The 57468-nt window shown below is 66.7% G+C and carries 54 protein-coding genes (2 of these 54 cut by a window edge); 21 read left to right on the top strand and 33 right to left on the bottom strand.

Going from position 1 to position 57468, the window contains the following annotated elements; translation table 11 throughout:
• The 5 genes from OG203_RS40570 to OG203_RS40550 all read left to right on the top strand — a co-directional run.
• Positions 1 to 555: the 3' portion of a hypothetical protein gene (locus tag OG203_RS40570; RefSeq protein WP_405162488.1), read on the top strand. 135 nt of this gene lie to the left of the window's left edge; the window shows 555 of its 690 coding nt (coding positions 136-690); the start codon falls outside the window, past its left edge; its stop codon occupies positions 553 to 555.
• Positions 552 to 1328, top strand: coding sequence for an isocitrate lyase/phosphoenolpyruvate mutase family protein (locus OG203_RS40565; RefSeq protein WP_405162487.1), 777 nt, complete (start codon positions 552 to 554; stop codon positions 1326 to 1328). Before OG203_RS40570 ends, OG203_RS40565 begins: the two co-directional genes overlap by 4 nt.
• Before the next feature lie 266 nt (positions 1329 to 1594).
• Entirely contained in the window at positions 1595 to 1936 is a 342-nt protein-coding gene (locus tag OG203_RS40560) for a YciI family protein (protein WP_405162486.1), read from the top strand.
• Positions 1937 to 3166, top strand: a complete 1230-nt coding sequence (locus OG203_RS40555; protein WP_405162485.1) for an RNA polymerase sigma factor — start codon at positions 1937 to 1939, stop codon at positions 3164 to 3166.
• A 125-nt stretch (positions 3167 to 3291) separates the two neighbouring features.
• Positions 3292 to 3978 (top strand): Clp protease N-terminal domain-containing protein, encoded by a 687-nt coding sequence (locus tag OG203_RS40550; protein WP_405162484.1) that lies wholly within the window; start codon positions 3292 to 3294, stop codon positions 3976 to 3978.
• Positions 3979 to 4102: 124 nt separating this feature from the next.
• Here OG203_RS40550 and OG203_RS40545 read toward each other — a convergent pair whose 3' ends face one another.
• Complete coding sequence (locus tag OG203_RS40545) at positions 4103 to 4594, bottom strand: pyridoxamine 5'-phosphate oxidase family protein (protein WP_405162483.1); 492 nt, start codon at positions 4592 to 4594, stop codon at positions 4103 to 4105.
• 62 nt (positions 4595 to 4656) lie between these two features.
• On the opposite strand from OG203_RS40545, the gene OG203_RS40540 reads away from it, so the two are divergent.
• The 6 genes from OG203_RS40540 (at position 4657) to OG203_RS40515 (ending at position 8891) form a co-directional block, all read left to right on the top strand.
• On the top strand, positions 4657 to 5625 hold the full coding sequence (locus OG203_RS40540) for a helix-turn-helix transcriptional regulator (protein WP_405162482.1): 969 nt from the start codon (positions 4657 to 4659) through the stop codon (positions 5623 to 5625).
• Positions 5626 to 6061: 436 nt separating this feature from the next.
• On the top strand, positions 6062 to 6388 hold the full coding sequence (locus OG203_RS40535; RefSeq protein ID WP_405162481.1) for a hypothetical protein: 327 nt from the start codon (positions 6062 to 6064) through the stop codon (positions 6386 to 6388).
• Positions 6369 to 6902, top strand: a complete 534-nt coding sequence (locus tag OG203_RS40530; RefSeq protein WP_405162480.1) for a DUF6879 family protein — start codon at positions 6369 to 6371, stop codon at positions 6900 to 6902. Before OG203_RS40535 ends, OG203_RS40530 begins: the two co-directional genes overlap by 20 nt.
• On the top strand, positions 6899 to 7732 hold the full coding sequence (locus OG203_RS40525) for a helix-turn-helix domain-containing protein (RefSeq protein ID WP_405162479.1): 834 nt from the start codon (positions 6899 to 6901) through the stop codon (positions 7730 to 7732). Before OG203_RS40530 ends, OG203_RS40525 begins: the two co-directional genes overlap by 4 nt.
• A gap of 21 nt (positions 7733 to 7753) precedes the next feature.
• Positions 7754 to 8290, top strand: a complete 537-nt coding sequence (locus OG203_RS40520; RefSeq protein WP_405162478.1) for a DUF6879 family protein — start codon at positions 7754 to 7756, stop codon at positions 8288 to 8290.
• 40 nt (positions 8291 to 8330) lie between these two features.
• Positions 8331 to 8891: a DUF6879 family protein gene (locus OG203_RS40515; RefSeq protein ID WP_405162477.1), complete on the top strand. Its 561-nt coding sequence runs from the start codon at positions 8331 to 8333 to the stop codon at positions 8889 to 8891.
• Between the two features lie 108 nt (positions 8892 to 8999).
• On the opposite strand, the gene OG203_RS40510 is transcribed toward OG203_RS40515, so the two are convergent.
• From OG203_RS40510 to OG203_RS40495, 4 genes are read right to left on the bottom strand one after another with little or no spacing between them, the layout of a single operon-like run.
• The gene (locus tag OG203_RS40510) at positions 9000 to 10478 is read right to left on the bottom strand and encodes a GntP family permease (RefSeq protein ID WP_405162476.1); all 1479 of its coding nucleotides are present in this window, start codon (positions 10476 to 10478) and stop codon (positions 9000 to 9002) included.
• A 10-nt stretch (positions 10479 to 10488) separates the two neighbouring features.
• A complete protein-coding gene (locus tag OG203_RS40505) occupies positions 10489 to 11106 on the bottom strand; it encodes a bifunctional 4-hydroxy-2-oxoglutarate aldolase/2-dehydro-3-deoxy-phosphogluconate aldolase (RefSeq protein ID WP_405168158.1) in 618 nt (205 codons plus the stop codon).
• A 2-nt stretch (positions 11107 to 11108) separates the two neighbouring features.
• Complete coding sequence (locus tag OG203_RS40500; RefSeq protein WP_405162475.1) at positions 11109 to 12722, bottom strand: amidohydrolase family protein; 1614 nt, start codon at positions 12720 to 12722, stop codon at positions 11109 to 11111.
• Between the two features lie 13 nt (positions 12723 to 12735).
• The gene (locus tag OG203_RS40495; RefSeq protein ID WP_405162474.1) at positions 12736 to 14034 is read right to left on the bottom strand and encodes an amino acid deaminase; all 1299 of its coding nucleotides are present in this window, start codon (positions 14032 to 14034) and stop codon (positions 12736 to 12738) included.
• 141 nt (positions 14035 to 14175) lie between these two features.
• On the opposite strand from OG203_RS40495, the gene OG203_RS40490 reads away from it, so the two are divergent.
• Genes OG203_RS40490 through OG203_RS40480 form a run of 3 tightly spaced genes read left to right on the top strand, consistent with a single transcriptional unit; the run spans position 14176 to position 16429 of the window.
• A complete protein-coding gene (locus tag OG203_RS40490; RefSeq protein WP_405162473.1) occupies positions 14176 to 15252 on the top strand; it encodes a sugar kinase in 1077 nt (358 codons plus the stop codon).
• On the top strand, positions 15249 to 16019 hold the full coding sequence (locus OG203_RS40485) for an IclR family transcriptional regulator (protein ID WP_405162472.1): 771 nt from the start codon (positions 15249 to 15251) through the stop codon (positions 16017 to 16019). Before OG203_RS40490 ends, OG203_RS40485 begins: the two co-directional genes overlap by 4 nt.
• A 2-nt stretch (positions 16020 to 16021) precedes the next feature.
• The gene (locus OG203_RS40480) at positions 16022 to 16429 is read left to right on the top strand and encodes a RidA family protein (RefSeq protein ID WP_405162471.1); all 408 of its coding nucleotides are present in this window, start codon (positions 16022 to 16024) and stop codon (positions 16427 to 16429) included.
• A 94-nt stretch (positions 16430 to 16523) separates the two neighbouring features.
• Here OG203_RS40480 and OG203_RS40475 read toward each other — a convergent pair whose 3' ends face one another.
• The 6 genes from OG203_RS40475 to OG203_RS40450 form a co-directional block, all read right to left on the bottom strand.
• Complete coding sequence (locus OG203_RS40475; protein WP_405162470.1) at positions 16524 to 18602, bottom strand: dipeptide ABC transporter ATP-binding protein; 2079 nt, start codon at positions 18600 to 18602, stop codon at positions 16524 to 16526.
• Between the two features lie 11 nt (positions 18603 to 18613).
• Positions 18614 to 19528 (bottom strand): ABC transporter permease, encoded by a 915-nt coding sequence (locus tag OG203_RS40470; RefSeq protein ID WP_405162469.1) that lies wholly within the window; start codon positions 19526 to 19528, stop codon positions 18614 to 18616.
• Positions 19525 to 20469 carry an ABC transporter permease gene (locus tag OG203_RS40465; protein WP_405162468.1) on the bottom strand — a complete coding sequence of 315 codons (945 nt, stop codon included), beginning with the start codon at positions 20467 to 20469 and terminating at the stop codon, positions 19525 to 19527. The genes OG203_RS40470 and OG203_RS40465 overlap by 4 nt, the downstream gene beginning before the upstream one ends.
• 18 nt (positions 20470 to 20487) lie before the next feature.
• On the bottom strand, positions 20488 to 22119 hold the full coding sequence (locus OG203_RS40460; RefSeq protein ID WP_405162467.1) for an ABC transporter substrate-binding protein: 1632 nt from the start codon (positions 22117 to 22119) through the stop codon (positions 20488 to 20490).
• A 183-nt stretch (positions 22120 to 22302) separates the two neighbouring features.
• Positions 22303 to 23934, bottom strand: a complete 1632-nt coding sequence (locus tag OG203_RS40455) for an ABC transporter substrate-binding protein (RefSeq protein ID WP_405162466.1) — start codon at positions 23932 to 23934, stop codon at positions 22303 to 22305.
• Positions 23935 to 24096: 162 nt separating this feature from the next.
• Positions 24097 to 25878 carry a gamma-glutamyltransferase family protein gene (locus OG203_RS40450; RefSeq protein WP_405162465.1) on the bottom strand — a complete coding sequence of 594 codons (1782 nt, stop codon included), beginning with the start codon at positions 25876 to 25878 and terminating at the stop codon, positions 24097 to 24099.
• 71 nt (positions 25879 to 25949) lie between these two features.
• Between OG203_RS40450 and OG203_RS40445 the strand changes: the two genes are divergently transcribed.
• Positions 25950 to 26849: a LysR family transcriptional regulator gene (locus OG203_RS40445; protein ID WP_405162464.1), complete on the top strand. Its 900-nt coding sequence runs from the start codon at positions 25950 to 25952 to the stop codon at positions 26847 to 26849.
• Between the two features lie 198 nt (positions 26850 to 27047).
• Here the strand turns inward: OG203_RS40445 and ppc are convergent, their stop codons facing one another.
• On the bottom strand, positions 27048 to 29819 hold the full coding sequence (gene ppc, locus OG203_RS40440; protein ID WP_405162463.1) for a phosphoenolpyruvate carboxylase: 2772 nt from the start codon (positions 29817 to 29819) through the stop codon (positions 27048 to 27050).
• Positions 29820 to 29906: 87 nt separating this feature from the next.
• Here ppc and OG203_RS40435 point away from each other — a divergent pair, with 87 nt between their 5' ends.
• A complete protein-coding gene (locus tag OG203_RS40435; protein ID WP_405162462.1) occupies positions 29907 to 30404 on the top strand; it encodes a nitroreductase/quinone reductase family protein in 498 nt (165 codons plus the stop codon).
• Between the two features lie 39 nt (positions 30405 to 30443).
• Here OG203_RS40435 and OG203_RS40430 read toward each other — a convergent pair whose 3' ends face one another.
• The 9 genes from OG203_RS40430 to OG203_RS40390 all read right to left on the bottom strand — a co-directional run bounded on the left by OG203_RS40430 (position 30444) and on the right by OG203_RS40390 (position 38757).
• Positions 30444 to 30863 carry a VOC family protein gene (locus tag OG203_RS40430; protein ID WP_405162461.1) on the bottom strand — a complete coding sequence of 140 codons (420 nt, stop codon included), beginning with the start codon at positions 30861 to 30863 and terminating at the stop codon, positions 30444 to 30446.
• Positions 30864 to 30974: 111 nt separating this feature from the next.
• Entirely contained in the window at positions 30975 to 31511 is a 537-nt protein-coding gene (locus OG203_RS40425) for a sugar O-acetyltransferase (RefSeq protein ID WP_405168157.1), read from the bottom strand.
• Between the two features lie 106 nt (positions 31512 to 31617).
• A complete protein-coding gene (locus OG203_RS40420) occupies positions 31618 to 32160 on the bottom strand; it encodes a GTP-binding protein (RefSeq protein ID WP_405168156.1) in 543 nt (180 codons plus the stop codon).
• Between the two features lie 49 nt (positions 32161 to 32209).
• On the bottom strand, positions 32210 to 32656 hold the full coding sequence (locus OG203_RS40415; RefSeq protein ID WP_405162460.1) for a DUF742 domain-containing protein: 447 nt from the start codon (positions 32654 to 32656) through the stop codon (positions 32210 to 32212).
• Positions 32653 to 33036 carry a roadblock/LC7 domain-containing protein gene (locus OG203_RS40410; protein WP_135237972.1) on the bottom strand — a complete coding sequence of 128 codons (384 nt, stop codon included), beginning with the start codon at positions 33034 to 33036 and terminating at the stop codon, positions 32653 to 32655. Before OG203_RS40410 ends, OG203_RS40415 begins: the two co-directional genes overlap by 4 nt.
• 41 nt (positions 33037 to 33077) lie before the next feature.
• Positions 33078 to 35861: a nitrate- and nitrite sensing domain-containing protein gene (locus OG203_RS40405; RefSeq protein WP_405162459.1), complete on the bottom strand. Its 2784-nt coding sequence runs from the start codon at positions 35859 to 35861 to the stop codon at positions 33078 to 33080.
• A 490-nt stretch (positions 35862 to 36351) separates the two neighbouring features.
• A complete protein-coding gene (locus tag OG203_RS40400; RefSeq protein WP_405162458.1) occupies positions 36352 to 37374 on the bottom strand; it encodes a hypothetical protein in 1023 nt (340 codons plus the stop codon).
• A gap of 45 nt (positions 37375 to 37419) precedes the next feature.
• Positions 37420 to 37938 carry a hypothetical protein gene (locus OG203_RS40395; protein WP_405162457.1) on the bottom strand — a complete coding sequence of 173 codons (519 nt, stop codon included), beginning with the start codon at positions 37936 to 37938 and terminating at the stop codon, positions 37420 to 37422.
• Positions 37939 to 37989: 51 nt separating this feature from the next.
• Positions 37990 to 38757, bottom strand: coding sequence for an alpha/beta hydrolase (locus OG203_RS40390; RefSeq protein WP_405162456.1), 768 nt, complete (start codon positions 38755 to 38757; stop codon positions 37990 to 37992).
• Positions 38758 to 38904: 147 nt separating this feature from the next.
• Between OG203_RS40390 and OG203_RS40385 the strand changes: the two genes are divergently transcribed.
• Complete coding sequence (locus OG203_RS40385; RefSeq protein ID WP_405162455.1) at positions 38905 to 39294, top strand: hypothetical protein; 390 nt, start codon at positions 38905 to 38907, stop codon at positions 39292 to 39294.
• A 59-nt stretch (positions 39295 to 39353) separates the two neighbouring features.
• Here OG203_RS40385 and pheT read toward each other — a convergent pair whose 3' ends face one another.
• The 3 genes from pheT to OG203_RS40370 all read right to left on the bottom strand — a co-directional run bounded on the left by pheT (position 39354) and on the right by OG203_RS40370 (position 44741).
• The gene (pheT, locus tag OG203_RS40380) at positions 39354 to 41858 is read right to left on the bottom strand and encodes a phenylalanine--tRNA ligase subunit beta (RefSeq protein WP_405162454.1); all 2505 of its coding nucleotides are present in this window, start codon (positions 41856 to 41858) and stop codon (positions 39354 to 39356) included.
• Between the two features lie 33 nt (positions 41859 to 41891).
• Positions 41892 to 42953 carry a phenylalanine--tRNA ligase subunit alpha gene (pheS, locus tag OG203_RS40375; RefSeq protein WP_405162453.1) on the bottom strand — a complete coding sequence of 354 codons (1062 nt, stop codon included), beginning with the start codon at positions 42951 to 42953 and terminating at the stop codon, positions 41892 to 41894.
• 360 nt (positions 42954 to 43313) lie between these two features.
• Complete coding sequence (locus tag OG203_RS40370; RefSeq protein WP_405162452.1) at positions 43314 to 44741, bottom strand: MFS transporter; 1428 nt, start codon at positions 44739 to 44741, stop codon at positions 43314 to 43316.
• A 102-nt stretch (positions 44742 to 44843) separates the two neighbouring features.
• Between OG203_RS40370 and OG203_RS40365 the strand changes: the two genes are divergently transcribed.
• Positions 44844 to 45425 carry a TetR/AcrR family transcriptional regulator gene (locus OG203_RS40365; protein ID WP_405162451.1) on the top strand — a complete coding sequence of 194 codons (582 nt, stop codon included), beginning with the start codon at positions 44844 to 44846 and terminating at the stop codon, positions 45423 to 45425.
• 86 nt (positions 45426 to 45511) lie between these two features.
• Here the strand turns inward: OG203_RS40365 and OG203_RS40360 are convergent, their stop codons facing one another.
• The 4 genes from OG203_RS40360 to infC all read right to left on the bottom strand — a co-directional run bounded on the left by OG203_RS40360 (position 45512) and on the right by infC (position 47795).
• A complete protein-coding gene (locus OG203_RS40360) occupies positions 45512 to 46309 on the bottom strand; it encodes a TrmH family RNA methyltransferase (protein WP_405162450.1) in 798 nt (265 codons plus the stop codon).
• A 35-nt stretch (positions 46310 to 46344) separates the two neighbouring features.
• A complete protein-coding gene (gene rplT, locus OG203_RS40355; protein ID WP_107655317.1) occupies positions 46345 to 46725 on the bottom strand; it encodes a 50S ribosomal protein L20 in 381 nt (126 codons plus the stop codon).
• Between the two features lie 102 nt (positions 46726 to 46827).
• Positions 46828 to 47022, bottom strand: coding sequence for a 50S ribosomal protein L35 (gene rpmI, locus OG203_RS40350; RefSeq protein WP_040689021.1), 195 nt, complete (start codon positions 47020 to 47022; stop codon positions 46828 to 46830).
• A gap of 59 nt (positions 47023 to 47081) precedes the next feature.
• Positions 47082 to 47795 carry a translation initiation factor IF-3 gene (gene infC, locus OG203_RS40345; RefSeq protein ID WP_405162449.1) on the bottom strand — a complete coding sequence of 238 codons (714 nt, stop codon included), beginning with the start codon at positions 47793 to 47795 and terminating at the stop codon, positions 47082 to 47084.
• Between the two features lie 369 nt (positions 47796 to 48164).
• Here infC and OG203_RS40340 point away from each other — a divergent pair, with 369 nt between their 5' ends.
• The 3 genes from OG203_RS40340 (at position 48165) to OG203_RS40330 (ending at position 50841) form a co-directional block, all read left to right on the top strand.
• Positions 48165 to 48506 (top strand): DUF1844 domain-containing protein, encoded by a 342-nt coding sequence (locus OG203_RS40340; protein WP_405162448.1) that lies wholly within the window; start codon positions 48165 to 48167, stop codon positions 48504 to 48506.
• 127 nt (positions 48507 to 48633) lie between these two features.
• Positions 48634 to 49248, top strand: a complete 615-nt coding sequence (locus OG203_RS40335; protein ID WP_405162447.1) for a TetR/AcrR family transcriptional regulator — start codon at positions 48634 to 48636, stop codon at positions 49246 to 49248.
• Between the two features lie 48 nt (positions 49249 to 49296).
• Complete coding sequence (locus tag OG203_RS40330) at positions 49297 to 50841, top strand: FAD-dependent monooxygenase (protein ID WP_405162446.1); 1545 nt, start codon at positions 49297 to 49299, stop codon at positions 50839 to 50841.
• A 291-nt stretch (positions 50842 to 51132) separates the two neighbouring features.
• Here OG203_RS40330 and OG203_RS40325 read toward each other — a convergent pair whose 3' ends face one another.
• The 5 genes from OG203_RS40325 to OG203_RS40305 all read right to left on the bottom strand — a co-directional run.
• Positions 51133 to 51987, bottom strand: coding sequence for an alpha/beta fold hydrolase (locus OG203_RS40325; protein ID WP_405162445.1), 855 nt, complete (start codon positions 51985 to 51987; stop codon positions 51133 to 51135).
• Positions 51988 to 52051: 64 nt separating this feature from the next.
• Entirely contained in the window at positions 52052 to 52483 is a 432-nt protein-coding gene (locus OG203_RS40320; protein WP_405162444.1) for a helix-turn-helix domain-containing protein, read from the bottom strand.
• A gap of 70 nt (positions 52484 to 52553) precedes the next feature.
• Entirely contained in the window at positions 52554 to 53123 is a 570-nt protein-coding gene (locus OG203_RS40315) for a hypothetical protein (RefSeq protein ID WP_405162443.1), read from the bottom strand.
• A gap of 602 nt (positions 53124 to 53725) precedes the next feature.
• Complete coding sequence (gene uvrA / locus OG203_RS40310) at positions 53726 to 56761, bottom strand: excinuclease ABC subunit UvrA (protein WP_405162442.1); 3036 nt, start codon at positions 56759 to 56761, stop codon at positions 53726 to 53728.
• A gap of 168 nt (positions 56762 to 56929) precedes the next feature.
• A protein-coding gene (locus OG203_RS40305; protein WP_405162441.1) for a glycogen debranching N-terminal domain-containing protein crosses the window boundary here: on the bottom strand, positions 56930 to 57468 show its 3' end. 1567 nt of this gene lie beyond the right edge of the window; only the last 539 of its 2106 coding nucleotides appear in the window; its start codon lies off the right edge, out of view; it ends in the stop codon at positions 56930 to 56932.

Genomic DNA, 57468 nt, shown 5'->3' with positions numbered 1-57468 from the left:
ACCGAGGGTGCCGAGCATCGGCGGCTGCGGGCGTTGGTCACTGCCGAGCTCGACCGGCTCTCCCCCGCCGACCTGCGCCACCGTGCGCGTTCTGCGGACGGACCACTGCCCCATGTCCGCGTTTTAGCGGAAGCCCTTGGACTGCAAGGTATTTCCGTCGGCACAGTGGCGTTGGTCGCCGCGCACTATCAGCCGTACGAGCCGGACAATCCCGCGGCCGATGCGGCCGTCGTGGAATTGGTAACGGCGCTTGGCGGTTTCGCCGACGACGCCACGGCGGCGCGAATCTGCCTGCTGGTTCAGGCCTGCGCGGCGACCGGCGCGCTGATCGCCAACGCTCAGCAGCTGAACGCGACCGGCACCGCCGAGCAGATCATCGCGCGGACCATGGACGAGAACCCGCCGCTGCGCTCGACAAGACGCGTCGTCGACGCGGAGGTGGTCGAACTCGACATGCGGCACCCTGGACTGGGTTTCGGGGCAGGCCCGCACGCCTGCCCCGGCCGCGAACACGCCATCGCCATCGCCGCCGGAATCATCGAGGGATCCGAATGAACAAGACGAAGATCTTCCACGAACTGCATCACGGCGATCAGCCGCTGGTCCTGCCGAACGCCTGGGACTTCGGCTCCGCGGCAGTCCTTGCCGCCGAAGGGTTTCCGGCGATCGGAACCACCAGTCTCGGCGTCGCCGTCGCGGCAGGCCTCCCCGACGGCACCGGCGTCACCGCCGACGCGACCCTGGCGCTGGCCCGGTTACTCGCCAGGCTCCCGGTGCCGGTCACCGTCGACATCGAGGGCGGCTTCAGCGAATCCCCCTCAGCCGTCGCCGAATACGCGGCACAGCTCGCCGAATTAGGTATCGCCGGAGTCAATCTGGAGGACGGCCGCGCGGAAAGCACCCTGGCCGAACCGGATCACCAAGCCGAACTGATCGCCGCGATCAAAGATCGCGTGCCAGACCTATTCGTCAACGCCAGAGTCGATACGTACTGGGTAAAGGACGACACCGAACACACACTGACCCGCGCCGAGCGCTACACCGCCGCCGGAGCCGACGGCATCTTCGTCCCCGCCTTGACCGATCCCGACGCCATCGCCGCAATCATCGCCGCAATTCCCTTGCCCATCAACCTCCTCTACTCGCCGACCGGCCCCTCCATAGCAACACTCGGCACCCTCGGCGTCCGGCGAGTCAGCACCGGCTCACTCCTGTACCGCACAGCCCTGTCCGCAGCCATCAACACCGCCCGCGCCGCCCGCGACAACACCCCCCTCCCCCTCACCGCCCCGCCGTACCCCGAAATCCAAGCCCTCACCGAGGGGTAGCTCCGCCAACGGGACATGGCGGCGGCAAACACCGAGTGGAGCCGCCGTCATGTCCCGTTCGCGGGCCAGACTTGCCCGGTGGAGCCGCCTGTTTCGGGGTGGTGGGGAATTCGGGGCGGATAGTTTCGGCGGAAGTGTCGAATTGGTGGGTAGCCGTTCGTGTAGGTGGTGAAGCCGACGACGGGTCGGCCTTTTCGAAGGAGTAGGCATGGTCAGGACCACGATTACCGTCGGCATCTACTAGCTCGGATGAGGAGGAGTAGTCGATGAAGCAATATCTGCTCAGCATCTATCAGCCCGATGGTGAGGGCGTGCCGGACAATATCGACGAGATCAATCGTGATCTGGACGCGGTCAACGCCGATCTGCGGGCCGCTGGCGCGTGGGTGTTCGCGGCGGGACTGCACGCCCCGAGCACCGCGACCGTGGTGCACGCCAAGGACGGTGAGGTCCTCGTCACCGACGGGCCGTACGTCGAGGGCAAGGAACACATCGGCGGGTTCACCATCATCCAGGCCGCCGATCTCGACGAGGCCCTGGACTGGGGCCGCAGGCTGGCCACGGCGATCACGCTGCCGATCGAGGTCCGCCCGCTGCGGGACAGCTAGATGAGCGCACCGGTGACCGCCGCGGTGATCGAAGAGGTGTTCACCGAACAGTACGGCCGGGCGGTCGCCAGCCTGATCCGCGTCTTCGGCGACATCGGGGTCGCCGAGGACGCGGTGCAGGACGCGTTCACCGCGGCGGTGCGGCGGTGGCCGTCGGACGGGCTGCCGCCGAGCCCGCCCGGCTGGATCATCACCACCGCGCGCAACCGGGCGATCGATCGGCTCCGCCGCGAAGCCGCCCGCGCCGACCACTACGCACAGGCCGCGTTGTTGCACGCCGACGACGAACCGGCCGAGGAGGGCGCGGTGCGCGACGACCGCCTACGACTGATCTTCACCTGCTGCCACCCCGCGCTGGCCCGCACCGCACAGGTGGCGCTCACCCTGCGGCTGCTCGGCGGGCTGACCACCCCCGAAATCGCCCGCGCCTTCCTGACCTCGGAATCGACCATGGCGCAACGACTTGTCCGCGCCAAGGGCAAGATCCGCGACGCCCGCATCCCCTACCGGGTGCCCGCCGACGCCGACCTCCCGGCCAGACTGCACGCCGTTCTCGCGGTCATCTATCTGATCTTCACCGAGGGGCACACGGCGACCTCCGGTGACCGGCTCGTCCGCGCTGACCTGTGCGCCGAGGCGATCAGACTCGGCAGGCTGCTCACCGAACTCATGCCCGATGAGCCGGAAGCCGCCGGGCTACTCGCCCTGATGCTGCTCACCGAGGCACGTCGCGCGGCCCGCACCGACGCGGACGGATCCTTGGTGCCGCTGCCCGAACAGGACCGAGGGCGATGGGATCGCGAACGCATCGCGGAGGGTCACGCCATCGTGCGAGAGTGCTTGCGCCGCAACCACCCTGGTCCCTATCAAATCCAAGCCGCGATCAATGCCGTGCACACGGACGCCCCGCTCGCGGCGGCCACCGACTGGCCGCAGATCGTGCGCCTCTACGACCAACTGAGCGCGTTGACGCCGAGCCCGATCGTGGCGCTCAACCGGGCGGTCGCGGTCGCCGAAGTCGACGGACCAGCGGCCGCGCTCGCCCTGCTCGACGATCTCGACTTCGAAAAGTACTACCTGTACCACGCGATTCGAGCCGATCTCCTCCAACGCCTCGGCCGCACAACGGAAGCCGCGTCGGCCTTCGACCTGGCGATCGCCCGCACCGAGAATGCCGCCGAGCAAACCTTTCTCACGCGCCGCCGCGCATCGTTGGCCGACAGTGGCTGAATGCCGTCCGTCGCCTGCTCTCGTTGGGCCCTGCCGTACACCTCGCGACACGACGCATATCCACCAGCGGCTTCCCATTGTTGACTACCATCAATAGCAGCGGCCACGGCCGAAAGGGGGTCGCTATGTTCGAGAGATTCTCCGATCAGGCCCGCCGGGTGATCGTGTTGACGCAGGAAGAAGCGCGCGAGCACGGCCACGACTACATCGGCGCCGAGCACATGCTGCTCGCCGTGCTGCGCGCCTGCGAGATCGGTTCCGCGGCCACCACCGCCCGCGCACTTGCCGAGCTCGGGATCGATCCGGCGGCAGCCAGGGCGCGGATCGCGCTGCCGCAGGGAACGGCCGACCACAGCACGTCGGGCCATATTCCCTTCACCAAGCAGGCCAGAAAAGCGCTGGAGAACAGCCTGCGGGAAGCACAGGCGCTCAACCACGCGCACATTGAACCGAGCGATCTGCTGCTCGCCCTGACCAGCACCGCCGACGACGATCCGGAGACACCCGTCGGCGCCGCCGTCAGCACGCTCGAACTCACCCACGAGAAACTACGGCGGGCCCTGCGCGCCGGCGCGACGTATCAGGCCGCCGCCACCGTCACCCCGCACTTCACGCCGCAAGCGCAGAAAGCGTTGGCGCGCGCCGAGATCGAAGCGCGTAAAACCAACAGCGGCAGAGTCGATACCGGGCATCTGATGCTCGGGCTGCTCGCGTATGACGACGAGGCCGTGCAAGCCGCGCTACAAGCGCTCGGCATCGATCCGCAGCAACTCGCCACCGAAGTGCTCAACCGGCTGCCACGGGAGAAGTAACCGCTGCCGGGTTCAGGCGTGCCGCCTTTCTGACCGTAAGTCCGAATGAACCACTGATGCAACGGTTTCGATGCGAAGCCCGCAGGGGCGGGTGTCGCGGTCCGGTGGCGATCGCAGCACCGCATCAGTGCTTACGCACTACCCGCTCGCCCTCGCCCGGCTTCCAGATGGTGATGTCCAGATGGTCGCCGATCACTTCCACCGTCGAAGCGCTGCTCAGGTCCGCGATGTAGAAGTGGTCGAACTCCTGGTCGCGAATGTCGAACCCGGTGTCATCGAACAGCTGTTGCGCGAAGCGAACGTGCACGTCCTTGTCCGGGAGGTCGACGACGGTGCCGAACAGTTTGGCGTCACCGTCGCTGGCCTTCGTGTCGACGGTGGCGGTGTGCAGACAGAACCGGGGGTCACGAGCCAGGTCGCGGAACTTGGTCGTGCCTGGCATGCCCGCGATCACCAAGGTGTCCTCGAAGATCCGCGGCTCCACCGGGCTGATCCGCGGGAACCCGTCCGAGCGGAGGGTGCCGAGCATGCACAGGTAGCCGGTGGCGGTGTACCTGCGCACGAAGAGTTCGGAGATGTGCGGCGCTTCTGCGGTGAACTGGCTCCAAGTGGTCATGTCCTCGACAATACGATCGATCCTTGACATCTATTGTCAGGTTTTGTGGCTAATCTCGACTGATGCGAGCAAGTCGATTGGTGCAGCTGTTGCTGATCCTGCAAACGCGGGGGCGGTCGACGGCGGGCGAACTCGCCAAGGAGCTCGAGGTGTCGGTGCGCACCGTGTACCGGGACGTCGAGGCGCTGGCCACCGCGGGCGTACCGGTCTACAGCGAACCCGGCCGCGCGGGCGGCGTGCAGCTGGTCGACGGCTACCGGACCCGACTGACCGGCCTCACCACCGACGAGGCCGACGCCGTACTACTCGGCGGATTACCCGGCGCCGCAGCCGATCTCGGACTCGGCACCGTCCTTGCCACCGCACAACTCAAGGTGCTCGCCGCACTTCCACCCGAATTACGCGGCCGCGCAACCAGAATCGCCGAGCGAGTCCACATCGACGCACCAGGCTGGTTCCACCGCCCCGACGAGACACCCACGCTGAACACCGTCGCCGACGCACTCTGGCACGACCGCAGGCTGCACGTGCGCTACGGCCGCAAAGACAAAGTCGTCGACCGCACCCTCGACCCACTCGGCCTGGTCATGAAGGCGGGCACCTGGTATCTGGTCGCCCGGGACGGCACAGCAATCCGCTCCTACCGCGTCAGCAGAATCGTCTCCGCCGACCCGACAAACGAAACCTTCGACCGCCCTTCGGATTTCGACCTGGCCGACCATTGGTCAACGGCAGCAGACGATTTCGCCCAATCGATGCTGCGCGTACGCGCCCACTGCCGGATAGCCGCCACCCACCTACGCCTGCTGCGCTTGATGAACGAACCGGTAGCCGTCGCCGAAGCACTCGCCTCCGCGACCGAACCCGACGCCGAAGGATGGGTCGAACTGACCCTGCCCTCCGAGTCATACGAGGTCCTCGCCCACGGCCTCATGCCGCTCGGCGAATACGCCGAAGTACTCGATCCGCCCGAACTACGGGCACTAATGGCGGCGACCGCGGCCCGGATGCACGCGCGCTACCGCGACTAGTGCGACAACTCGCTGCCCCTCCTACGGCCCCCACAACATGAACCCCCGCAACCCCTCCCCGATGATCAGTCAGCACCCGACCACTCGTCGCCCCCGTCACCGCTTCCCCCAACCACCCGTACGTCGTGGTCACTGACCCTCACATCATCATCCGAGTACTCGAAGAACTCGATAAACCCACCTTCGAACGCCTGAATTCGCACGCGCCGCACCATATTTAACCTCTCCGATGATGCCCGAACTGCCGATGCGGGCTGGACGAGCCACCGGATGCCGCGCACCATTTCCGGAGGTTAAGCGTGGCGAAACCGCATCGTCCAACGGTTTGCAGCACCTTGCAGTGGCTCGGCGAAAACGTTCCCTAACGGGTGTCTACCAGGCAATATGAATAGCACCAGAGCGCAACACTGCACACCGTCAGACGGGAGCAAAGATCATGCCTCTCAAGTTCCTTGGCAAAGGCGGCTCGGACGATGGAGCTTGCCCGACCCTCTACGCCACCGACCTCGGCTACGTAGCGCAAGGATGGCAAACGGGAAAGCCCGAAACCATCGAGATACCACACCTGTTACTGGGCTTCGCCGAGCCGGATACATTCATCGGTGCCACACTCACCGATACCGGACGAGGAACGTTCCTGCTCACCGGACGGCCGATCACTGACGATGAAACGCTCTCCCAGCTAGACCTGGCCGCCGATGAAATCGCTATCGAAGTGCCGAAGGCCGAAAGGACGTTCTACGGTGCAGTTCCGCAACGGTGACCGTTACACGCTGTGGCCCAACCTGTTCCGTGAATGCCACCGTGAAGCGTTCCATCTCGAGACACGCGACTCGTACGCGGTGCCGCACGAAGCCGAACGGATTGCCCGCTTCCTGAACGACGAGCCGCCGCCGGATCCTAAAACCCCGTGGCAAGACCTCATGCGGGAAACGACCGGACGCGGGGTGACGGTAAGCCGGGTGCGTGTGATCACGGTGCCACACACCGACTATCACCGTTGGCTGCTGTCGGCCACCGTTCACAACGTCAACGCTGGAGAAGACATCCGGTATGTGCCGCGCCATCTAGCGGGAAACGTACCGTCCGATGATTGGTGGCTCATGGATGGCGAGCGGGTGGCGTACAACCTCGTAGCCGACGATGGCACACAGGCCGGTATCGGCATCACCACCGATCCTCGGATTGTCGACTACTGCGCGGACGTGAAACGGCGGCTGTGGGCGTTGGCGACACCGTATGCGGAATATCTCGACAGCGTGCATGCCAGGCAGTGACGAGCAGCGTTCATGACGCCGCAGAAGCTCTCGGAGCGCGGCTCAGGGAGCTTCGTCACGGCGCCGGACTGACCGGCCGGAGGCTTGCCGAACTCGCGGGGTGGCACGAGTCGAAGGTCTCGAAGATAGAACACGGCACAACCAAACCCTCAGATACGGATATACGCGCTTATTGTGCACACACCGGCGCAAACGACCAGTTGCCGGATCTGCTGGCCACTCGGCACAACATTGATGCCGCATACCTCGAATGGCGTCGAGTACTCGACACAGGCACCAAGCGGCGTCAGCAGAAGGCAGTGAAGCTAGAAGCCGAAGCAAAGGACATCCGCGCCTACAATCCGCAGATCATCCCCGGCCTCCTCCAAACCGCCGAATACGCCGAAGCCAAGTTGCGCAGCGTAATCGAGTTCCACCGCATCCCTGACGATCTCTCCGACGGCGTAGCCAAACGGATGGAACGGCAACGGATCCTCTACAACCGTGACCATCGGTTCCACTTCCTGATTGCCGAGCAAGCCCTGTACACCACCGTGGGTGGAAACGATGTGATGGCACGACAGTTAGAACGGCTCACGTCCATCATGACCACGCCAAGAGTCACCCTCGGGATCATCCCGGCCAAGGCCGAAGCGGTCGTAGTGTCCACGAACTTCGTCATGCTGGACAACCGGTTGGTGCTGGTCGAGGGAACAGCGGCCGAGCTGACCATTACTCAACCGCGCGAGATAGCCGTCTACGGTCGTGCATTCGACACTCTCGCAAGGCAATCCGCAACCGGCAACGCCGCTCGAGCACTGATCAGCACCGCCTTACAAACGCGGTGCTGATGGGAGAAGAGGAGTTGTACAGTGCAGTATCGGCCCGCCGATGAGCCCAACCTGTGGCCGAGACTATTCTCCGAGGCACAGCGCTACGCCTTCCACCTCGAACAGCGAGACTCGTATGCCGAACCCGCCGAGGCCGAACGAATCAAACGCTACCTCGCCGGTGCGACACCCCCGGACAGCACTAACCGGGAATGGCCGGACCTCATTCACGAGGCCACCGGGCGAGACGTAACCGTTTCCCGAGTCCGCGTGGTCACGGTGCCCCACACCGACTACCACCGCTGGTTACTGTCCGTGACGAACGTCCGGGTTGCCGATGGCGAGGACATCCGCTACCTCCCACGCCACCTCGCGGGAGAAGTTCCGCCCGATGATTGGTGGCTGTTCGATGGAGCGAAGATCGCCTACAACTTGGCGAACGAAACTGGCGGCCCAGCGGGGCTGGCGATAACCGCCGATCCCTGGATAACGGAGTACTGCGAGGACGTGAAAGTGCGCCTATGGAACCTCGCCATTCCATACGCGGAATACGTGAAAAGCGATTTCGCTCGGCAGTGACGAACGGTGTCGACGACGTAACTGTCATCGAAGTAGCAAGGTGGAAGGGCGTTCTGCGGTGCAACTGTTGACCGGAAATCCGTGGCCTGAGTTGTTCGGGCAGTGTCAGCGGGGAGCGTTCCACTTGGAGGTGAAGGATACCTATGCGGTGGCGAACGAGTCGGAACCCTTGCGGCGCTTCCTTGATGGCGAACCGGACGACAACGCGTGGTTCGAGCCGTGGGGGGAGCTTGTGCGGGAGACGACGAGGCGGGGTGTGCAGGTGACTCGTGTCCGCGTGATCACAGTCCCGCATGTGGACTATCAGCGGTGGTTGCTCACGCTGACTGCGTTGAATATCGCGGCCGGAGAGGACATCCGATACCTGCCCCGGCATCAGGTCAGCGGTGGTCAGGTGCCAGCGGATGACTTCTGGCTGCTCGATGACGAGCGGGTTGTGTTCAACCTCGTAGACATGAACGGCCGGGCAGCGGGGGCATCCGCTCTTACGACCGACTCCCGCATTGCCGAGCTCTGCCGCACCGTGCAGCAAAACCTTTGGCCGCTAGCGACCCCGTACCGGCACTACGTTGCCGGGCGTGCGGCGGATACGCAGGGGTGACCTCTCCGACGACGCCCGTAGACGCCGATGCGGGGCTGGACCGATGGAGCGGCTCGTCTGGATCGATGAGCGTGGTGCTCCAGCAGTTGTCCAGCCCCGCAAGGGACTTCAGCTGACGATGGCGAACAGGATCGCGGCTACCGCGAAGCTGACTATGGAGAGGATGGTTTCCAGGACGGTCCAGGTTTGCAGGGTTTGTTTTACGGTGAGGTTGAAGAACTTCGAGATGATCCAGAAGCCGCCGTCGTTGACGTGGCTGAGGATGATCGAGCCCGCGGCGATGGCCATGGCGATCAGCGCGATCGACATTTGCGAGTAGCCGTGGCTTGCCACCAGGGGGGCGACGATGCCGCCGGTGGTGACGATGGCGACGGTGGCCGAGCCCTGGGCGATGCGCAGACCGCAGCTGATGATGTAGGCGAGCACGATCACCGGAAGTCCGGCCGCGGCCATGGTGTCGGCGAGGGCGGTGCCGATTCCGGTGGCGGAGATGACCTTTCCGAAGAAGGCTCCGGCGCCGATCACCAGCAGCAGCATGCCGACCGGCCGCAGCGATTCCGCGGTGAGCTGACTGAGCTCCTGCACGGTGGATCCGCGACGCACGCCGAGCACGTAGAAGGCGACGAGCACGGCGATGAGCAGCGCCACCGCCGGTGTGCCGAAGAACGTCAGCACCTGCAGCAGCTGAGAGTCCTTGTCCAACAGCTGACTACCGAAGGTCGCGCCGAGGATCAACAGCAGCGGGATGGCGATGATCGCGCCGATCAGCCCGACCGACGGCGGCGTCGTCACGGTCTTCGTCGCGACCCCACCCGCGGTGGCGACGCCACCCGAACCACCGGAAACCCGCTCCCCCTCATCGGGAGCGGCCTCCGTCCCCTCGTCCTTGCTGACGAGGAATTCCGCGGGCACCTCGACCTGAACGCGCTTGCCGATGTAGCTACCCCACACGATGCCGGCGGCGATGAATCCCGGTATGCCGCAGATGAATCCCATGAGGATCAGCCAGCCGAGGCTGACGCCGAGCAGCCCGCCGAGCGCCACCGGCCCGGGGTGCGGCGGCAGGAACGCGTGCGTCATGGACAACCCGGCCAGCATCGGCATGGCGTACAGCACCAGCGAACGCCCACCCTGCTTGGCAGCCACGTAGATCAGCGGCGCGAGCACGAAGATGCCGATATCGAAGAACACCGGGATGCCGAAGATGAGCCCGAGCAGGCCCATGGCGACCGGAGCACCCTTCTCGCCGAACAGGTTCAGCAGCCGACGGGTCAAAACGTCGGCGCCGCCGGAGCGTTCGAGGATCGCGCCGAGCACCGTGCCGAGGCCGATGATCACCGCGATGTGCCCGAGGATGCTGCCGAAGCCGGTCTCCAGGATGGAATCACCGGACTTGATCGCCGTGCCGACGATCTTCGACACCGGTAGTCCGGCGGCGAGCGCCAGCGCTAAGCCGGTGAGCAGCAACGCGATAAACGGCTCCAGCTTGACTTTGATGATGGCGAACAGCAGCACGGCGATCGCCAGCCCACAGAGCACAAGCAGCCCCGGGGTGGTGGTGCGCAGCCAATCGACGGTAGCGCCCATGGTGGACCTCTCAATTCATGGATCGAACGAACGATGCCGCGCGTGTTGCGATTTCGGACCAGCGGCCCGCGGCGACATCGGAAGGGGCAACAACGTCGGTTCCGGCCGTGACGGCAACTGCGCCCGCGGCAAGGAATTCGGCGGCATTACCCGCGTTGACGCCACCCGAAGGGATGAGCGCCACGTCAGGGAACGGACCACGCAGGTCCTTCAGGTAACCGGGGCCGAGTGCCCTGGCCGGGAAGATCTTCACCGCGGCCGCGCCGAGATCGAGCGCGGTGAGCACCTCGCTCGGCGTGAAAGCGCCCATCACGACCGGGATGTCGTGCTGCGCGGCGACTTCCGCGACGTCGACGCGCAGACCCGGCGTGACCAAGAACTGAGCGCCACTGTCGATGGCGGCCTTGGCCTGTTCACCGGTGAGCACGGTCCCGACACCGACAACAGCCCCCTCGACCGCGGTGGCCGCAGCGAGATAGCCGAGCACACCCGGGGTGGTGAAGGTGAGTTCCAGCGCCCGAATCCCGGACGACGCAAGCGCTTCGGCGAGCGCGACCGGATCGGGGATCTCGGGTGCGCGAACCACGCTCAGCACGCGATCGGCGCGGATCACCGCCATGGCCGAGATACTCACACTGTCTCCTTCCGTGAGGCGTCCATGCGCAGCGCACGTCCGGCGAGTGTTCCTGTGGGCGCGCCGTTTTCGATGGCGAACTCACCGTTGACGAGCACGTGCCTGATGCCACGCGCCTGCTGTTTGGGGTTGTCGAAGGTCGCGGTGTCCACGACGGTGGCCGGATCGAACACGACCAAATCCGCGGCGTACCCGGTGGATACGAGTCCACGATCACGCAGCCGCAACCGAGCGGCGGGCCGACCGGTGAGGTGGTGCACGCAGTCCTCGAGTTCGAGCACACCGAGTTCACGAACATAGTGGCCGAGATAGCGCGGGAAGGTGCCCCACGCACGCGGGTGCGGCCTGGCCGGTGCGAGCAGCGCGTCACTGCCGCCCATGTGCCCGGGGTGCACCATGATCGCGCGCACGTTCTCCTCGTGCCCGACGTGCTGCAGGACGCTGGTCGCCAACTGGTCGCGGCGCAAGAGATCGAAGAAGACGTCGACCGGCGCCATATCGCGTTCGGTGGCGATCTCGTCGATCCGCTTGCCGACGTATCCCGCTAGCTCCGGGTTGGCCACGCCGCTGATCTGGATCGTCTCCCATTCGACGGTCACACCGTGACAGCCGTCGGACCCGTTCACGTTCACGTCCACCGCAATGCGCGCCCGCGTCGCGACGTCGTCGAGTCGAGCGAGTGCCGCGTCCGGACCGCCGGACATGGCCCAGCTCGGCAGCAGCGCCGAAAGCGTCGTCGCGCCGGGCAGATACGGGTAGGTGTCCAGGGTGATGTCGCAGCCCCCGGCCCGCGCGGCATCGATCAACGCCAGGAATTCCGGTGCACGACCGCGGTTTACGTGGAAGTTCATCGTGGCATGCGTGAGATGCAGCGCGCATCCGGTGGTGCTGGCCAGGCCGATCATCTCGGCGTACGCCTCCAGCGCGCCAGCACCGTACGAACGGGTATGCGGCGCGTAGAACCCGCCGAACTCGGCGACCACCTCGCACAGCGCGGCCAATTCCCCGGTGTCGGCGTACATTCCGGGGGTATAGGTGAGCCCGCTCGACATGCCGACCGCACCCTCGCGCAGCCCCTGCGCGAGCAGTTCCCGCATGCGGCGGATCTCCGCCGCCGTCGCCGGGCGTTGATCGGCGCCGACCACGAGCAACCGCAGCGTGCCCTGCGGCACGAGATAGGCCGCATTGGGCGTGATCCCGCGATCGAGCCGGTCCAGGAACTCGCCGACGGTGCGCCAGGAGAAGTCGAGATCGCTGGGATTGCCGTTCCACCCGGCGATTTGACGCCGCACCACCGCGAGGGTTGCGTCATCGATCGGGGCGTAGGACAGTCCGTCCTGCCCGATCAGTTCGGTGGTGATGCCCTGGCTGATCTTCGGAAAGTGGCCGGGTTCGGTGAGCAGGTGCAGATCCGAATGGGCATGCATATCAATGAAGCCCGGACACAGCACTGCACCCGGCCCGGCATCGATGACCCGGTCGGCTCCGGTGATGCTGCCCGGTTCGGCGATCCGCGCGATTCGCCCCTGCTCGACAAGCACATCGCCGCGGCAGCGCGGCGCACCGGTGCCATCGATGATGTCGATAGCGCGAAAAAGTAAGTCCGTCATGGTCTTCGGCTCGTCAGAAGAACGTATGCAGGAAGTCGACGACCCGCGGCGACGGCGCGTCGGCATCATCGATCACCGGAATGAGCCGCCACTTGTCGAAGGCGGTACACGGGTGGGACAGGCCGAGCCGCACCACCGCACCGATAGGCAGCTCGGTGTCCGCAGGCAGCCGCAGGAACGTGTGCTGGTCGTTGAGCGCGGATACCGTCGCCGCCGGATCAAGCGCCGAACCTTCCGGTCCCGCAACGTATTGCGGCACCGGAAGCCCCTCGTCGAAGGGCAGATCGCGTCGACCCGCGTCCAGCAGCGCCAATTCCGGCTCCGGCCGCGAGATCGCGCGCGCCCAGCCGTGCATGGCCGAACGCAGCGGCTTCTCATTGCGCGAGGCGGCGAAGGGGGAGATGCCCGCGTAGAAGCCGTCATCGTGGATGATGTATGCCCCGGAGCGCAGTACGACCGAGGTCGGAACACCCTGTGCGCCTTGTTCATCGGCGAGACCGGCCAGGCGTTCGACAACCAGGTCCGGATAGGCACTGCCGCCCGCGGTCACGATCGCGCCATCCGGATATTGTCCGGCGGCGGCGAGTTCGCGGTGCAGGCGGGCGAGTTCGTCGAGGTAATGCCGCACCGTGTCGGTGGCGACGTCCGTGCGGTCGTGTGCGAGCGCGCCCTCATAACCGCCGACTCCGGCCAACGTCAGCCGCTGCGCGTCGGTCACGGCCGCCGCGACCGCGTGCGCCTGTTCGATGGTGCGCGCGCCGGTACGACCATGTGGCCCGCCGAGTTCGACGAGCACCCGGACTTTCGCCGCGCCCGGCGCGGACCGCAGGTGCTCGTCCATCAGCGCGATCGTCTCGACGCTGTCCGCCCAGCAGACGAACTCGAAATCCGGGTCGTTCGCCAATTCGGCGGCAACCCAGTGCAATCCGACGGGATCGACAAGCGCGTTGGCCAGCAGCACCCGACGCACCCCGAACGAGCGCGCCACCTGCACCTGCCAGATGGTGGCCAGGGTGATCCCCCAGCAGCCCGCGGCCAGCTGCTGCGCCCACAACTGCGGCGACATGGTGGTCTTGCCGTGCGGCGCGAGTTGCACACCCGCAGCGGCAACCCAATCGGCCATGACGGCGATATTCGCCTCGACGGCGGACCGGTCGATGGTCAGCAGCGGCGTCTCGAACTGATCGAGACTCGGTGCGGCGGCGAGGAATTCGCGCGCGGTGCGCCCCCACGCGGCGGGCGGCAACCCTTTGTGCTCGGGACCGAGTGTCCGGTCTCCGAGTCCTGCTACGACTTCTTTGTCGATCGCCACGGCATTCCTTCCCAGCGAATTCGCATCATTATGTATAGCATCTCGCTATTGCATATTTTGCAATGCTTGTTGCGCATCGTGTTTCGTGTGGTTATTCTGCACGGGATGGCCGGTGGCCGCAAGCACGGGAAGGAGAACGGTGTGACGTGGCCTACGTCGACCCGCCCCAGGGCGGTAACCGTCGGCGAGGGACTCGCTGTGCTGGTGGCACAGCCGGGACCGCTGGAGGAGTCGGAGACCTTCGAGCGAACGGCGGGCGGTGCGGAGGCGAACGTGGCCACCGTGCTGCCCCAGCTTGGTGTCGATACGGCCTGGCTGTCCCGGGTCGGCGACGACGGCTTCGGCCGGTACCTCGTCGCGCACCTCGCGCAACGCGGCGTCGACGTGTCGGCAGTCGTCACCGATCCCGGCCGCCCCACCGCGGTGTACGTCAAGGAGCGCGGGAGCGGCTCGGGTAAGGCCACCGATCTGGCCGAGCGGGCCAGCCGCATGCTGTACTACCGGACCGGCTCCGCGGCAAGCGCGCTGTCGCCGTCCGATCTCGCGGCCACCGCGGCGGCCCGGCTGCTCGGGCAATGCGACCTGATCCACTTCACCGGGATCACCACCGCGCTGTCGGAGTCGGCGACCGAACTCACCGAGGCGCTGCTCGCACTCCCCCGCGACGGCAGGCTGGTCAGTTTCGACCTGAACTTCCGGCCCGCGCTGTGGGCCGGGCGCGTCGAGCTTGCCGCCGAGGTGCTCGCGCGCCACGTGCGCGGCTGCGATGTGGTCTTCCTCGGCGCCGACGAGGCCGGTGCGGTCTTCGGCACCGACGACGCCGACGAGTTGCGCGCGCTGTTCCCCGAACCGGCGCAGCTGATCGTCAAGAACGACGCGCACACGGTCACCGGATTCGCCGGTGCCCACCGCGTCGAGGTGCCTGCGCTCGGGCTCGAGGTCACCGAACGGATCGGCGCCGGCGACGCGTTCGCCGGTGGTTACCTCGCCGCGCTGCTGCACGGACGGCCGCTGGAACAGCGGTTGCGGCTCGGACACCTCTGCGCCGCAGCGGCTTTGACCGGTACCGGCGACGGCGCCGAACTTCCCGCACCGGCGATACTGGAGCGGCTCGCCACCGTGGACGAAAACGCCTGGGCCGAGCTGCATTACAACGACAGCCTCATTGGAGAATGTGGCCCCATCAGCCACCTTGAAGTCAGCGAGTCTCAGTCATGAGTCAAAGTTTGTCACGCGCGTTGACCATTCTCGTTGCGCTCGGCGAGGATTCGCGATCGTTGGACCAGCTGGCGACCCAGCTCGGCGTGCACAAGTCGACGGTGCTTCGACTGCTGCAGACGATGGAGGCCCAGCGCTTCGTCACCCACGACAACCAGCACCGCTACGTGCTCGGGTCGCGGCTGTTCGAACTGGCCAACCGCACCCTGGAGCAGCGCGACGTGCGCACCCTCGCGCGCCCGCACCTGAGCGCGTTGAACGCCGACACCAAACAGACGATCCACCTGGCCACCTACGAGTCCGGCGATGTCATCTACATCGATAAGCTCGACGCAACCCAGAGCGTGCGCATGTACTCGCGGGTCGGCCGCCCGGCCCCGCTGCACTGCACGGCCGTCGGCAAGGTGCTCATCTCGTCGCTGCCCCGCTCGGAATGGCGGGTCATCGCCGAGAAGATCGACTTCCACCCGTTCACCGAACGGACCATCCGCACCCCCGAGCGCTACCTGATGGAGCTGGAAAAGGTTGCCGCGCTTGGTTATGCGGAGGACCACGAGGAACACGAGAGCTTCGTCAACTGCATCGGAGTTCCGGTGCGCAACGGCACCGGCGCGGTGGTCGCCGCGGTCTCCATGTCGGTGCCGGACATGCTGCTCGATCACGACCAGGTGCTGGCCGAACTGCCGCGGGTTCGCGCGGCGGCCGACGCCATCTCCGCCGAGCTCGGCTGGATTCCCGGCCGCGCCACCACATCCACGAAAGGCTGACCATGAGTGAGAAGATCGCCGTCCGCACCACCGACGCGCCCGCACCCGCGCACACGTTCTCCCAGGGCGTGCGCAAGGGACCGTTCGTGCAGGTCTCTGGACAGGGCCCGGTCGACCCGGTCACCAACGAGTACCTCTACCCCGGTGACGTTGCGGCGCAAACGATCCGGACGCTGCAAAATGTGAAGGCGATCGTCGACGCGAGCGGGGCGACGTTCGACGATGTGGTGATGCTGCGCGTCTACCTGACCACCCGCGACGACTTCGGCGCGATGAACGACGCCTACGGCGAGTTCGTCAACGCCAACACCACCGGTGACGTATTGCCGAGCCGCACCACCGTTTTCACGGGACTGCCGCGTGCGGAAATGCTCGTCGAGATCGACGCCATCGCGATCGTCTCCGAGTAGAAACGAAGCAGCCGCCCCGACCAAGTGGGCCGGGGCGGCTGTTGCCGCGCCACGTAGTCAGCCGCGACGCGGGGCCTCGATTCGGCTGCGGTCCTTAGACTTTGGCAGCCAGCTCCTCGATAGACGCCGTGACGTCGCCATCCTTGGCAGCGTCGTTCGGCACGCTGTCGCCGACCACACCCGTGCCGGGGATCGCGTCCAGCAGTTGGCGCGTGTACGGGTCGGCGGGCGCGGTGAGCACGTCCTCGACCGGACCTTGTTCCACCACCTGCCCATTGCGCATCACCACGACGTCATGGGCCAGCGCGCGCACCACCGCGAGGTCGTGCGAGATGAACAGGTAGCTGACACCGAGCCGCTCCTGCAGCGAGGCGAGCAGCGTCAGAATCTGGTCCTGCACAAGAACATCCAGCGCCGACACCGCCTCGTCGCACACGACGAGCCGAGGCTCGATGGCAAGGGCACGGGCGATCGCGACACGCTGACGCTGGCCACCGGACAGCTCGTTCGGGTAGCGGTGCGCCATCGCGGCGGGCAACGCGACCTGCTCCAACAGCTCGGTCACCCGCGCGCCGCGGGACTTGCGATCGCCGATACCGAAGGCGCGCAACGGTTCCGCGATCAGTCGCTCGACCGTCCACATCGGGTCGAGCGACGCGTACGGATCCTGGAACACCGGCTGCATCGACAACCGCGCCGCACGCAGCTGCTCGCCACGCAGGCCGACCATGTCGACACCGTTCAACTTGATGGTGCCGGAGGTGACGGGCACCAGGCCGAGCACCATCCGCGCGGTCGTGGTCTTGCCAGAGCCGGACTCGCCGACGATCGCCGTGGTGCGGCCGCGAGCGATGGTGAACGACACATTGTCGACCGCGCGCAGCACGCCACCGCGACCGCGGATGCGGTACTCCTTGCTGATGCCGGAGACCTCGAGGATCGGGGAATCCTTGGCGGGCTCGGCAGTTACGGGCTTGGCGGCGGACTTTTCAACGGCGACCTTGTCATCGACAGCCTTGTCGTCGGTGACATTGCTGTCGGCGGCCGCCACGTCGGTGGTCTCGTCAGCGGCCTTCTCGTCGGCAGCCTTGCCATCGACAACCTTGCTGTCGACAGCCTTCTCGTCAGCGACCTCGCCCTCGGCGGACTTGCCCTTGGCGATCTTGCTGTCAGCGGCCTTGCCATTGGCCGACTTCTCGACGGCAGCCTCGCCATCAACGGCCTTCTCCGCAACGGCCTTCTCCGCAACGGCCTTGTCCCCGTCTGCGGCCGCACCATCGACAGCCTGCTCATCGGCGACTTCGCCGTCAGCAGCCTGCACGTCAGCACCCTCGCCAACAGCGGCCTGCTCCTCGAGCACCTCATCCACCACAACCGGATCAGCCCGCCGCGGCGCGATCAACGCGGGCGCCGCCGCGACCAACCGCCGCGTGTACTCCTCCTGCGGATCCGTCAGCACCTGCCGCGCCGGACCGGACTCCACGATCTTGCCGTCCGACATCACCACCACCCGGTCCGCCCGCTCGGCCGCGAGACCGAGATCGTGCGTCACCAGCAGCAGCGCGGTGCCTAGCTCCTGCGTCAGCTTCTCCAGGTGATCCAGAATCTGGCGCTGCACAGTCACATCCAGCGCCGAGGTCGGCTCGTCGGCAATCAGCAGAGCAGGACGGCAGGCCAGCCCGATCGCGATCAGCGCGCGCTGGCGCATGCCGCCGGAGAACTCGTGCGGGTACTGCCTGGCCCGCCGCGCCGGCTCGGGCAAGCCCGCCTGCCCGAGCAGCTCGATGGCCCGTTCCTTCGCCTCGCGCCGCGAGCAAACCTTGTGCGCGAGAAGGGTTTCCGAGACCTGACGACCCACCCGTGAGACCGGGTTCAGGTTGGACATCGGGTCCTGCGGCACCAGCCCGATCTCTTTGCCGCGCAGTTCGCGCAGCCGCTTCTCCTCGGCGTGCGTGATGTCCTCGCCGCGCCACCGAATGGTGCCGCCGGTGACCTGGCCGGAGCCGGGCAGCAGACCCATGATCGTGTGCGCCATAGTCGATTTGCCGGATCCGGAGGCGCCGACCACCGCGACCCGCTCCCCAGGCGCGATGACCAGGTTCGCGCCCTGTACCGCGGTCACCCCGCCGAAGGACACCCGCAGATCCGTGATCTCCAAGAGTGGTTCTGTCATTGCGGGCTCCTTCAGCGCCGTGTCTTCGGGTCGAGCGCGTCCCGCAGGGCGTCGCCGAAGAGGTTGAATCCCAAGCAGATGATCGCGAGCGCCACACCGGGGAAGATGCCCGGCCATGGTGTGCGGGTCAGGTACTGCTGTGCGTCGGACAGCATGATGCCGAGGCTTGGCGCGGGCGGCTTGATGCCGAGCCCGAGGAAGGACAGGATCGCCTCGCCGATCACCGCCGTCGGCATGATCACCGTGGCCTGCACGATGATCGGCGCCAACGAGTTGGGCAGGATGTGCTCACCGAGGATGCGCCAGGACGGCACGTCCATCGTGGTCGCGGCGAGCACGAAGTCGGTTTCCTTGAGCCGCAACGTTTCCGCGCGCACCACCCGCATCATGATCGGCACCTGCGCGATGCCGAGCGCGATCGCGGCGTCGGCGAGCCCGCCACCGTTGATCGCGGTGAACCCGACCGCGAGGATGACGAACGGGAACGCGAGCAGCACATCGGACACCCGCGACAGGATCATGTCCAGCGACCGCCAGTACCCGGCGAGCAGGCCGAGCGGCACGCCGATGAGCACCGCGCACAGCACCGAGAGCACGCCGACCTCGAGCGAGGCCCGGGTGCCGTAGAGCACCCTCGAGAGGATGTCGCGTCCCAGATCGTCTGTGCCCAAAGCGAATCCGACGGTCGCCGGATGCTGGAACGGGGTGCTGAAGTGCACCTCGCTCGGCGAGTACGGCGCGAGCAACGGCGCGAACACGCCGACGAAGATCACGATCAGCAGCAGCACCGCGCCGACCATGCCGAGCGGGTTGCGCCACAGCTGGCGCAGCACACGACCGCGCACCGCCGCCAATGGCGGGGTTTGCACCGGGCCGGTTTCGACGCCGGGGTTGGTTTCGGCGACCGGGGTGTCGATGACTGTCATTGCGCCCTCCCGGACACTCGCACGCGGGGGTCGATCACCGTGTAGAGCACATCGACCAGCAGGTTGATCACGATGTAGGACGCGGCGATCACCAAGATGACCGCCTGGATGACCGGGTAGTCGCGGGTGAACACCGAGTCGAGGGTGAGCTTGCCCATGCCGGGCAGGCTGAAGATGCGCTCGGTGACCACCGCACCAGCGATGAGCCCGCCGAGTTGCAGGCCGACGATCGTGGTGACCACGATCAGGCTGTTGCGCAGGCCGAATCGGAAGATGACCGCGCCGCGGCTGAGCCCCTTGGCCCGTGCGGTGCGCACGAAGTCGGCGGTCAGCGTCTCCACCATCGACGACCGGGTCTGGCGCTGCACCACCGCGGCATGCGCGAGACCGAGGATGATCGCGGGCAGCGTCAAGAAGTAGAGGCCGCGCAGCGGATGCTCGAACGGCGAGACGTATCCCGAGGCCGGGAACCAGTTCAGCTGCACCGACAGATACAGCACGGCGAGGATGCCGACCCAGAAGGTCGGCACCGACAGCGCGGCAAGCGAGAAGCCGTTGGCCGCCCACTCGGGCCAGCGACCGCGATACACCGCCGCGATCACACCGCCGATCACACCGGCCAGCACCGCGATGACCATGGCGTACAGCGCGAGCTGCATGGTCACCGGCAGTGTCGTGCCGATCATGTCGATGACCGGCGTTCCGGTGCGGATCGACCGGCCGAAGTCACCGGTCAGCGCGTGCCAGACGAATTCGAAGTACTGCACCGGCAGCGACCGGTCCATCCCCAATTCGGCGCGCACAGCGGCGATGGCCGCCGGATCGGCTTGCTCGCCCGCCATCACCGTTGCCGGATCGCCCGGTAGCGCGCGCACCCCGAGGAAGACAACGATCGACGCGAGCACCAACGTGACAGCGGACTGCCACAGACGGTGAAACACATACTGCAACATGGATTTTCAGCCCTTCCGATCCGCGACGAACGCGGCCTTGCCGAGCCGCACAGCGCCGTCGGCGTACACCTCGATGCCCGTCACCCATGTCGAGTGCACGGTCAAGTTACGCAGACGGTAGGTGTAGACATACGGGTTCTCCCGCGAGATATACCGCACCGCCTGCTCATAAAGCGCACCGCGTTGCGCGGCGCTCGTACTGTGTGCGGCCCAGCCGAGGATGTCGTCCAGGGCGGGTGAGTTGTATCCGCTGTAGTTACCGTTCGAGCCGGTGGTCAGGAACCGGGCGGTGTTGCCGTCCGGGTCGATGCGGCCGGACCAGCCGAGCAGCAGTGCCTCGTAGGTGCCGCGCTTCTGCGCGTCAAGCATGGCCGAGTACTCGGTGGGCACGATCCGCAGGTCGAATCCGCCCTGCGCGACGCTGTCCCGCAGTTCCTGCGCGTATTCCAGCTGATCCTGGACGTTCATCACCTGCATGGTGACCGGGTACGGCAGCTGCACCCCGGCCTCCTCCAGCAGCTCCTTCGACCGCTTCGGATCGAAGAGCGGGCAGGCGGTACTTGCCTGCGTCGCGTAGGAGGTGCGTGGCGCGATCGGCGTGCAGGCGGGCTCGTACCAGTTGTTGAACGCCTTCTTGACCAGCGCGTTTCGATCGGTGGCCAGCGAGAACGCCAGCCGGACCCGCGCATCCTTGGCGATCGCGGTGTTGATCGGCTTGATCGGTTTGCCCGCGCCGTCGACATTGCCGACGTTAATATACAGGCCCTGGAAGCCGAACGACCCCGACTGCAGCAGATGTAGCTGCGGAACCTTGGACAGCTCGTCGATGTCCTGTGGAGACATGGTGTCGGCGACTTGAATGTCACCGGAGCGCAGATTCGCCGCGCGCAGCCTGGAGTCGGGCATGATCCGGTAGGTGATCGAATCGAAGTGCACGTTCTTCGCGTCGTAGTACAGCGGGTCACGCACGACGGCGATCGACGTGGTCGGCACCCGCTTGGCGAACTTGAACGGCCCGACGCACACCGGGTGATCGCCGAAGTCCTTGCCTGACTCTTTCAGCGCGGCCGGCGACATGATCATCCCGGCGCGGTCCGCCAGCGCGGCAGTGAGCGGCGCGAACGGCTCTTTGTACTTGATCACCACGTGGGTGGAGTCGGCGGCCTCGATCTGGTCGATCGGGCCCATCTCGCCGGTGCGCTGGGAGCCTTCCATCTTCCAGTGCCGCTGCAAGCTGGTCTCGACCGCGTCGGCGTTGAAGGTGGTGCCGTCGGCGAACTGGATCCCGCTGCGCACCGGAATGGTGACCGTCAGGCCGTCCGCCGAGATATCCGGGAGCGCGGTGGCCAACTGTGGCACCAGGTTTCCGGACGCGTCGTTGTCGTAGAGCTTCTCGCAGATCGTGCTCATCACGTAGCGCATGTAGAGCGAGCTGGAGGTGGTCGGATCGAGCTTGTCCGGGTCGTTCGACAGGCCCATCACCAGATCACCGCCCTCACGCACCGGCTGCGTGCCTACGGGTGTGCCGTAATCATCGACGTGCGTAGCGGTCTCGGTGGGTGGTTGCGTCGGTGCGCAGGCAGCGAGGACGGCGGCGACGACACCGAGGACCGCCATCCGAGTGGAGCGAACGAGCATGGGCTACAACATACTTCAACACGCTGCATTTTTCGCCACCACCGTTTCTTTTTGTACATTGTTCTCTTAACCGCCACTGTACGAAATGAAGGTGAGCGAAAAAGGATACGGAAAATAGCGGTCCGGCGAATCCGGACCGCTATTCCCGATCAGTGTTCTGCTATTGAGCTACGGCGCGCCTTTTCAGCTCTTCTGATCCTTGTAGGCGGCCTTCCCGAGCCGGATGACACCGTCGGCGTATGCCTCGATACCGGTCACCCGCGTGGTGTGCACGGTGAGCACGCGGATTCGGTAGGTGTAGACGTAGGGATTGTCCTGCTGGATCAACGCCGTCGTCTTGCCATAGAGCTCGGCACGCTGTGCCGGGTCGGTGGCGCGGGCGGCTTTCGCGAACAAGTCGTCCAGGGCGGGGTTGCTGTATCCGGCGTAATTGCCGGACGAGCCGGTGGTGAGGAACTTGGAGATATTCGCGTCCGGGTCGAGCCGTCCGGACCAGCCGAGGTAGAGCGCCTCGTAGGTGCCGCGCTTCTGGACGTCGAGCAGGGTCGCGTACTCGGTTGGCACGATCTTGAGGTCGAATCCGCCCGCCGCGAGGCTCGCCTGCCATGCCTGCGCGTAGCGGAGCTGGTCCGGGGAATTCGTTACCTGCATTGTCACCTGGTACGGCAGCTTCAGCCCCGCCTCGGTGAGCAATTGCTTGGACCGCTCCGGATCATAGGCGGGACAGGCGATTCCGGCTTCGGTCGCGAATGTGCTGCCAGGCACAATGCCCGAGCAGGCGGTTTCGAACCAGTTGTTGAAGACCGTGTCGACCAGCGTTTTGCGGTCGGTGGCCAGCGAGAATGCCAGCCGGACCCGGGGATCCTTCGCGATCGGGGTGTCGATCTGCTTGGTCGGCTTGCCGACGCCGTCGACGTTGCCGATATTGATGTAAGCGCCGTAGAAGCCGAGCGATCCGGATTGCAGCACCCGCAGGTCGGGATCCTTGGCCAACGCGTCGACGTCCTGCGGCGAGATCGTGTCGGCGACCTGGATGTCACCCGAGCGCAGATTCGCCGCGCGGATGTTGGCATCGGTGATGATCCGGTAGGTCACCTTGTCGAGGTGCACGTTCTTCGCGTCGTAGTACAGCGGGTCGCGGACCACCTCGATCGAGGTCTGTGGCACCCGCTTGACGAATTTGAACGGTCCGATGCACACCGGGTGATCGCCGAAGTTCTTGCCCTCGTCCTTCCCGAGCGCGACCGGCGACATGATCATCCCGGCCCGGTCGGCAAGGGCGGCGGTGATCGGCGCGAACGGCTTTTTGTAGCGAATCACAACGTGCGTCGGATCGGCGGTCTCGATGGCCGAGATCGGGCCCATTTCGCTGGTCCGCTGCGAGGTCTTCATGGTGAAGTGCCGCTGCAGACTGGTCTGCACCGCGGCCGCGTCGAACGGGGCACCGTCGGCGAATTTGACGCCTTCACGGACCGGAATGGTGACCGTCAGCCCGTCCTCGGAGACGTCGGGCAGCGCGGTGGCCAACTGCGGCACCAGGTTTCCGGACGAGTCGTTGTCGTAGAGCTTCTCGCAGATCGAGTTCATCACGAAACGCGTGTACAACGAACTGGAGGTAGTCGGGTCGAGCTTGTCGGGTTCGGAGGAAAGGCCCATCACCAGGTCGCCGCCCTCACGTACCGGCTGCGATCCCACGGGTGTGCCGTAATCATCTGTGTGCGTCGCGGTCCCAGCGATGTGCTGTACCGGTGCGCAGGAGGCGATGGCCACGGCGGTTACGCCGAGCACCAGCATCCGTGTGAAGCGAGCGAGCATGCGCTACAAGATACTTCAACGTTTCGCACTTTTCTCGCCGGGTATTCGTTTTCGTAGATTGTTCTTGTTTACGCCATCGGGCGAATCGCCGGGCTCCTGAAAATGACACGACAAATAGCGGTCCGGCGTATCCGGACCGCTATTTGCTATTTAAGTGTTCAGTTATCGTCCCGCGGCGTAGCCCTGCATGCCTCGGGGATTGGCTCCAGCTGAAAGTACACCGTTCTCACGGTCGCGAGCCACCGCGCACAACCGGCCTTCCGACCACGGCGGGCCGACCGTCACGCGATGTCCCCGTCGTTCCAGGTCGGAGATCACCTCGGTGCCGATCCGCGACTCGACGATCACCGCACCCGGGCTCATCGCACGCGGATAGAACGAGCCGGGGAAACTCTCCTGATGCCAGTTCGGTGCGTCGATGGCGCCTTGCAGATCGAGACCGCCGCGCACTTTCTCGCGCATCGCGACGGCGAGGAAGAAATGCAGGCTCCATTGATCCTGTTGATCGCCACCCGGAGTGCCGAACGCCATAACGGCCTCGCCGTCGCGCAGCGCCAGCGACGGGCTGAGCGTGGTGCGCGGGCGGCGGCCCGGCGTGAGCGAATTGGGTAGGCCCGGTTCCAGCCAGGCCATCTGTAGTCGGGTGCCGAGCGGGAAACCGAGTTCGGGCACCACCGGATTGGATTGCAGCCAACCGCCACTCGGCGTCGCCGCGATCATATTGCCCCAGCGGTCCACGATATCGACCTGGCAGGTGTCGCCGCGGGTGGCGCCGGAGGTGGCCACCGTCGGCTCGCCCGCGCCGAGCGGAACATCAACGGCGTCAATGGAACTGGTCTGCACGTAGCCGCTGAGCCGAGGGCGCTGGCCGTCCGGGCTGCCCGGACGCAGTTCGTAGGACGCCTGCGGTCCGATCAACGCGCTGCGCTGCGCGTTGTACCAGGGGGAAAGCAGCGTCGCGAGCGATACCTGGGTGCTGTCGCCGTACCAGGCCTCCCGGTCGGCCATCGCGAGCTTCGAACCCTCGATCAGGGTGTGGTAGTACTCCGGCGTGCCGTACTCGAGCCGTTCCGGCAGCAGCGCGAGCTGCTGCAGCATGACCGGACCCTGGCTCCACAGGCCCGGCTTCGCGACGGTCCAGCCGTTCCAGGTGTAGGTGACCGGATTCTCGTACGACGCTTCGAAGTTCGCCAGATCGTCACCGGTCAGCGTGCCGACGTGGCGCTCACCCGAGGTGTCCATGGTCGGCCGCGCGGCGGCGGCGACCAGCGCCTCGGCGATGAAACCCTCGCGCCAGATGCGGCGCGCGGCCTCGATCTGACCGTCCCGATCGCTGCTCGCGGCCTCGGCTTCGGCGATCAGCCGCCGCCAGGTCGCGGCCAGTGCCGGATTCCGCAGCAGCGCGCCCGCGGCGGGTGCCTTTCCGTCGCGCAGGTAGAGCTCGGCGGAGCTGGTCCACTCGTTCTCGAACAGCTCGGCCACCGTCTGGACGGTCTCGCCGACCCGCTCGACCGCGGGGTGGCCGCGCTCGGCATTGCTGATCGCGTACGACAGCACCTCGGCGAGCCGCTTGGTGCCGTGATCGCGCAGCAGCACCATCCACGCATCGAACGCGCCGGGCACTGCGGCGGCCAGCGGCCCGGTGCCTGGCACCAGGTCGAGGCCGAGCGCGTTGTAGCGGGCGATGGTGGCCCCGGCCGGCGCCGGACCCTGGCCGCACAGCACACGGGGGGGCAGCCCCGCGGGCGCCAGGATGATCGGCACTTCACCGGCCGGGCCGTTCAGATGTGGCTCGACCACGTGTAACACGAACCCCGCGGCGACCGCCGCGTCGAACGCGTTACCGTCGTTCTCGAGTACCGCCATCGCGGCGGCCGAGGCGAGCCAGTGGGTTGATGACACCATCCCGAAGGTGCCCTGCAAGGTGGGACGCGTGGTGAACACCTGCTGAGTATCTCTCCCGAACGGTACGTACGTCCAAGACATCTATGGCACCAAACCGATAGCCTATGGTTATGGAACGCAGGCAGCTGGAGTACTTCGTCGCCATCGTCGAGCACGGCGGGTTCACCCATGCCGCGCGGGCACTACGGGTAGCCCAGCCGTCGCTGTCGCGGGCGATCGGCAAGCTCGAGCGCGAGCTAGGGGTGGCGCTATTCCATCGGGTCGGCCGCAATGCCGTGCTCAGCAATGCGGGCGAATTCATGGCCGATCGCGCGCGGCAGGTGCTGCGTGATCTCGACGCGCTGCGGGCCGCCGCGCAGGCCGTCGGTGAAGGTGTGGTCGGCCGGGTGGATGTCGCGGCCACCTCGTCCTCGACGCTGGAACCGGTGATCAGCACCATCGCCGAACTCCGCGAGCATCATCCCGGTCTGACGGTGGGCACCTGGTCGGCGCTGTCGGCGGCGGAGGTGGTCGCCATGGTGTTGCGCGGGCGCTGCGAGGCAGGGGTCTGCGGCAGCGCGGAGCGACCAGCGGGCCGCGGCCTGGTGGCGCATCACCTGCGTGACGAACAGTTCCTGCTGGTCGCGCCGCCGGGCACCAAGCTCGGCACCGATGGCACAGTCACGCCAGAAGACCTGCGCGGCATGAGCTTTGTCATCACCCAGCCGGCCACCGCGGTCCGGGCCCGCTTCGACCGGCTCGCCGCCACCGTCGGCGATCTGCGCATCGCCGCCGAGGTCGGCGACCGCAGCGTGGTGCTGCCGATGGTGTTGCGCGGTATCGGCTGTGGCCTCATGCCCGACGGCTGGCACGATCTGGCGCTGCGCGCGGGAGCCGAGGTCTATCGGTTCGATCCGCCGGAGAAGCTGCCGCAGTGGCTGGTACATCGCGGCGGTCCGCTCACCGCCGCAGCCCAAGCCTTCGTCGACACCACACTCACCCAGGCCGCACGCGCGCGCTCGGCCGCCTGAGCCGCACCAGTTTTGGCATCCGCGCGCGGGTCAGTACGGCGAGTCTGCGTGCGGGACATCAGAAGGCGTGCGCCTCTGCAGCTGCGCGCCAGTACGTAGCGCCCGATCGAATCGGGCCCCGCCGCGGCCGCACCACTTCTGACAAACGCACGCGTGTTAGTGCGGCGAGTTTGCGTGCGGGCTATCAGAAGCGTGCGGTTAGCCCGAGTTGCGCAATGCGGTGGCGAGGCCGTTCATGGTGAGCAGGATGCCGCGCTTGACGAGTTCCGAGTCGTCGCCCGCGCGCAGTCTGCGCAGCAGCTCGACCTGCATCTGGTTCAGCGGCTCCAGGTATGGGAAGCGGTTGTGGATCGACTCGGCCAGTGACGGGTTGTCGGCGAGCAGGTGATCGTTGCCGGTGATCGCGGCGTGCATCCGGATGGTCCTGGCGTGCTCGTCGCGGATCATCCCGAAGATCTGCTCCCGCAGCGCCACATCCTCGACCAGCTCGGCGTAGCGGGCGGCGATATCGAGGTCGCTCTTGGCCATCACCTGCGCCAGGTTCGACAGCACGGTGCGCAAGAACGGCCAGCGGCGGTACAGGTCGGTCAGGGTCGCCAGTCGTTCGGGATCGCCACCGATCCATTCCTCCAGCGCGGTTCCGGTGCCGTACCAGCCGGGCAGCATCACCCTGGCCTGGCTCCAGGACATCACCCACGGGATGGCGCGCAGATCCGACACCGAGCTCGTCGGCTTGCGGGAGGCGGGCCTGCTGCCGATATTCAGGTCGCCGACCTCGGCCACCGGGGTGGACTGACGGAAATACTCGACGAATCCCGGTGTTTCGTGCACCAGTCGCGCGTAGGCCGCGCGGGCACGATCGGCCAGTTCGTCCATCAGCTCGTAGGACGGCTCGGCGTCCGGCCCGAGTCCCTCCACATCGAGCAGCGTCGACTCCAACGTGCCCGCGATGAGCGACTCCAGATTGCGGTGCGCCGCACCGGGTTCGGCGTACTTGGCGGCGATCACCTCGCCCTGCTCGGTCAGCCGCAACGAACCGCGCACCGCACCCGCGGGCTGGGCCAGAATGGCGTCGTAGCTGCGGCCGCCGCCGCGACCGACGGTGCCACCGCGACCGTGGAAGAGCCGCAACCGAATTCCGGACTTGCGCGCCACCTCGATGAGATCGAGCTCGGCCCGGTAGAGCGCCCAGTTCGCGGCAAGGTACCCGCCGTCCTTGTTCGAATCCGAGTACCCGAGCATCACCTCCTGCCGCATACCGCGCGCCGCGACCAGGTCGCGGTACACCGGGACATCCAGTGCGGCAGACAAAGTCGCCGCACCCGCGCCGAGGTCCTCGATCGTCTCGAACAGCGGAACGATGCCGACCGAGCAGTGCGGCGGCCCGTCCGGCTCGCCGGGATCGAGCAGGCCGCCCTCCTTCAACAGCAGCGCCGCCTCCAGCATGTCGCTGACCGAGGTGCACATGCTGATGATGTAGTTGGGCACCGCCTCTGCGCCGAAGGTATCCACCACATCGCGTGCGGCACAGACGATATCGACCTCCTTGCGGGCCAACTCGCTCAGCCTGGCGTGCGGACCGAGCAGCAGACGTCGGGTGCGCAGCTCCTCCGCGAGCAGCTCGACGCGCTGTTGTTCGGGCAGGCTCGCGTAGTCCGGATGCACACCGGCCCAAGCCAATAGCTCGGCGACGACCTGTTCGTGCACCTCCGAGTTCTGCCGCATGTCCAGGCCCTGTAGGTGGAAACCGAAGGTCTCGATCGCGTGCCGCAGTGCGGCGAGACGGTCGTCGGCGAGCAGCTGATCGCCGCTGGCCCGCAGCGAGGCGTCCACCGTGTCGAGATCGTCGAGCACCGCCTGCGGCGTCGGGTACGGCTCGGCGTCGACATCGAGTCCGTTCGGCGGCACCGTGCCGAGGGCGCGCAGTGCCGAGGCCGTCAACCGTCCTCGGATGCTGTGCAGCGCACGGCGATACGGCTCGTCGGCGTGGCTGGCCGGATCGGGGTAACCGGCCTCGGCCAGCGCACTCACCTCGGGCGTCACCGCGACCAGGCGCGACGACAGCGCAAGGGCCTTCTCCAGTTCGACAAGCTCGCGCAGATACCGGGAGAAGGCGACCTTCGCCGCCTGATGCCCGGCCTGCCGCACGACATCCGCTGTCACGTACGGGTTTCCGTCGCGGTCGCCGCCGATCCACGAGCCGGGACGCAGGATCGGGCGCGGCAGCAGTTCGGCGCCGGGCCAGCGGGAGCGCAGCGCCGCACGCACCTCGGCGTTGATCGCCGGGATCACGTCGAACAGGGTGATGTCGTAGTAGCGCAGGCCCACCGAGATCTCGTCCTGGATTCGCAAGCGCTGCAACCGGATCAGCGCGGTGCGCCACAGGCTGAGCACCTGATGACGGATCTGCTGCTCGAATTCGGCACGCTCACGCTCGGTTTCGGTGAAACGCTGACGCAACCGCATCAGCTCGGTGATCCTGGTCTGCCCGTCGAACACCGTGCGGCGGCGGGTCTCGGTGGGGTGGGCGGTGATCACCGGCGAGACCAGCGCGTCGGCAAGCAGGTCGGCGACCTGCGCGCCGTCCAGCGCCGCCGCGTCGAGCTTGCGATAGGTGGCGGCCAGCGAGGAGTCCTGCGGCGGCTCACCGGCCGCCTCGTGCGCCTTGCGGCGGCGGTCGCGCTGGATGTCTTCGGCCAGGTTGGCCAGCAGCACGAAGTAGCTGAACGCGCGGATCAGCGGCAGCGCCACCCCGATATCGACCCCGTCGAGCATCTCCGCGACCGCACTGCGCTCGACCTCGGCACGCCGCACCCGGAAGGCCTCGATGCGCACCCGCTCGATGAGGTCGAACACCTCGGGGCCCTCGTGGTCGCGGATGGTGTCGCCGAGCACGCCACCGAGAAATCGGATGTCGTCGCGCAGTGGCCGGATGGCGTCGTGTTGCGTCTCGCTCGTCGATTCACCCATGATCAAACAGTATTGCCGTCGAACCGGTGTTGGTATGCGACGCCGCCCACACCGTGTCGCCGAGGGCGACCGGCGGTACCGTAGGCCATGGTCGAGAACGCCCCCGACAACCGCGCCGCGCTCACGCTCAGCGGCCGAATCGCGCATTTCGGCAGTACGCGGTTGACCACCATCAGTCACTGGCAGGGCCGCCTGCACAACGCGCTGTACCAACGATTCAGCGGAACGGTGCTCGGAAAATGGATGGGCCGCCCGGTATTCCAGCTGACCGTGCCTGGCCGCAAGTCGGGCGAGCCGCGCCCAGTGATCTTGATGCTGGTCCGCGACGGCGACGATCTGCTGGTCACCGGATCGTTCGCCGGCAACCCGAAACCGCCGAACTGGTGGGGCAATCTGGTCGCCGCCGGTGGCGGGGAGGTGCGGGTCGGCCGGGAGAGTTGGCCGGTGACCGCCAGGGTGATCACCGATCCCGCCGAATACTCCGCGTACTGGCGCACCATGGTTGCCCAGTACCCGGATTACGCGACGTACCAGGCGCTCACCTCGCGCAAGCTGCCGATCGCGGTCTTGACCCGGGCCCGTTGACCCCCGGAGAAGCCCAGGGGGTCAACGAGTTTCGTTCGGTCAGCCGAGGATCTCGGAGAACCGCAGGTAGTTGCCCCACGGGTCGCGGAAGCCGCAGTCGCGCACGCCGTACGGCTGAGTGATCGGCTCCTGGGTGACCTCGACGCCCGCGTCGCGCAGGCGGGCGAAGGTGTCGTCGGCCGACTCGGTGGTGAAGATCAGCGTGCCCGCCGCGCCGTTCTTCAGCCGCGCCTGCGCCGCCTCGCGCGCCTCCGGGGTCGGGTTCATCTCGGGAACCTCGAGGATGAATTCGATGCCGGGCTGACCGACCGGTCCGACGGTCAACCAGCGGCCGCCCGGGAACGCCATGTCCTGGCGCACCTCGAGGCCGAGCACGTCGCGATAGAACTCGAGCGCCTTCTCCTGGTCGCCGACCAGCATGGCGACGTGGCTGAGTGCGAGATCTTTGCCGTTGCTCATTATGTGTTCTCCTTCAGAAAGCGGGACACCACTACTGACGGCGCCGCCGAGCCGAATTCATCGGTCGGCGCAGTGTCTGTCGTCACAGTTCAGAAGTATCGCCCAAGGCCCCTACAGCTCGCGGATCACCCGCGCTGGATTACCGGCCGCGAACACCCGCGGCGGCAGGTCCCTGGTAACCACACTCCCCGCGCCGACCACGGTGTTGTCCCCCACGGTGACACCAGGACACACGATCACCCCGCCGCCGAACCACACGTTGTTCCCGATCCGGATCGGCGCCGCCGTCTCCCACCGCTGTCTGCGCAGCTCATGATCTTCCATCGGATGCAACGCCGTCAGCAACTGACACCGTGGCCCGATCGATACGTCATCACCGATGCTGATCGGCGCGCAGTCCAGCAGGATCGCATCGTAATTCAGAAAGCTGTTCGCGCCGATCTCGATGAGATACCCGTAGTCGCACTGGAATCGCGGCATGATCCACGACCCCTCCCCGACCTTCCCGAGCAACTCCCGCAACACCGCGTCCCGTCGCTCGGTCTCCTCGGGCCCACTCCGGTTGAACTGATCACACAGTTCGGCAGCCCGCCGCCGCTCCCCCACCAACTCCGCGTCATTGTCCCGATACAGCTCCCCGCGGAGCATCCGCTCCTTCATCTCACCCACCCGCGCCACCCTAACGAACGAACGGGACACGGCGGCGGCAAGCTTTCGAGGGCTGACGCGGCTATGTCCCGTCCGGTGGAGGTAGTTACGCGGGCAGACCCTGCACCGATAGTCGGTGGAACAGGACCTGCTCCAGCAGGGCGACGAGCACTTCCTTCACCGATTCGCGGTCGCGCGCATCGCATTCCAGGACCGGGATCCAGTCGTCGAGTTCCAGGGCCTCGCGGACCTCGGCGAGGTCGAAATGCATGCCGTTGTCGAAGCGGTTGACCACCACGACGAATGGCGTCTGCTTTTCCTCGAAGTAGTCGAGCACGGGGTAGCAGTCGCCGACCCGGCTGGTGTCGACCATGATCACCGCGCCGAGCGCGCCGTCGACCAAGTCGTCCCACAGGAAGACGAAACGGTCCTGGCCCGGCGTGCCGAACAAGTACAGAATCAGGGAGCGGTCCAACGTGATTCGGCCGAAGTCGAGCGCGACCGTGGTCTGCGTCTTCTCCGCGCGCCGACCGGGGTCATCGATGCCGATGGCCACCTCGGTCATCGCCGCCTCGGTGACCAGTGGCTCGATCTCGGAGATCGCGCCGATGAATGTCGTCTTGCCGACACCGAATCCACCGCTGATCACGATCTTCACCGAGGACGGCATCGTCGGTGGTGGCGGCGCGTTGTTCACGTCAGAGTGCCCGTACAAGGTCCCTGATCCTCTCGATGGCAGCGGTGGACAGTTGATCGGCCTCGCGCACGGTCGCGTACCCTCCGGCGACGAGGTCGCTCACGACGACCTTCGCGACACCGACCGGAACGCGCAGCGCGGTACCGATTTCGGCGATGGAATGGGGCTGCTGGCACAGCTGCACCACGGTGCGCTGTTCGAATTGCAGCGGTGCGGAAAGCGCCGAGGGCGGCGCCTGCACCAGGGTTTCGATGCGCAAACCGTCCATCAACGGCGTAGTGCGCCCCGCGGTGACGACAAAGGGACGCACAAACTGTTCATCACTGTCGACAAGTTCTTCGGCCGGCGGCTCTTGCTGGCCTGGGCGGTCCGGATCGAACCACCCGAACATCTGATTCATCGGGATCATCCGCGGGTCCGGCAGCCTCGGCCGGTCAGGATCTCTCATCTTCGCAACGTCTCTCGCAACTCGGATATCAACGTCGGGTCAAGGAGCGACCCGGCGCGTTCGGCCAGCACGGCCATTTCGTAGCCGACAAGGCCGACATCGCAGTTGCCGTCGGCGATGACGCCGAGGCAACTGCCGTCACCCATGGCCGAGACGAGCAGGAAGCCGCGCTTCATCTCGATCATGATCAGTTTGAGTCCGTCGAACGAGTAACTGCGCGACGCGCTCTTGGCGAGGCTGGCCAGACCGGACACCATGGCGGAGAGCCGGTCGGCGGAGGTGCGATCGAGACCTTCGGACATCGCGATGAGCAGTCCGTCCGAGGAGACCGCGACGGTGTCGCGGACACCGTCGGTTTCCCGGACGAAGTTGGCGAGCATCCAGTTGAACGTGTGCGGGTCGGCGCTCGGCAAGTGAGTGGTCACCGGTTCTCCTCTGCGATGGTCTGAGCCTGATCGTCGGCACGGGTGTCATGGTCACGGGCACCGACATAGGGTCGGGTGGTCGACGGCGGCGGCGGGGCACCGCGATCGTGTCCGGCCCGGAACGACGACAGCATGCTACGGGTTTCCTCCGGCGAACGTTCCGGAATCGGCGCACGATCCGGGCGCTCCGCCGTGCCGTTGGTTTCGCGCCGCGGATCGGTGCCCGGCGCCGTGCCCGCGGTGCGAGTCTTCTTGTTGCGCTTGACAAGTCCGTTGCGCGTTGTGCGCGGCGCCGAACCGGTCGTCGCCGAGCCATTGACGCTGTGGTTGCTGTGATGGTTCTCCGGCGCGCCGTGATTGCTGTGCTGCGCGTTGTGATTACCGTGCTGCGCGCCGTGGTTGCTCTGCTGACTGCCGTGGTTGCCCTGCTGACTGCCCGGCGCATCGGGCAGCCGCCACGTTCCGGTATCGGTCAGCAACCGATCCGAGGTGTCCGGCGGCGGGGCCGCCGGTGGTGGCGTGGAAACCGTTGGCGGGGAGACGAACTGGGAGTACGCGGAGGGCGCTGGGCCGCTCGGCGCCGCATGCTGCGGACCGGTGTCGAACCGGTCGTTGCGCGGCACCGCCCGCTGCCCGGCGGTCCACGGCCCCTCGGCCTGACGGCCCGCGCCATTGCGCTCGCTCGGCGGCGGCGTCGGCGCCGCGTGCGCCGGACCACGTTGGCTCGGCGGAATCGGCTCCGGCGCGGTGTTGCCGCGGATCACGGCGGGAGATGTCATGGGGCCGTTGTTATTCGGCGCGGGTTCCAGTTCGGCGACGCCGGTCCCCTCCGAGTCGGCGCCCCACGACCGCTCCAGCCCGGCCCCGGAAATCTTGGCCTGCACCGCGGGCTGGCGCCGATCCTGTTCCTGGACAAGGATTTCCAGCGGCAGCGACATCCGCGCGACGATGCCGCTCACCGGCGAGACGTTCAGCTCGACGTCGATGCCGAGCCGCTCCGCCAGTCGACCGACCACGTAGTGGCCGAGGTAGCGGGTCGGCGCGACGATGAAGTCCTGTTCGCCGCGCAGCCTGGCGTTCGACTGGGCAAGCTGGTCCATCGGCATGCCGACACCGTGGTCGACGACGGCGAGCAGATATCCGTGCGGCACCCGGCGCCCGTAGATCTCGACCTCGAGATCCGGTGGGGAGAAGGCGAGTCCGTTCTCGATCAACTCGGCGAGCATGTGCGCGAGCTCACTGACCACCGCGCCGGTGATCATGACGTCGTCCACCCGGCGCAACACGACCCGGCGGTAGTCGTCGACCTCGGACAGACCCGCGCGGATCACGTCGCTCAACGCGATCGGCTGGGCCCAGCGGCGCGGGCTCGCCTCGCCGACGAGCACCAACAGACTTTCGGCGTTGCGGCGCATGCGGGTCGCGAGGTGGTCGAGCTCGAACAGGTTGGACAGACCCTTGGGATCGAGTTCCTCGCGCTCGAACTCACTGATCAGGCCGAGCTGGCGGCGGACCAGGTTCTGGTTGCGCCTGGCCAGGTTGGCCATCGACTCAGTGGTGTTACGGCGCACCAGCGCCTGCTGCGAGGCCAGCTCGAAGGCGGTGGTCTGCACCCGGTCGAGCGCGCCTGCCACGGCGGCGATTTCGGTACTCGCACCCGCCGGCGCGAGCACCGGCAGTGGCGCCTCCGGCCGACTGTCGTCGGTGCGCGACCAGGCCTCGATGACCTGGGGCAGGCGGCGCGAGGCCACGTCGTCGGCCTCGCCGGCCAGTGCGGCAAGCGGGCGAACGATGGCGCGCACCGAGGTGATCACCAGCGCGATCATGGCGGCGATGGCGATCGCCGACGCGACGAGGAAGGCGATCAGCTTGGTGGCCGCGGCGCTGCGCAGGCTGTCCGCGCGGGCCTGCACGTCGTTGCCGACCGCCTGCTGCACGGTGCGCTGTTCGTCGAGGACGCTCGACATCTGCGTCCACCAGGTCATCGGGTCGACCTCACGGACAAGCGGTCCGTCGCTCGACGCGATCGCGATGCTCTCGGATTGGTCTGCCTTGGTGGCGTTCTCGCTCAGCATCGCGGCGTCCAGCTTGGCCTGCTGTGCCTTGGTCGCGTAGCGGGAGAACGCGGTGAAGCCCGCGAGCTTGGTGGAGCGGATCTCCATGAACTGCACGTACTCGCCGCCGTTGAAGCGGCCGGCGGTGAAGACGCCGTTGAGGAAGCCTCGCTCCTTGTCGACCTCCTCCTTGGCCGCGCCGAGCGCGTACAGGGCCTGCAGACCGCGCTGGATCTGCGGGTCGCGCGCCTGGTCGAGGCCGAGCGCGAGACGGTTCAGCGCGCTGACACCATCGGTGTAGAACTGGAAAACGACCTGCCTGCTGACGCGCCGCGTGTCGATCTGCGTGCGGGTGTTGGCCAGCAGATTCAGCTGGCCGAGCGCCGCGCGCACCTGATCGGCGCCGGGGGCGTCCCCGGCAGCGGCGGTGGTCAGCACGCCGAGCGCGGTGTCGACCTTGCCGCGCTGGTCGAGCAGTGGCTGCTGCAGGCGGTTGTCGCCGCCGAGCAGACCGTTGCTCAGACCGAGCTCGCGCTGGATCTGGTTGTTGAGGTCCTGCACACTCAGCGCCAGCGACACGGCCTTCACCGTGTCATTGGACTCGCGGAAGTCCGAGATCTCGCGGAAGACAGTCACTCCCAGCAACGCGAGCACCAAAATCAGCGCGAGCGCGAGAATTCGGGTCAGCTGACCGCCGATGGTGCGCGGCCGGACGATGGCCGCCATTCTGCCGCTTGGCAACGCGGAGGGAACCGCGATAGTGAGATCCGGTGTGTCCCCGGGCTTTGGTTGCCGTAGACGTGAACGCACCAACCTGCTACTCCTCCGAAAAGCCGGCCGTGACAGCTCCACGACGAGCGCACGGAAAGTCTCCGAGCAAAATCCCATATGCCCGGTCCGGCGTCAACTCGAGAACCCCGAATAGGGAACTTTGTTCATACTTTTCAACCCCCACTGCAACCTGTTGCTACCAACTGTCCAGTTTGGGACAGAAAGGTCGTACAAGGTTGAAGCAGAACTAATATCCCACCCTGCTCAGATGCGACATCAGGAAGATCAGTCGGCACCCGGGCGCCGGCCCGAAATGCCCTCGAATCGTAGCCGAGTCGCGGCCCTTCGCGCACCTCGAGCGGTGACAACTCGGGCGGCGCGGTCGGCCCTTCGCGCGCAGGTGGTCGCCGACGATCGGCAACCACCTGGCAAGCGACCGAGGAGGTTACGCGCCGCCGAGAATCGCGAGTACCTTCTCGGAGGTGTAGAACGGCGCGAGCCGCTCCCGAATCAACGTGGACAGCACGCCGTTTCGCTTCGCGCCCTCGATGACCGCGGGGCCGTAGCGCAGGATTTCGGTGGCGATGGCTTCGGCGGTCAGGCCGAGCTCGGGCAGCATGGCCGCCAGGGTGTAATCGCCGTACTTCTCGAAGAACACCTCGACACATTCGTCGACGAGCAGGCCGAAGTATTCCTTCTCCCGCGTGGTGACCGCGATTTCGTAGCAGATCAGCACGAGCTCGTTCAGGTCCTTCTGCGACAGATAATCGCGCAGGCCGCTCACCGGCTCGTCGGCGTGCAGATCCCAGAATTCCATGGCGGCGTCGTGCACCGGTGCGTCGCGCAGCATTTCACGGATCGCGTTGTTGGTGCGCTTGAGCGCGAAAACCGCGCCCTTGCCTGCCATGTCGCCGATGAAGGTGCTCTCGGTCGCCTTGCGCGCGGTCTTGGCCGCGGACTGGCCCATCGAGATCAGCGAGGAGACGCCGGGGATTTTCCCGGCCATCTGCTTGTTGGCCTCCATGAAGTCGGAGATCAACTTGTCGACGAACTTCGACGCCACGGTCGCGACCAGCGGGCTCTCGGTGAGCCGGTCCAGGATGCGCTCCTGCGCCTGATGCATGCCGAAGATCTTCTCCAGCAACGCCTCGACCGGTGCGCGGTCGACCACCTGGCCGAGGGTGTACTCGTTGTTGTTCGCGATGTGGTCGTAGATCGAATCGGCGAAAACCCCGACCATGTCGGCGATGACCGGGCTGCCGCCGATCAGGTCGATGATGGTCGCGACGGTCTGCTTGGCCTGATCGACCTCGACGATATCGCGGAAGACCAAGGTGTCTGCGACGCCGAGCACCGACTCGACATCGCGGGCGACAACTTCCGCGAAGCGGTCGCCGGTGACCTCGGCGAGCACGAATTCCACCTGTGCATCGAGTAGCCGTTCAGCAATCTCGCGCGGCTCCGTCATCGCGTTCCACCCATTCACAGTCGTAGTACGGTGCGCCCGGCCAGGTTACGGTCCGTGTGTTTCGGTGTCGTTGCCGCGCAACGACTTCCGTATCTGATCCAGGCGTTCACGCGCCGCCTGCTCGCGCGCGTCCCATTGCTCGTCGGCGCTGCGGCCCGCCGGAGTCTGCTGATCGAGCTCGCTCATCCCCTGCGCGGTGCCGAAGCGCTGCTCGACCTTATCGCGAACTGACCCCCAAGTAGGGACACCGGAAGTCGAATATCCGCCTGTCTCAGTCGGTGCCGAGATACCGGTCGGCGGTACCGGTACCGCGGGTACCGCAGAGGTGCCTCCGACCTGGCCGGATACGTCGTGCAGCGGTGGCGCGTCATGCACCGATGTCGGCATCGTGGTAGGAGTCACACCGCTGACGGTCTGCGCATCACCGGAATCGAGGAGGCCGAGCAGCGCGGCGTGCACGACGTCGAATCCGGGACGTTCCGCGGTGGCGACCAGCAGTACGCCGACCAATTCACCATCGGTCAGCGCCGCTAAACGGGCCGCGATCTCGCTGTTCTCAGTCATATGACCAGGCTACGCAGCGGCTGCCGCTCGATCGTGCGTTGCGAACAGGGCTTACGGCCGGACTATCGCACCGGCCCAGTCACGCACAAGCTCGAACCAGGTCGTGCCGCCGACCATGATCAGATCGTTGTGGCCGGCGCCGGGGAACACCTTCAGACGTTTCGGTTCGCGGGCGGCGGCGTAGAGACGTTCGGCGTGCCGCAGCGGCAGAAGTTCGTCCTGATCGCCGTGCATGATCAGGACCGGGGCGCGCAGGGTGCGGATGCGCCGTTCACTCGGGTACGCGTCGGGCACGAAGGGGCGCGGCAGGAACGGGTAAACAGATCTGGCCGCGTCGCGCAGGCCGGAGAAGGTGGACATCAGCATCAGTCCTGCGGGTGGATGTGCCTGAGCAAGTTCGATCATGACGCCGCCACCGAGCGACTTCCCAAGGTAGAGAACGTGATTCGGATCGACGCCGGGTTGTTCGAGCAGCACCCGGCGCGCCGCGCGGGCGTCGAGGTAGGTGCCGTGTTCGGTCGGACGGCCGGTGCTGCGCCCGTATCCGCGATAGTCGAACGCGAGCACATCGAACCCGGCCTCGACGAGCAGCGCGAACAACGCGACCCGATCGCCGACATTGCCCGCGTTGCCGTGCGCGAACAGAATGTGCCCGATCGACTTCGGCGCCGGCACCCACCACCCGTGCAGCGTCTCACCGTCGGCCGTGCTGATCGACAGATCGGTGTAGGCCATCCCGAGGATGGCCGGCGTCTGCACGATCTGCCGATCCGGCATGTACGTCAGCGCGTTCAGTATCGGACTGGCCGGGTGTCGCATGCTGTCGTTCTTACCCCTCCCCCGCGCGTTTTGGTCACTCGACCCGCACGACGTTCGCGCGACTCACCGGAAATCAGGCGGCTTCGCGGGCTACCGGAACGGGTATACAGGTCGGGGATTGTCAACCGACGAAAGGGAACTTCTTCTATGCGGACAACGATTCTCGCGACTGTGACGCTCGTGGCGGCTCTCGCCGGTATCACCGCTGCGGCTGTGCCAGCGGGTGCCGTCCCCGACGCGGATACCTGCGCGTCGGTCAGCGCGATGGCCAACGAGCTGACCGCCGGGATCAACGCGTCCAAAGCCGACAGCGGCGGGTCTGCCGCGCAGGTGAAGGCGGCGTTCGGAAACGCGGCCGCGAAGTTGGACACCGCTGCGGCCAATGCCGACGAAGGCCAGGTGAAAACCGCGATCACCGCCGCAGTGCCCTACCTGAACAAAGCCGCCTCGGCGTCCGATGAGGAACTCCCCACCGTCCTCCAGGACCAAGGCCTGCAATCCGCCATGTCCACCCTCGACAAGGCGTGCGGCATGTAGCGGATTCTCCGCCGAATCAGGCCCGGAAGCTTCGGTTTCCGGGCCTGATCGCGTGTTGGCTAGCCGCGCAGTACCGCGCCGACGGCGTTCGCTGCTGCCGCTACCGCGGCGTCGCGGGCGGCGCTGGCCTCGTCCTCGGTCAGCGTGCGGTCGGTGGCACGGAAGCGCAGGGCGTAGGTGAGGGACTTGCGGCCCTCGCCCGCCTGGGTGCCCTCGTAGACGTCGAACAGGGCGATGTCCTCGAGGAGTTCGCCGCCGCCGGTGCGCAGGGCCGATTCGACGGCGGCCGCTGGGGTCGCCTTCTCGACGCTGACCGAGACGTCCTGCAGTACCGCCGGGAACGGGGAAATCGTTGGGGCGGGGCGGGATTCGAGCAACGGCAGGGCATCGAGGTCGAGTTCGACGGCACAGGTGCGCTGCGGCAGACCGGAACGTTCCAGCACGGCGGGGTGCAGTTCGCCCGCGTAGCCGACGACGGTGCCGTCCACGACCAGTTCGGCGCAGCGACCCGGATGCCACGGCAGCTCGGCGGCGGTGCGGCGTTCGATGGTGACGCCCGCCGCGTCGGCCACCGCGTCGGCGAGGGCGAACGCGTCGGCGGCCTCGGCCGGACGACCCGGACCCCACGGCCCGCGCGGTTCGCGGCGGCCGGTGAGGACGGCAGCGACGTGCACGGGCTGGGCGGGCAGCGAGTCGAGCAGATCGGCGATCTGCTCGTCGGTGGGGCGACGATCGACCGGCAGCGCCTCGACCGGATGCACATTGTCGCCGGTCAGCACCACCTGCGCGATGCCGTAGATGGTGAGGTCACGGGCGCCGCGAGAGATGTTGCGGGCGGCCACTTCCAGCAGGCCGGGCAGCAGCGTGGTCGCCAGCTCGGCGCGCTCCACGTCGAGCGGGTTCAGCACCCTGGTGGTCGCCCTGCGCGGGTCGTCGGCGTCCAGACCCCAGGTGTCGAAGACACCGGCGGGCAGGAATACCGGCGCGGGCACCTCGACGGCACCGGCGAAGGCGAGCGCCCGGCTGACCGCGCGGCGGCGGCGCTGGGTGGCGGTGAGGCCGCGTCCGGCGGGCGCGGTCGGCAGCACGGACGGGATCTGCTCGAGCCCCTCCAGCCGCAGCACCTCTTCGACCAGGTCGGCGGGCTGGGCCAGGTCGGGCCGCCAGCTCGGCGGGGTGACCTCTAGCTGACCGTGCCCGGTGGTCTCGTCGACGGCGACCTCGACGATGCAGCCGATCTGGGCGAGCCGGCGCGCGGACGTGCCGGTCGGGTAGACGACACCGGCGACCCGGTCGGCCAGGTCGATGTCCATCCGGATCGGCGGCGCGGACGGCACCGGGACGCGAGCGTCGGTGAGCGCGGATGCCACAGTGCCACCGGCGATTTCGGCCAGAAGGCTGGCGGCGCGGTCGAGCGCGGCCACATTGATCTCCGGGTCGACGACGCGCTCGTAGCGCTTGCCAGCCTCGGACACCAGCTTGTGCCTGCGCGAGGTGCGGTAGACGAGCAGCGGGTTCCAGGTGGCGGCCTCGAGCAGGATATCGGTCGTCTCGGCGCCGACCTCGGTGCTCGCGCCGCCCATCACACCGGCCAACGAGACGACGCCGGAATCATCGGCGATCACCACGTCTTCGGCGTCGAGGGTGCGCTCCACCTCGTCGAGGGTGCGCAGCGTCTCACCCTTGTTGGCGGTGCGCACCACCAGGCCGCCGTTCAGCTTGGCCGCGTCGAAGGCGTGCAGCGGCTGGCCGAGTTCGAGCATGACGTAGTTGGTGACGTCGACGGCCGGGGAGATCGGGCGTACCCCGGACAGCAGCAACCGGCGCTGTAACCACCAGGGGCTCACCGCATTCGGATCGATGCCGGTGACCCGGCGGGCGGCGAAGCGGGTGCATTTGGAGTCGGGTTCGAGGCGGATCGACCAGGCGTCAGGCTCGTCGTCGGGCAGGATGCGCACGGCCGGGTCCGCATAGTCGAGGTCGAAGCCGCAGGTGAGTTCGCGGGCAAGGCCGCGCACCGAGAAGCAGTAGCCGCGGTCCGGGGTGATGTTGAGTTCGATGACCGTATCGTCCAGGCCGAGCAGCTCATTCGCGTCCGCGCCCGGCTCGGCGGTGCCCGGCTCCAGCACCAGGATGCCCGCATGATCCTTGCCGATACCGAGTTCGGCGACCGAGCAGATCATGCCGTTGGAGACGTGCCCGTAGGTCTTGCGCGAGGAGATCGCGAATCCGCCGGGCAGCACACCACCGGGCAGCACAACGACGACCAGATCGCCGACGGCGAAGTTGGTTGCGCCGCAGACGATTTCCTGCAGGTCCGGGTTGCCGACGTCCACCTTGCAGAACCGGATCGGCTTCTTGAACTCGGTCAGCTCGGTGATCTCGGCGACGCGGCCGACGACAAGCGGCTTGTCGATATCACCGGTGATGGGCTCGAGCTTGTCGACCTCTTCGACCTCGAGACCAACACGGACGAACCCCGCGTCGAGTTCCTCCGGCGTCACCGACCAGTCGGGGTTGGTGCGCTGGATGATGTCGGTCAGCCAGGACTGCGCTACTCGCACTTGACGTTTCGCTCTCTCGATCGAAGGGTGGGGTCAGGACCGGTTGCCGAAGGGCAGCGTGAAACGCACATCGCCCTCGACGATGTCGCGCATGTCCGGGATGCCGTTGCGGAACTGCAGCGTCCGCTCCAGGCCCATGCCGAACGCGAACCCGCTGTACACCTCGGGATCGATCCCGCTGGCGATCAGCACCTTCGGGTTCACCATGCCGCAGCCGCCCCATTCGACCCAGCCCGCGCCGCCCCGCTTGTCCGGGAACCAGACGTCGACCTCGGCGGAGGGCTCGGTGAACGGAAAGTAGTTGGGGCGCATCCTGGTTCGCGTGTCCGGCCCGAACAGCGCCCGCGCGAACGCATCCAGGGTGCCGCGCAGGTGCGCCATGGTCAGGCCCTTGTCCACGGCCAGCCCCTCGACCTGGGAGAAGATCGGGGTGTGCGTGGCGTCGAGTTCGTCGGTGCGGAAGGTGCGGCCGGGGCAGACCACGTAGATCGGCAGGTCGCGTTCGAGCAGCGAGCGCACCTGCACCGGGGAGGTGTGCGTGCGCAGCACCTGGCGCGAGCCCTCCGGCGCGATGTGGAAGGTGTCCTGCATGGTGCGGGCCGGGTGGTCGGGCAGGAAGTTGAGTGCGTCGAAGTTGAAGTGCTCGGTCTCCACCTCCGGCCCCTCGGCGACCTCCCAGCCCATCGCGACGAACACGTCGGCGACCTGCTCGGAGATGACGCTGACCGGATGCCTGGCACCGAACGGATGCCTGCGCGCGGGCAACGTCACGTCGATCGCCTCGGCGACAAGCACCGCCGCGTCGCGCTCGGCGAGCAGTGCGGCACGGCGGGTGTCGAACGCCTCGGACACCCTGGCCCGCGCGACGTTGACCCGCTTGCCCGCGTCGGCCTTCTCGGACTTCGGGATGCTGCCGAGCGCGCGCTGCGCCAGCGCAAGCGGCGCCTTGCCGCCGAGGTGCTCGGTTTTCGCGACCGCGAGCGCGTCCAGGTCGGCCGCAGCGGCGAACGCCTTCTCGGCGGCCGCCGCCGCGGCGGCCAGTGCCTCCTCGGTCAGCGTCGCGTTCTGCTCGACTGCGTCGTTGTCGTCGGCCACGATGGTTCGACTCTCCCCTGGGGATCGGTTCGCGGGTACGGCTCGTTCCCTACCCACATTGCTGCTGGTGGAATCCTATTGGATGCGTCATATCCGATTCACGCGGATTCCCCGCTGGCCCGCGATACCCCGCCCGCCCTGGTATAACACCGCCGAGTCACGACGATCGTGCCCGTGTCGCGGGATGGTTCCCAGCGGTGGGCGCATCCGTCGACACCCGACGTTGCCGCCCTGCGCACGCGACGCCGCCACCACGAACCACACGACATTGCCGTCCCGATTTCGGGCGACGCCACGCACTGATACCAGCCTCATCCGCAGATTCGGCTGGCATCACGTGGGCACTCCCCCCGGATCGCGTCAGACCTGCGTGAGCTTGGCGGGCAGCAGGAGCGAGAGGACGGCGCCGACCGCGACGATGGCGGCGCCGACCCAGATCGCGGGCACGAGACCGTCGACGAAGGCCTGCGGGCTGAGATACGAACCGTGCGAGGCGAATACGGACGCGAGCACGGCGACACCCATCGCGACACCCACTTCACGCAGGGTGCTGTTGGTGCCCGATGCCATGGCCCGATCGTCCGGGGCGGCGCTGGCCATGACGACCGACGCGCTCGGCGGCATGGTCAGTCCCATGCCGATCCCGCCGAGCACGAACGGCCCGACGAAAGCGCCGAAGCCGACGTCGACGGTGGTGATCGCGGCCATCCAGCCGAGCGCGATCGCCAACAGCAGCTGACCGGACGCCAGCAGCGCGCGGGGGCCGACCCGGTCGACGAGCAGACCCGAAATCGGGGCGACCACCATCGGCACCATCGTCCACGGCATCGTGCGAATGCCCGATTGCAGCGGGCTGTAGCCCTGCACCACCTGGAAGTACTGCGCCAGCAGGAAGATCGACCCGAAGACGCCCATGGCGAAGGTGAAGCTCGTCGCATTGCTGATCCGGTAGGCCCGCGAGCGGAACAGCCGCAGCGGCAGCATCGGATCGGGTGTCTTCAGCTCCCATGCGATCAAACCGGCCAGCAGCACCGCGCCGACGACGAAACTGCCGAGCACGGTGGCCGAGGTCCAGCCGTCGTCGGCGCCGTGGATCACGCCCCACACCACCGCGAGCACACCGCTGGCCGACAGCACAAGCCCGAACAGGTCGAGCCGCCTGGTGCCGCCGTACGACTCGCGCAGCACGCGTGCCGCGAACGGCACGACGACGATGCCGATGGGCACGTTCAGCCAGAAGATCCACTGCCAGCTCAGCCCGTCCACCACCGCACCGCCGACGAGCGGCCCGACCGCGACGCCGAGTCCGGCGATGCCACCCCAGATCCCGATGGCGGCGCTACGCATCCGTTCCGGCACCGCCGCCGAAAGCAGGGTCAGCGAGAGCGGCATGACCGCGGCGCCGCCGAAGCCCTGCACAACCCTGGCGGCGATCAGCATCCACGGCTCGGTGGCCAGCGCGCACGCCGCCGACGCGACCGTGAACAGCGCGATGCCGGCCAGGAAGATCCGGCGGCGACCGAGCCGGTCACCGATCGCGGAGACAGTGAGCAGTAGCGAGGCGAAGGACAGCGTGTAGGCGTTGATGAACCACTGCAGGTCGGACAGGGACGCGCCCAATTCGGTACGAATGACCGGCAAGGCGTTGGTCACGACGAGGTTGTCGAGCGTGACCATGAACATCGGGATGCCAACGGCGGCGAGCACTGCCGCGACCGCGCGGCCACTCATGGGCTTGGTGGGCTCGACGGGCGCCAGCGAGGCGGCCGGTTCGAGGGTTTCGGTCATGTCCAGCCTTAGTTGTTATTCACTGATAACTAGTGATTCGAAGAGTATGCATCGACTGATAACATGTCAATACCTGGGGGGCGACACACGGAATGGAGCACGATGTCGAGTTCGACCAGGGTCAGGATGACCGCCTCCGAGCGCGGCGAGCAGGTGCTACTCGCGGCCGTCTCCGCATTCGCCGAATCCGGGTACGCGGCCACTCGCACCGACGAAATCGCCAGGCGCGCAGGGGTTTCCCAGCCCTATGTGATCCGGCTCTTCGGCACCAAGCAGCACCTGTTCCTCAGCGCGCTGCATCGGGTGTGCGATCGGATCGAAGAGGTGTTCCGTACGGCGCGCGAAACGGCCGCGCCCGATGTGCCGCCGGAGGTGGCGCTTGACGCCCTCGGCCACGGCTTCCAGACCTTCCTGGACGACCGGGAAATGCTGCAACTGTTCCTGCACGGCTTCGCGGCGAGCGGGGACGCGACGATCGGCGATGACGTGCGCGACCGGTTCGGCAAGATCTATCAGCTGGTGCGCGATCTCACCGGCGCCGATGCACACGGAACCCGCGAGTTCATCGCCACCGGCATGCTGCTCACCGTCTTGAGCGCGATTCAGGTAGCAGGCCCCGACGCGGTCGAGACGCCGTGGGCGGTCGAGATGTTGAACGACTGCGCGATACCACTCAGCGATTGAGCTGGCAGCCGCACTACTTCTGACACACGTACGCGTGTTAGTGCGGCGAGTCGCGGTGCGGGAGATCAGCGGGCGTGCGGCTGGACCTAGTCCGCGTAGCGCACGCGGGAGTTCGCGTACAGGCAGATGGCGGCCGCAGTGGCCAGGTTGAGGCTTTCCGCGCGGCCGCGGATCGGGATGCGGATGCGGTGGTCGGCACGCTGCGCGACCGCCGGATCCAAGCCGTGCGCTTCGTTGCCGAACAGCCAGGCGACCGGTTCGGTGAACAGTTCGTCGGCGTCGTCGAGGTCTACCTCGCCGTTCGCGGCGGTCGCCAGGATCGTGATGCCTGCCGCCGCAAGGGAATCCAGTGTTTCGCCGACCTCGCGGTGCCGCGCGATCGGCACATGGAACAGGCTGCCAGCGCTGGCGCGCACGCACTTGCCGTTGTGTGGGTCGACCGAGTCGCCGGCCAGCACCACCCCGTCGGCACCGACCGAATCGGCGACTCGGATGAGGGTTCCGGCGTTGCCGGGTTCGGCCATCTCGACGGGTACGGCGAGCATGCGGGGCTGCGTGGCGAGCACGTCGGCCAGCGGCACGTCGATCAGTTCGCAGACCGCGACAAGCCCTGGCGCGGTGACGGTTTCGCCGAGCTGTTTGGCGGCGCGGTCGCTGACCAGTGTGGTGCGCACACCCATCCCGGCGGCGTTGGAAACCAACTCGTGCTCACGAGCAGCGGCATCGGCGGAGTAGAACAGCTCCCGCACCCGCCCCGTATCCAGTGCGGCCGCAACCGAATTGGCGCCTTCGGCGAGGAAGAGTCCGGTCTTGCGGCGCTGGGCACCGCGCTGGAGCTTGACAGCGGAAACGACCCGTGGATTGCGCTCGGAGAGCGCTTCCACGGGTCGTTCCGAAAGATACCCGCTCGTCAACGACTTTACGCAGCCGGGGCGTTGACGTCCTGCGGCAGGGCGGCCTTGGCGATCGCGACGAGACCGGCGAACGCCTCGGCGTCGGAGACGGCGAGCTCGGCGAGGATCTTGCGGTCCACCTCGACACCCGCGGCCTTCAGGCCCTGGATGAAGCGGTTGTAGGTGATGTCGTTCAGACGCGCCGCGGCGTTGATGCGGGCGATCCACAGCTTGCGGAAGTCACCCTTGCGCGCCCGGCGGTCCCGGTAGGCGTAGGTGAGCGAGTGCAGCTGCTGTTCCTTGGCCTTGCGGTACAGCCGCGAACGCTGGCCGCGGTAGCCCTTGGAGGCCTCGAGGATGGAACGACGCTTCTTCTGAGCGTTGACGGCCCTTTTGACGCGTGCCATGGGTCAGTCCTTTGTCGATCTAGGGGGCGCATGCGGCACCCGGAGGTTGGTCAGTTGGTCGGCGTCCGGAATCCGGAACGCGGTTGCTCGCTAGGTCTCAGTTCAGAGACCGAGCAGCCTCTTCACGCGCGGGACGTCGACGGACGCGACGGCCTCCGTGCCATCCAGACGACGAGTCCGGCGGGTCGACTTGTGCTCGAGCAGGTGGCGACGGTTCGCCTGCTGGCGAAGCAGCTTGCCTCGGCCCGACACCTTGAATCGCTTCGAGGCGCCGCTGTGGCTCTTCATCTTCGGCATGGATTCCTCTAATCTGTCTCGTCCCGGCGGCCCTTGCGGACCGCCGGCTCTTATCGGTATTACTGCGGCGGGTCGGCCTGCTCGGCCGGAGCCGCGGCGGGCGTGCTGTCTGCGGCGACGGCCTCAGCGGGCGCGGGGCTCTGCTGCGCAGCGGGCTGCTGCGGCCGCGGAGCTGCGGACTCCTGCTGTGCCTTCACTCGCGTCTTCGCACCCTTGTGGGGCGCGAGGACCATGGTCATGTTGCGACCGTCCTGCTTGGCCGAGGTTTCGACGAACCCCAGGTCCGCCACGTCCGCGGCGAGACGCTGCAGCAGCCGGTAGCCCAGTTCGGGCCTTGACTGCTCACGTCCGCGGAACATGATGGTGACCTTGACCTTCGACCCGGCCTCGAGGAAGCGCATGACATGGCCCCTCTTGGTCGCGTAGTCGTGGTCGTCGATCTTCGGGCGGAGCTTCTGCTCCTTGATCACGGTCTGCACCTGGTTCTTCCGAGACTCGCGCGCCTTCTGCGCCGTCTCGTACTTGAACTTGCCGTAGTCCATGATCTTGCAGACCGGCGGACGTGCATCCGGAGCGACCTCGACGAGATCGAGATCTGCCTCCATGGCGACGCGTAGTGCATCTTCAACACGCACGATCCCAACCTGCTCGCCGCTGGGTCCGATGAGTCGGACCTCGGGAACACGGATGCGATCGTTGATGCGGGTCTCAGTGCTGATGGGGCCTCCTAGGTCAAGCGGTGTCGTCAGGACGACCGCACGCAATAACTGCAACCCCTTTTCAACACAAAAGCCCCGCTGCGGTATTCCGCATCGGGGCCCGAGGTCGACCGATCAGCGCACGCCAAAGACTCGCGTGCGATCTTGTGCGTGGCTCTCGCGAGAGAACCCCTGCACAAGAAACCCGCCTCCGAGAAGGCGGGTGACCGGACCGTTTGACCTGACGATCGCTCGTCGGCAACGGTGGGAGTCGGGCTCCACTTATCAGCCCCAGGCTCGAAATCTTGGAAGAAGACACAACCAGGGGCGGTCGTCAGCGGAAAGTCTAACATTCTGTTCGGCTATCGCCGAATCGGCCCGGCGACCGCGCGTCGAGCTCGGCCGAGTCCAGTCGCCGGAGGTCGCGTCGCTAGCCTGATGAGCATGACAGAAGAGCTCGACAACTCCGTGCGCGAACTGGCCGACATCCCCGCGGTCGAGGTGATCAGCCGGGCCGCGGTGATGCTGATGAGTTCGGCGGCGGAGAAACTCGGGCTCGCGGACGAGGATCCGGAGACGAGCACGCGGCGCGATCTGGACGAGGCGCGACGGGTGATCACGGCGCTGGCCGGGCTGGTCACGGCGTCGGTGGAGTACCTCGGGCCGCATGCCGGGCCGATTCGCGAGGGGCTGCAGTCGCTGCAGCGCGCGTTCCGGGAGTCGTCGGCGCATCCGGACGAGCCGGGCAAGGGTCCGGGCGAGAAGTACACCGGCCCGGTCTACTGATCCTTCGTTCACGCGAATCCCCTTGCGGCAGCGCGCCGACCTGACACTTAGCGGGTAAGCGCTGCCGGTAATTTTTCCCGGTGGGAAATTTTGCCCACCGGGCACGTTTTTTCGGTAGGCTGTCGTCATGCCGGATGACGACGTGCTCGGACTGCGCGAACGCAAGAAGCTCGACACCCGGATGGCGCTGAGCGACGCGGCGCTGGAACTCGCCTTCGAGCGGGGCCTGGAGAACGTCACCCGCGAAGAGATCGCGGCCCGCGCCGGGGTGTCGGTGCGCACGTTCAACAACTACTTCACCGGCAAGAACGACGCGATCGTCTACCGGCAGTCGGTGCGCATCCGACGCAGCTTGGCGATATTGCGGGATCGCCCCGCGGCCGAGCCGCTCTGGACCGCGCTCACCGCGGCCCTGCTCGAGCCGTTCGAGGCCGACGGCGCCCAGTTCAACCTGCCGAACCCGGCACAACTGGCCGAGATCCGAAAGCTGTTCTCGCTGGCCGAATTACGCTTCGCGGTGGCCAAAGAGGTGTCCGCCGACTGGCTCGAAGTGATCGCGGAACGCACCGGAACCGACGCGCTGCGCGACCTGTATCCGCGACTGGTGACCGGCATGATCGGCGCCGTCATCGAGGCGGTCATGGTGGCCTATACGCACGCGGACCCACCGATACACATCACGTTACTGCTCCGCCGCGCCCTCGCCGAAGTCGCCGCGGGTCTGCCCGAACCACCGCGCTGAACCGACAGCGCACCGCAACAACCACACCGAACAAGGGGTGTATTTGTCATGTCCGAAATACCTACCGACGTAGTCATTTCCGGTGCCGGACCGACCGGGCTGCTACTCGCCGGTGAACTAGCACTGGCCGGTGTGCGCCCGATCGTGCTGGACGAACTGCCAGGCCCGAGCGCCGAGCCCAAGGCGAACGGCCTTGTCGGCCAGGTGATTCGGCTCCTCGACCTGCGCGGGCTCTATCACGAGTTCGGCGGCGCGCCCGGAGCACCCCAGCCCGCGCCTGCCTTCTTCTTCAGCGGGCTGCCGCTGTCGTTCGCCGAACTGGCGGACAACCCGATGGCCGTGCTCGGTATTGCGCAGCCGAAACTCGTTCGGCTGCTGGAAAAGTGGGCGGCGGGGCTCGGGGTGGATATCCGGTGGGGACACCGGCTCAGCGCGCTGACCCAGCGGGACGGCGGCGTCGACGTCACCGTCGCCGGTGCCGACGGTAACTACCGCCTCGATACCAGGTACTTGATCGGGGCCGACGGCGGCAAGAGCTTCGTCCGCAAAAACGTCGGCATCGAGTTTCCCGGCTACACGTCAACCGACAGCATCGCGCGGATGGGGCACGTGTGGCTGCCGGACGAGCTGCGGACCGGTGACGGCGGCATCGAAGTGCCGGGGTTTGGGCGAATTCCGTTCGGGCACAACCGACTAGAGCGTGGCGGATTCATCTTCGCCGAGCTGGAGCCGGGTCGGCCGCTCGTCGCGACCATCGAGTTCGGTGGCGAACCGGTGCCCGAGGAAACTCCGATGACCCTCGAGGAGCTACGCGCGAGCACGCGGCGAGTGCTCGGCGTCGACCTGCCGATGGCAGCGCCGCACGGCGCAGGGCCACATGCGTTGCGCCGCACCGACAATCAGAACACTCGGCAGGCCGAGCGGTATCGGGAGGGCAACGTGTTCCTCGTCGGCGATGCGGCGCACGTGCATTCCGCGATGGGCGGGCCCGGGTTGAATCTCGGTCTGCAGGACGCGGCCAACCTCGGCTGGAAGCTAGCCGCGGCGATAAACGGTTGGGCCCCGGCGGGATTACTGGATACCTACCATGCGGAGCGGCATCCGGTCGGTGCCCGCGTGATGATGAGCACGCTAGCGCAGGCGGCGCTGTTCGCGCCGGGGCCTCAGGTGACCGCGATGCGCACGCTGCTCGGCGAGCTGTTGGAACGGCCGGAGAACACCGCGCACATCGCACGCTTGCTGGCCGGGTCGGACACTCGCTACGAGACCGGCGACGATCACCCGCTCGCCGGGCGGATGGCCCCCGAACTCACCGTCGAAACCTCGGACGGCACACAGCGAGTCGCCGAGCTGCTGCGCAAGGCGCGGCCGGTGTTGCTCACCCTCATCGGTGACGCGGCCAGCACCGATGTCGCGCAAGGCTGGCGTGATCGGGTCGACCTCGTCGTCGCGACCAGTATCGACGCACCCGTCGCGGCAATGTTGATCAGGCCGGATGGGTACGTCGCGTGGGCTTGCGACGACGTCGAGCATTCCGACGCGGATCGCCTGCGCGAAGCACTGACCCGCTGGTTCGGCGCACCACTGACCTGACCGCCCTCGGAATGGAACCGCGCGAGGCCCCCTCGCCCACCCCGATCGCGTGACACCAGCTCGCGCGGATCAGCTTGCCGCGCCCGAATTATCTTGCCGCGCAACCATTGCCAGCGAGCTCACGCACGGCCAGGCAACTCGTGCGCGGCCAGGCCCCACGCGGCCGCTGGCCCGCCTACGTACCGTATGCCGGTTTAACTGCTGCGCACGAGTTGTCTTGCCGCGCGCTTATTCGTCAGCATCCATGCGCGGCCGGATAGTCCGTGCGCGGCACCGTGTGTTGGCTGGTGGTCAGGTGGGCGGGGATTCGTTGAGGAGGAAGTTCGACACTGTGGTGGTCTGGCCGAGGATCGCGTGGCCGACCTCGGGTAGTACGTGCACTGTGGCGTGTGGGACGCAGCGGTGGATGCGCTCCGCGGTGGCGGCGGAGTCGAGCATGACGTCGCGGGTGCCGACGATTACCAGCATTGGCATGGTCAGGTGGCGGAGGGCGTCGTCGGAGAATATGGGGAGGCGCTCGGTGCGCGGCTTGTACTGGGTGAAGGTGAGTACTACGTCGTCGAGGACTTGTTCGGTCAATTTTGTGTCAAGGCCGGTGGCGATGCGGGCGGTCTGCCGGACGCCGCGACGTCCGAAGAAGCGGAGGAACAACGCTATTGGCAGCCAGCCCATTTTCTGGGCACCGATACCGCCGGGGCACAGCAGGGTAAGGCGGGTGATCCGGCCCGGTCTGCGGACGGCGTAGTCCAGCGCCACCCAGCCACCGAGGGAGGCCGCGACGACCGAAATGGTGTCGAGCCCAAGACCTTCCAGGACATCGTCGAGCCACAGCGCGAGCCGATCGGAGTCCAGCGGTGGACGCGATGGCGCACTCGCACCGGCTTCGCCGATGATGTCGACCGCGTAGGTGCGGAAATGTGTTGCCCAGGAGGTGATCTCGCCGCGCCACATCGTCGTGTTCGCGCCGGAACCGTGCAGCAGAACGAGGGGCGGCGCGTCCTGCGGGCCGGAGACCACAACGAAGGTCTCTCCTTCCCCGGTCGGCACACGCACGTGCTCGGCGGGTACGGGCCAGATCTCGAGCAGTTCCTCGTAACGCCGCCGCACCCGGCTCGCACCACTCTCGGACTTGTAAATCGTGCTCATGACTCCCCCTCGTTGACGCTCGGCTCCGTCATGCGCACGGCGCACAGCGACATGATTCGCTCGCTCATGACGCGAGTACCCCTTCCATGTAATCGAACAGCCGCGCCGTATCAGCAAGGCCGCCAAGGACAATCACTTTCATGCGGGCCCGCTCCGCGTCGTACACCGTCTCGATCCGCAGCGGCTCAGCCTCGGCCGAGCGGGTGTTGGCCGCACCCATCAGCAGGGTGGTCAGGCGGTCGGCCAGCTCGGCACTGATCGCCTCGACCTGAACGATGCTCGACACCTCGGTGTGCCGCTCCCGCCCCGCCGTTTCACGCGCCGTCGCAGGCACCGGTAGCCCAGTGAACGCCTCGAGATCCGCCTCTGCGATCCGATACTGCTTCCCGATCCGGACCGCATTGAGCCGCCCGTCCCGCACGTAGTTGCGGATCGTCCGAACGTGCAGGCCGAGGCGCTCGGCGACTTGCTCCACTGAGTACAGGCGATTCGTCACTAAACGACCTTAAACTTCCCTATTGAACATCGCAATAGGGAAGTTTAAGGAAGCATGAGCGAGGCAGGTGTCACACCACACTCTGTGGCGGGTTCACGGTGACGGTGTCGATGTGGCAGCGGCGGCCGTCGGTGGTTGTCGGCGCGGTGATGGTTCCGCCGGTTCCGGTGTAGGTGAGTTCCGGGCTGAGGCAGCTTTGCTCGGCTGCATTCTGGAAGGTGATTGTGGTGTCGGAGAAGACGAGTCGGTTGGGGATCGTCGCGTTGTCCCAGGGCTCGATCGCGAACAGGGCCATGTTCTGGGCCTGCTTGCCCATATTGATGGAGTAGCGCACCGAACCCGATTTTCCGGTAATGGTTTGCGTCCAGACGCCGGTGGCCTGGTCAAGGGCGATGTCTATGTCGAGGGCCTCACCGACCTTCAATGACATCGCCCGGCCGGAGTGACAGTCGGCGTAGCTGGGGTCTTTGGAATAAACGTTGACGTACTGGCCGGAAATCCACCAGGTCGAGTAGGTCGGCGGCTGCTGCACGGGGGCGCAGGCATCACCCCAGGTGAGCACGGGCTGCAGGACGCCGAGACCGATCGGGTAGTAGTTTCGGCCACCCTCGCGAGGCTCGAGGCCTGGCCACAAAAACATTGTTCCCACCCTGGGAGGTTTCGGGGGGACCGTGAAATGCGTCTGCAGCCGGACCATTTCGTTGGCGGCTGGAATCTTGAAATAGATCCGCGACTGCTGATCCGGCTGAAGTGGTATCGGCTGTGTTCTCGGCGCCATCGATCCGGGCGGCGCCGGAGTGGTCGGCGGCTCCGCGAACGAACTGGGCATGGCGACGAAACCCGTTGCCAATATTGCGATTACGACCGTGACGAAGCGACGAGCCGTGGCTCTGCGTATGAGACTCATACTTGCCCATGAAATCACACGGAATTACTCGAGCGAACGAGATCAACTGGGGATAACAAAAGCGCTGCCCAGCCTTCCCCAATCCCCTTCCCCCAAAAGGAATTACCGGGTACAAAACAATTCAACCAACCGCAGCCCGCATACCTGCATGATCCTTCGTGGTTGAACACTGTGCAAAGAACCAAAATAGATGTGCAATGTGCAACACAGGGTCGCCGTCCAACCGCCAACTGGGCCGCGACCGAGATCGGCGGGCCCGCACGAACGACATCGCGCCCTGGCCAGCTAGGGCCAAGGCGCGATTCGTGCTCGAAAGCTGTTCGCTCGCTGAATGATCAGCGCAGGGCGGCGGCCTTGCGCGCCAAACGTTTGGTGGCGGTTTTCGCAGCGGCTTGCGCTTCGGTCGGCTTGTCGGCCACCGCCTTGGTGGCCTTTTTCGCCGGAGCCTTCTTGGCAGGAGCCTTGGTTGCCGACGCCTTCTTCGCGGCGACCTTCTTCGCCGCCTTCGGCGCACCCGCCTGTTCCAGCGCCTCCCGGAGGAACTGCCCGGTATAACTTTCGGCTACGGCGACAACATCTTCCGGCGTTCCCTCGGCAACGACCATGCCACCACCGGACCCGCCCTCGGGACCCATATCGATCACCCAGTCGGAGGTCTTGATGACATCCAGGTTGTGCTCGATGACGATGACGGTGTTGCCCTTGTCGACCAGACCGTTGATCACCTTGAGCAGCTTGCGGATGTCCTCGAAGTGCAGGCCGGTGGTCGGCTCGTCGAGGATGTAGACGGTGCGACCGGTGGAACGCTTCTGGAGTTCGGCGGACAGCTTCACCCGCTGCGCCTCACCACCGGACAGCGTTGGCGCGCTCTGACCGAGCCGCACGTACCCGAGCCCGACATCCACCAGCGTCTTCAGGTATCGATGAATCGAGCTGATCGGCTCGAAGAACTCGGCACCCTCCTCGATGGACATATCGAGAACCTCGGCGATGGTCTTGCCCTTGTAGTGCACCTCGAGGGTTTCCCGGTTGTAGCGGGCACCGTGGCAGACCTCGCACGGGACGTACACGTCCGGCAGGAAGTTCATCTCGATCTTCAGCGTGCCGTCACCGGAGCATGCCTCGCAGCGACCGCCCTTGACGTTGAACGAGAATCGGCCCGGCTGGTAGCCGCGCACCTTCGCCTCGGTGGTCGACGCGAACAGGGTGCGGATCTTGTCGAACACACCGGTGTAGGTCGCGGGGTTGGAGCGCGGGGTGCGGCCGATCGGCGACTGATCCACCTGGACCAGCTTGTCCAGGTCGTCGAGCCCCTTGATCCTGGTGTGCCTGCCCGGCACCTGTCGCGCGCCGTTGAGCTTGTTCGCCAGCACGGTCGCCAGGATGTCGTTGACCAGGGTGGACTTGCCGGAACCGGAAACGCCGGTGACCGCGGTGAGCACGCCGAGCGGGAAGTTCACGTCGATGCCGCGCAGGTTGTGCTCGGTCGCGCCGACCACGGTGAGCAGGCGCTTCCTGTTGATCGGACGGCGAACGAGCGGCAGCTCGATCCGCTCACGACCGGAAAGGTATGCGCCGGTGAGCGATTCGGGTTCGGTGAGCAGCTCCTGATACGGACCGCTGTGCACGACACGGCCGCCGTGCTCACCGGCCAGCGGGCCGATATCGACCACCCAGTCCGAGGCGCGGATGGTGTCCTCGTCGTGCTCGACGACGATCAGCGTGTTGCCGAGATTGCGCAGCCGGGTGAGGGTTTCGATGAGCCGCCGGTTGTCCCGCTGGTGCAGGCCGATGGACGGTTCGTCGAGCACATAGAGCACACCGACCAGGCCGGAGCCGATCTGGGTCGCGAGCCGGATGCGTTGCGCCTCACCGCCGGACAGCGTCGCCGCGGCCCGCGAGAGCGACAGGTACTCCAGGCCGACATCGAGCAGGAAGCCGAGCCGGGCCTGCACCTCTTTCAACACCTGCCCGGCGATCGCGGCCTCGCGCTCCCCCAGCGTGAGCGAGTTCAGGAAATTGGCGCAGTCCCCGATGGACAGGTCGCTGACCTCGGCGATGGACTTGTTGTCGCCGCCGGCGTTGATGGTGACCGCGAGGATTTCCGGGCGCAGCCGGGCACCGTTGCAGACCGGGCACGGCACGTCGCGCATGTACCCGTCGTAGTGCTCCTTCATCTGCTCGGACTCGGTGCTCTCCATGCGCCGCTGCAGGAACGGCATCACGCCCTCGAAATCGGCGTAGTAGGAACGCTTCCGGCCGTACCGGTTGGTGTAGGAGACGTGCACCTGGTCGGAGCTGCCCTCGAGCACGGCCTTGCGCGCCTTGAGCGGCAGGTCTTCCCACGGGGTCTTCATCGAGAAGCCGACGGACTCGGCGAGCCCGGACAGCAGCCTGGTGAAGTACTCCGCGGTCTGCCCGCGCGACCACGGCGCGATGGCGCCGTCGTTCAGGCTGAGCGCCGGATCTGGCACCACCAGGTCCGGGTCGACCTCCTTGCGAATGCCGAGGCCGGAGCAGTCCGGGCAGGCGCCGTAGGGCGAGTTGAACGAGAACGACCGTGGTTCGAGGTCTTCGATGTCGAGCGGGTGCCCGTTCGGGCAGGCCAGCCGCTCGGAGAAGCGGCGCTCCCGGTCGTGCGCGTGCTCGTCGCGATCGACGAAGTCCAGCACCACAATGCCGTCGGCCAGCCGCAGCGCGGTCTCGATCGAATCGGTGAGGCGCTGTTTGGAATTCGTCTTGACGGACAGGCGGTCGACGACCACCTCGACGTCGTGCTTCTCCTGCTTCTTCAGCTTCGGCGGGTCGGTCAGCGGATACACCACGCCGTCGACCCGGACCCTGGAGTAGCCCTGCGTGTTCAATTGGTCGAAGAGATCGACGAATTCGCCCTTGCGGGTGCGCACCACCGGCGCGAGCACCTGGAACTTGATGCCCTCCTCCATGGCGAGCACCTGGTCGACGATCTGCTGCGGGGTCTGCTTCTCGATCAGCTCGCCACACACCGGGCAGTGCGGGGTGCCCGCCCGCGCGTACAGCAGGCGCAGGTAGTCGTACACCTCGGTGATGGTGCCGACGGTGGAGCGCGGGTTGCGGTTGGTCGACTTCTGGTCGATCGACACCGCGGGCGAGAGGCCCTCGATGAAGTCGACGTCGGGCTTGTCCATCTGCCCGAGGAACTGCCGCGCGTACGCCGACAGCGATTCCACGTACCGCCGCTGGCCCTCGGCGAAGATCGTGTCGAACGCCAGGCTCGACTTGCCGGAGCCGGACAGTCCGGTGAACACGATGAGACTGTCGCGGGGCAGGTCGAGGTCGACCCCCTTCAGGTTGTGTTCCCGAGCTCCGCGCACAGTGAGGCGTTCCGCCACCAGGTGAGTCCCTTCTCGATCGTGTTCGGGTGAACCGACAAACGGCTCCAGACGTATCCGGCCGTCATGCTAAACACACCCACCGACAAGTTTCGCTCGCGCGGGCCGTACCAGCTACAACAGCGCTCGCGCCGACGATATTGCGACGGGTTCCGCCAAGGGTCGGAGCTAGGTCCGCCGCAGGTCTCCGGACAAACCGCGGACCTGCCAGCCGTCCGCGTCGACGGTGACCGACAGCACGTCCGAGCCGACACGCAACCCGCCTACCCGCAGCGGCAGGTAGCGAGCGGGAACCACCGGTGCGACCGACAGCACCCCCTCCGGAACGCTCGGTTCCAGTCTCAACAGCGTACGCAAAAACAGCAGCGGCGCGGCAGCGGCCCATGCCTGCGGCGAGCAGGACGTCGGATAGGGCACGGGGATGTCGAATTCGGCGCGGTCGAAACCGCAGAAGAGTTCGGGCAGCCGGTAGCCGAATCGGGTCGAGGCGTCGAGCACGGCGGAGACGACGCGGTTCGCGTGGTCGGTGAAGCCGTAGCGCATCAGGCCGGCGGCGCAGATCGCGTTGTCGTGCGGCCAGACCGAGCCGTTGTGATAGCTGACCGGGTTGTAGGCGCCCATCGAGGTGGCCAGTGTGCGGATCCCCCAGCCGCTGAACATCTCCGGTGCGAGCAGGTGGTCGGCGACCCGCTCAGCCTTGTCCTCGT

Source organism: Nocardia sp. NBC_01499 (assembly GCF_045040275.1).
GTDB lineage: Bacteria > Actinomycetota > Actinomycetes > Mycobacteriales > Mycobacteriaceae > Nocardia.
Note: the sequence above shows the minus strand (reverse complement) of the source record. Positions and strands in the feature narration are given on the sequence as shown.

Bases quoted from the DNA above. Each gene is read 5' to 3' on its own strand.
- OG203_RS40565 (WP_405162487.1), top strand. From the start codon at position 552: ATGAACAAGACGAAGATCTTCCACGAACTGCATCACGGCGATCAGCCG.
- OG203_RS40560 (WP_405162486.1), top strand. From the start codon at position 1,595: ATGAAGCAATATCTGCTCAGCATCTATCAGCCCGATGGTGAGGGCGTG.
- OG203_RS40555 (WP_405162485.1), top strand. From the start codon at position 1,937: ATGAGCGCACCGGTGACCGCCGCGGTGATCGAAGAGGTGTTCACCGAA.
- OG203_RS40550 (WP_405162484.1), top strand. From the start codon at position 3,292: ATGTTCGAGAGATTCTCCGATCAGGCCCGCCGGGTGATCGTGTTGACG.
- OG203_RS40545 (WP_405162483.1), bottom strand. From the start codon at position 4,594: ATGACCACTTGGAGCCAGTTCACCGCAGAAGCGCCGCACATCTCCGAA.
- OG203_RS40540 (WP_405162482.1), top strand. From the start codon at position 4,657: ATGCGAGCAAGTCGATTGGTGCAGCTGTTGCTGATCCTGCAAACGCGG.
- OG203_RS40535 (WP_405162481.1), top strand. From the start codon at position 6,062: ATGCCTCTCAAGTTCCTTGGCAAAGGCGGCTCGGACGATGGAGCTTGC.
- OG203_RS40510 (WP_405162476.1), bottom strand. From the start codon at position 10,478: ATGGGCGCTACCGTCGATTGGCTGCGCACCACCACCCCGGGGCTGCTT.
- OG203_RS40500 (WP_405162475.1), bottom strand. From the start codon at position 12,722: ATGACGGACTTACTTTTTCGCGCTATCGACATCATCGATGGCACCGGT.
- OG203_RS40485 (WP_405162472.1), top strand. From the start codon at position 15,249: ATGAGTCAAAGTTTGTCACGCGCGTTGACCATTCTCGTTGCGCTCGGC.
- OG203_RS40480 (WP_405162471.1), top strand. From the start codon at position 16,022: ATGAGTGAGAAGATCGCCGTCCGCACCACCGACGCGCCCGCACCCGCG.
- OG203_RS40475 (WP_405162470.1), bottom strand. From the start codon at position 18,602: ATGACAGAACCACTCTTGGAGATCACGGATCTGCGGGTGTCCTTCGGC.
- OG203_RS40470 (WP_405162469.1), bottom strand. From the start codon at position 19,528: ATGACAGTCATCGACACCCCGGTCGCCGAAACCAACCCCGGCGTCGAA.
- OG203_RS40460 (WP_405162467.1), bottom strand. From the start codon at position 22,119: ATGCTCGTTCGCTCCACTCGGATGGCGGTCCTCGGTGTCGTCGCCGCC.
- OG203_RS40455 (WP_405162466.1), bottom strand. From the start codon at position 23,934: ATGCTCGCTCGCTTCACACGGATGCTGGTGCTCGGCGTAACCGCCGTG.
- OG203_RS40445 (WP_405162464.1), top strand. From the start codon at position 25,950: ATGGAACGCAGGCAGCTGGAGTACTTCGTCGCCATCGTCGAGCACGGC.
- ppc (WP_405162463.1), bottom strand. From the start codon at position 29,819: ATGGGTGAATCGACGAGCGAGACGCAACACGACGCCATCCGGCCACTG.
- OG203_RS40435 (WP_405162462.1), top strand. From the start codon at position 29,907: ATGGTCGAGAACGCCCCCGACAACCGCGCCGCGCTCACGCTCAGCGGC.
- OG203_RS40430 (WP_405162461.1), bottom strand. From the start codon at position 30,863: ATGAGCAACGGCAAAGATCTCGCACTCAGCCACGTCGCCATGCTGGTC.
- OG203_RS40425 (WP_405168157.1), bottom strand. From the start codon at position 31,511: ATGCTCCGCGGGGAGCTGTATCGGGACAATGACGCGGAGTTGGTGGGG.
- OG203_RS40415 (WP_405162460.1), bottom strand. From the start codon at position 32,656: ATGAGAGATCCTGACCGGCCGAGGCTGCCGGACCCGCGGATGATCCCG.
- OG203_RS40410 (WP_135237972.1), bottom strand. From the start codon at position 33,036: ATGCTCGCCAACTTCGTCCGGGAAACCGACGGTGTCCGCGACACCGTC.
- OG203_RS40405 (WP_405162459.1), bottom strand. From the start codon at position 35,861: ATGGCGGCCATCGTCCGGCCGCGCACCATCGGCGGTCAGCTGACCCGA.
- OG203_RS40400 (WP_405162458.1), bottom strand. From the start codon at position 37,374: ATGACGGAGCCGCGCGAGATTGCTGAACGGCTACTCGATGCACAGGTG.
- OG203_RS40395 (WP_405162457.1), bottom strand. From the start codon at position 37,938: ATGACTGAGAACAGCGAGATCGCGGCCCGTTTAGCGGCGCTGACCGAT.
- OG203_RS40390 (WP_405162456.1), bottom strand. From the start codon at position 38,757: ATGCGACACCCGGCCAGTCCGATACTGAACGCGCTGACGTACATGCCG.
- OG203_RS40385 (WP_405162455.1), top strand. From the start codon at position 38,905: ATGCGGACAACGATTCTCGCGACTGTGACGCTCGTGGCGGCTCTCGCC.
- OG203_RS40370 (WP_405162452.1), bottom strand. From the start codon at position 44,741: ATGACCGAAACCCTCGAACCGGCCGCCTCGCTGGCGCCCGTCGAGCCC.
- OG203_RS40365 (WP_405162451.1), top strand. From the start codon at position 44,844: ATGTCGAGTTCGACCAGGGTCAGGATGACCGCCTCCGAGCGCGGCGAG.
- rplT (WP_107655317.1), bottom strand. From the start codon at position 46,725: ATGGCACGCGTCAAAAGGGCCGTCAACGCTCAGAAGAAGCGTCGTTCC.
- rpmI (WP_040689021.1), bottom strand. From the start codon at position 47,022: ATGCCGAAGATGAAGAGCCACAGCGGCGCCTCGAAGCGATTCAAGGTG.
- OG203_RS40340 (WP_405162448.1), top strand. From the start codon at position 48,165: ATGACAGAAGAGCTCGACAACTCCGTGCGCGAACTGGCCGACATCCCC.
- OG203_RS40335 (WP_405162447.1), top strand. From the start codon at position 48,634: ATGCCGGATGACGACGTGCTCGGACTGCGCGAACGCAAGAAGCTCGAC.
- OG203_RS40330 (WP_405162446.1), top strand. From the start codon at position 49,297: ATGTCCGAAATACCTACCGACGTAGTCATTTCCGGTGCCGGACCGACC.
- OG203_RS40325 (WP_405162445.1), bottom strand. From the start codon at position 51,987: ATGAGCACGATTTACAAGTCCGAGAGTGGTGCGAGCCGGGTGCGGCGG.
- OG203_RS40315 (WP_405162443.1), bottom strand. From the start codon at position 53,123: ATGTTTTTGTGGCCAGGCCTCGAGCCTCGCGAGGGTGGCCGAAACTAC.